Annotated in this window: 59 protein-coding genes and 1 riboswitch (2 of these 60 only partly in view); of the genes, 38 read left to right on the top strand and 21 right to left on the bottom strand. The window is 43.2% G+C overall.

What is annotated here, in order from left to right; all coding sequences use genetic code 11:
* Positions 1 to 173, top strand: the end of a protein-coding gene (locus tag BA724_RS16655) for a metallophosphoesterase family protein (RefSeq protein WP_069939784.1). Its footprint begins 550 nt before the window's first position; only the last 173 of its 723 coding nucleotides appear in the window; its start codon lies off the left edge, out of view; its stop codon occupies positions 171 to 173.
* 104 nt (positions 174 to 277) lie between these two features.
* Here BA724_RS16655 and BA724_RS16650 read toward each other — a convergent pair whose 3' ends face one another.
* Positions 278 to 1213 carry an SDR family oxidoreductase gene (locus BA724_RS16650; RefSeq protein ID WP_375143351.1) on the bottom strand — a complete coding sequence of 312 codons (936 nt, stop codon included), beginning with the start codon at positions 1211 to 1213 and terminating at the stop codon, positions 278 to 280.
* 197 nt (positions 1214 to 1410) lie between these two features.
* Between BA724_RS16650 and BA724_RS18705 the strand changes: the two genes are divergently transcribed.
* From BA724_RS18705 to BA724_RS16630, 5 genes are all read left to right on the top strand, one after another.
* Complete coding sequence (locus tag BA724_RS18705) at positions 1411 to 1575, top strand: hypothetical protein (protein WP_169818570.1); 165 nt, start codon at positions 1411 to 1413, stop codon at positions 1573 to 1575.
* A gap of 186 nt (positions 1576 to 1761) precedes the next feature.
* Positions 1762 to 1878: riboswitch (TPP riboswitch) on the top strand.
* A gap of 116 nt (positions 1879 to 1994) precedes the next feature.
* The gene (thiC, locus tag BA724_RS16645; protein ID WP_069939782.1) at positions 1995 to 3734 is read left to right on the top strand and encodes a phosphomethylpyrimidine synthase ThiC; all 1740 of its coding nucleotides are present in this window, start codon (positions 1995 to 1997) and stop codon (positions 3732 to 3734) included.
* Between the two features lie 97 nt (positions 3735 to 3831).
* Positions 3832 to 4968, top strand: coding sequence for a tRNA epoxyqueuosine(34) reductase QueG (queG, locus tag BA724_RS16640; protein ID WP_069939781.1), 1137 nt, complete (start codon positions 3832 to 3834; stop codon positions 4966 to 4968).
* A 27-nt stretch (positions 4969 to 4995) separates the two neighbouring features.
* Positions 4996 to 5466 (top strand): tRNA (uridine(34)/cytosine(34)/5-carboxymethylaminomethyluridine(34)-2'-O)-methyltransferase TrmL, encoded by a 471-nt coding sequence (gene trmL, locus BA724_RS16635; protein WP_069939780.1) that lies wholly within the window; start codon positions 4996 to 4998, stop codon positions 5464 to 5466.
* Positions 5467 to 5758: 292 nt separating this feature from the next.
* A complete protein-coding gene (locus BA724_RS16630; protein WP_069939779.1) occupies positions 5759 to 7642 on the top strand; it encodes a PrkA family serine protein kinase in 1884 nt (627 codons plus the stop codon).
* 36 nt (positions 7643 to 7678) lie between these two features.
* Here the strand turns inward: BA724_RS16630 and BA724_RS18700 are convergent, their stop codons facing one another.
* Positions 7679 to 7852 (bottom strand): hypothetical protein, encoded by a 174-nt coding sequence (locus tag BA724_RS18700; RefSeq protein WP_169818569.1) that lies wholly within the window; start codon positions 7850 to 7852, stop codon positions 7679 to 7681.
* A 72-nt stretch (positions 7853 to 7924) separates the two neighbouring features.
* Here BA724_RS18700 and yhbH point away from each other — a divergent pair, with 72 nt between their 5' ends.
* Positions 7925 to 9058, top strand: a complete 1134-nt coding sequence (gene yhbH / locus BA724_RS16625) for a sporulation protein YhbH (RefSeq protein WP_069939778.1) — start codon at positions 7925 to 7927, stop codon at positions 9056 to 9058.
* A 71-nt stretch (positions 9059 to 9129) separates the two neighbouring features.
* The gene (wrbA, locus tag BA724_RS16620) at positions 9130 to 9726 is read left to right on the top strand and encodes an NAD(P)H:quinone oxidoreductase (protein WP_069939777.1); all 597 of its coding nucleotides are present in this window, start codon (positions 9130 to 9132) and stop codon (positions 9724 to 9726) included.
* Between the two features lie 38 nt (positions 9727 to 9764).
* Here wrbA and BA724_RS16615 read toward each other — a convergent pair whose 3' ends face one another.
* The 5 genes from BA724_RS16615 to BA724_RS16595 form a co-directional block, all read right to left on the bottom strand.
* Positions 9765 to 11066 carry an NCS2 family permease gene (locus tag BA724_RS16615; RefSeq protein WP_069939776.1) on the bottom strand — a complete coding sequence of 434 codons (1302 nt, stop codon included), beginning with the start codon at positions 11064 to 11066 and terminating at the stop codon, positions 9765 to 9767.
* A gap of 119 nt (positions 11067 to 11185) precedes the next feature.
* Entirely contained in the window at positions 11186 to 11797 is a 612-nt protein-coding gene (locus BA724_RS16610) for a nitroreductase family protein (protein ID WP_069939775.1), read from the bottom strand.
* 166 nt (positions 11798 to 11963) lie between these two features.
* Positions 11964 to 12962 (bottom strand): inorganic phosphate transporter, encoded by a 999-nt coding sequence (locus BA724_RS16605; RefSeq protein ID WP_069939774.1) that lies wholly within the window; start codon positions 12960 to 12962, stop codon positions 11964 to 11966.
* Between the two features lie 13 nt (positions 12963 to 12975).
* Entirely contained in the window at positions 12976 to 13593 is a 618-nt protein-coding gene (locus BA724_RS16600) for a DUF47 domain-containing protein (protein WP_069939773.1), read from the bottom strand.
* 47 nt (positions 13594 to 13640) lie between these two features.
* Positions 13641 to 14549, bottom strand: a complete 909-nt coding sequence (locus BA724_RS16595; RefSeq protein ID WP_069939772.1) for an RluA family pseudouridine synthase — start codon at positions 14547 to 14549, stop codon at positions 13641 to 13643.
* 92 nt (positions 14550 to 14641) lie between these two features.
* On the opposite strand from BA724_RS16595, the gene BA724_RS16590 reads away from it, so the two are divergent.
* A complete protein-coding gene (locus BA724_RS16590) occupies positions 14642 to 14992 on the top strand; it encodes a DUF5365 family protein (protein ID WP_069939771.1) in 351 nt (116 codons plus the stop codon).
* Between the two features lie 36 nt (positions 14993 to 15028).
* Here BA724_RS16590 and BA724_RS16585 read toward each other — a convergent pair whose 3' ends face one another.
* Positions 15029 to 15505, bottom strand: coding sequence for a thioredoxin family protein (locus tag BA724_RS16585; protein ID WP_069939770.1), 477 nt, complete (start codon positions 15503 to 15505; stop codon positions 15029 to 15031).
* Positions 15506 to 15509: 4 nt separating this feature from the next.
* On the bottom strand, positions 15510 to 15926 hold the full coding sequence (locus BA724_RS16580) for a disulfide oxidoreductase (RefSeq protein ID WP_069939769.1): 417 nt from the start codon (positions 15924 to 15926) through the stop codon (positions 15510 to 15512).
* Between the two features lie 202 nt (positions 15927 to 16128).
* Here BA724_RS16580 and BA724_RS16575 point away from each other — a divergent pair, with 202 nt between their 5' ends.
* The 3 genes from BA724_RS16575 (at position 16129) to BA724_RS16565 (ending at position 20067) form a co-directional block, all read left to right on the top strand.
* Positions 16129 to 17865, top strand: a complete 1737-nt coding sequence (locus BA724_RS16575; protein WP_069939768.1) for a phospho-sugar mutase — start codon at positions 16129 to 16131, stop codon at positions 17863 to 17865.
* 158 nt (positions 17866 to 18023) lie between these two features.
* Positions 18024 to 19337 (top strand): SpoVR family protein, encoded by a 1314-nt coding sequence (locus tag BA724_RS16570; protein WP_069939767.1) that lies wholly within the window; start codon positions 18024 to 18026, stop codon positions 19335 to 19337.
* A 52-nt stretch (positions 19338 to 19389) separates the two neighbouring features.
* Positions 19390 to 20067, top strand: a complete 678-nt coding sequence (locus BA724_RS16565) for a TrkA C-terminal domain-containing protein (protein ID WP_069939766.1) — start codon at positions 19390 to 19392, stop codon at positions 20065 to 20067.
* Here BA724_RS16565 and BA724_RS16560 read toward each other — a convergent pair.
* Positions 20064 to 20888 carry an EcsC family protein gene (locus BA724_RS16560; RefSeq protein WP_069939765.1) on the bottom strand — a complete coding sequence of 275 codons (825 nt, stop codon included), beginning with the start codon at positions 20886 to 20888 and terminating at the stop codon, positions 20064 to 20066. The genes BA724_RS16565 and BA724_RS16560 overlap by 4 nt on opposite strands.
* Before the next feature lie 97 nt (positions 20889 to 20985).
* The gene (locus BA724_RS16555) at positions 20986 to 21405 is read right to left on the bottom strand and encodes an arsenate reductase/protein-tyrosine-phosphatase family protein (RefSeq protein ID WP_069939764.1); all 420 of its coding nucleotides are present in this window, start codon (positions 21403 to 21405) and stop codon (positions 20986 to 20988) included.
* Positions 21406 to 21712: 307 nt separating this feature from the next.
* On the opposite strand from BA724_RS16555, the gene BA724_RS16550 reads away from it, so the two are divergent.
* Together BA724_RS16550 and BA724_RS16545 are read left to right on the top strand one after the other, a co-directional pair.
* Positions 21713 to 22948 (top strand): dicarboxylate/amino acid:cation symporter, encoded by a 1236-nt coding sequence (locus tag BA724_RS16550; RefSeq protein WP_211272244.1) that lies wholly within the window; start codon positions 21713 to 21715, stop codon positions 22946 to 22948.
* A 104-nt stretch (positions 22949 to 23052) separates the two neighbouring features.
* Positions 23053 to 23232 (top strand): twin-arginine translocase TatA/TatE family subunit, encoded by a 180-nt coding sequence (locus tag BA724_RS16545; RefSeq protein WP_069939762.1) that lies wholly within the window; start codon positions 23053 to 23055, stop codon positions 23230 to 23232.
* A 31-nt stretch (positions 23233 to 23263) separates the two neighbouring features.
* On the opposite strand, the gene BA724_RS16540 is transcribed toward BA724_RS16545, so the two are convergent.
* Positions 23264 to 23455 (bottom strand): hypothetical protein, encoded by a 192-nt coding sequence (locus BA724_RS16540; RefSeq protein ID WP_069939761.1) that lies wholly within the window; start codon positions 23453 to 23455, stop codon positions 23264 to 23266.
* 79 nt (positions 23456 to 23534) lie between these two features.
* On the opposite strand from BA724_RS16540, the gene BA724_RS16535 reads away from it, so the two are divergent.
* The 11 genes from BA724_RS16535 (at position 23535) to fumC (ending at position 39025) form a co-directional block, all read left to right on the top strand.
* Positions 23535 to 25490 carry a transglycosylase domain-containing protein gene (locus tag BA724_RS16535; protein ID WP_069939760.1) on the top strand — a complete coding sequence of 652 codons (1956 nt, stop codon included), beginning with the start codon at positions 23535 to 23537 and terminating at the stop codon, positions 25488 to 25490.
* A 238-nt stretch (positions 25491 to 25728) separates the two neighbouring features.
* Positions 25729 to 27396: a dihydroxy-acid dehydratase gene (ilvD, locus tag BA724_RS16530; RefSeq protein WP_069939759.1), complete on the top strand. Its 1668-nt coding sequence runs from the start codon at positions 25729 to 25731 to the stop codon at positions 27394 to 27396.
* Positions 27397 to 27794: 398 nt separating this feature from the next.
* Positions 27795 to 29534: an acetolactate synthase large subunit gene (gene ilvB, locus BA724_RS16525; RefSeq protein ID WP_069939758.1), complete on the top strand. Its 1740-nt coding sequence runs from the start codon at positions 27795 to 27797 to the stop codon at positions 29532 to 29534.
* Positions 29531 to 30055 carry an acetolactate synthase small subunit gene (gene ilvN, locus BA724_RS16520; protein ID WP_069939757.1) on the top strand — a complete coding sequence of 175 codons (525 nt, stop codon included), beginning with the start codon at positions 29531 to 29533 and terminating at the stop codon, positions 30053 to 30055. The genes ilvB and ilvN overlap by 4 nt, the downstream gene beginning before the upstream one ends.
* Positions 30056 to 30093: 38 nt before the next feature.
* The gene (ilvC, locus tag BA724_RS16515) at positions 30094 to 31110 is read left to right on the top strand and encodes a ketol-acid reductoisomerase (RefSeq protein ID WP_069939756.1); all 1017 of its coding nucleotides are present in this window, start codon (positions 30094 to 30096) and stop codon (positions 31108 to 31110) included.
* 46 nt (positions 31111 to 31156) lie between these two features.
* Positions 31157 to 32266, top strand: coding sequence for a 3-isopropylmalate dehydrogenase (gene leuB / locus BA724_RS16510; protein ID WP_069939755.1), 1110 nt, complete (start codon positions 31157 to 31159; stop codon positions 32264 to 32266).
* Positions 32267 to 32519: 253 nt separating this feature from the next.
* Entirely contained in the window at positions 32520 to 33929 is a 1410-nt protein-coding gene (leuC, locus tag BA724_RS16505; protein ID WP_069939818.1) for a 3-isopropylmalate dehydratase large subunit, read from the top strand.
* Between the two features lie 14 nt (positions 33930 to 33943).
* Positions 33944 to 34543: a 3-isopropylmalate dehydratase small subunit gene (gene leuD, locus BA724_RS16500; RefSeq protein ID WP_069939754.1), complete on the top strand. Its 600-nt coding sequence runs from the start codon at positions 33944 to 33946 to the stop codon at positions 34541 to 34543.
* 264 nt (positions 34544 to 34807) lie between these two features.
* A complete protein-coding gene (locus tag BA724_RS16495) occupies positions 34808 to 35923 on the top strand; it encodes an ABC transporter ATP-binding protein (RefSeq protein WP_069939753.1) in 1116 nt (371 codons plus the stop codon).
* Positions 35924 to 36068: 145 nt separating this feature from the next.
* On the top strand, positions 36069 to 37514 hold the full coding sequence (locus tag BA724_RS19090; RefSeq protein WP_281182025.1) for a glycine betaine ABC transporter substrate-binding protein: 1446 nt from the start codon (positions 36069 to 36071) through the stop codon (positions 37512 to 37514).
* 107 nt (positions 37515 to 37621) lie between these two features.
* Positions 37622 to 39025, top strand: a complete 1404-nt coding sequence (fumC, locus tag BA724_RS16485; RefSeq protein WP_069939817.1) for a class II fumarate hydratase — start codon at positions 37622 to 37624, stop codon at positions 39023 to 39025.
* 47 nt (positions 39026 to 39072) lie between these two features.
* On the opposite strand, the gene BA724_RS16480 is transcribed toward fumC, so the two are convergent.
* The gene (locus BA724_RS16480; RefSeq protein ID WP_069939751.1) at positions 39073 to 39279 is read right to left on the bottom strand and encodes an alpha/beta-type small acid-soluble spore protein; all 207 of its coding nucleotides are present in this window, start codon (positions 39277 to 39279) and stop codon (positions 39073 to 39075) included.
* 270 nt (positions 39280 to 39549) lie between these two features.
* Between BA724_RS16480 and BA724_RS16475 the strand changes: the two genes are divergently transcribed.
* From BA724_RS16475 to BA724_RS16465, 3 genes are all read left to right on the top strand, one after another.
* On the top strand, positions 39550 to 39813 hold the full coding sequence (locus tag BA724_RS16475) for a metal-sensitive transcriptional regulator (RefSeq protein WP_069939750.1): 264 nt from the start codon (positions 39550 to 39552) through the stop codon (positions 39811 to 39813).
* Positions 39814 to 39966: 153 nt separating this feature from the next.
* Positions 39967 to 41106 (top strand): DUF445 domain-containing protein, encoded by a 1140-nt coding sequence (locus tag BA724_RS16470; RefSeq protein ID WP_083256271.1) that lies wholly within the window; start codon positions 39967 to 39969, stop codon positions 41104 to 41106.
* An 80-nt stretch (positions 41107 to 41186) separates the two neighbouring features.
* Entirely contained in the window at positions 41187 to 41960 is a 774-nt protein-coding gene (locus BA724_RS16465) for an enoyl-CoA hydratase (RefSeq protein ID WP_069939749.1), read from the top strand.
* Positions 41961 to 42001: 41 nt separating this feature from the next.
* Here BA724_RS16465 and BA724_RS16460 read toward each other — a convergent pair whose 3' ends face one another.
* Positions 42002 to 42187, bottom strand: a complete 186-nt coding sequence (locus tag BA724_RS16460) for a YhzD family protein (RefSeq protein ID WP_069939748.1) — start codon at positions 42185 to 42187, stop codon at positions 42002 to 42004.
* A 137-nt stretch (positions 42188 to 42324) separates the two neighbouring features.
* On the opposite strand from BA724_RS16460, the gene yhaM reads away from it, so the two are divergent.
* Complete coding sequence (gene yhaM, locus BA724_RS16455; protein ID WP_069939747.1) at positions 42325 to 43269, top strand: 3'-5' exoribonuclease YhaM; 945 nt, start codon at positions 42325 to 42327, stop codon at positions 43267 to 43269.
* A 31-nt stretch (positions 43270 to 43300) separates the two neighbouring features.
* On the opposite strand, the gene BA724_RS16450 is transcribed toward yhaM, so the two are convergent.
* From BA724_RS16450 to BA724_RS16425, 6 genes are all read right to left on the bottom strand, one after another.
* Positions 43301 to 44263 (bottom strand): peptidylprolyl isomerase, encoded by a 963-nt coding sequence (locus BA724_RS16450; RefSeq protein WP_069939746.1) that lies wholly within the window; start codon positions 44261 to 44263, stop codon positions 43301 to 43303.
* Between the two features lie 106 nt (positions 44264 to 44369).
* On the bottom strand, positions 44370 to 44558 hold the full coding sequence (locus tag BA724_RS16445) for a hypothetical protein (RefSeq protein ID WP_046179913.1): 189 nt from the start codon (positions 44556 to 44558) through the stop codon (positions 44370 to 44372).
* Between the two features lie 83 nt (positions 44559 to 44641).
* Positions 44642 to 45172, bottom strand: coding sequence for a DUF3267 domain-containing protein (locus BA724_RS16440; protein WP_069939745.1), 531 nt, complete (start codon positions 45170 to 45172; stop codon positions 44642 to 44644).
* A 112-nt stretch (positions 45173 to 45284) separates the two neighbouring features.
* Positions 45285 to 45887: an HTH-type transcriptional regulator Hpr gene (locus tag BA724_RS16435; protein WP_281182024.1), complete on the bottom strand. Its 603-nt coding sequence runs from the start codon at positions 45885 to 45887 to the stop codon at positions 45285 to 45287.
* A gap of 131 nt (positions 45888 to 46018) precedes the next feature.
* Positions 46019 to 46390 (bottom strand): YtxH domain-containing protein, encoded by a 372-nt coding sequence (locus BA724_RS16430; protein WP_069939743.1) that lies wholly within the window; start codon positions 46388 to 46390, stop codon positions 46019 to 46021.
* Between the two features lie 262 nt (positions 46391 to 46652).
* Entirely contained in the window at positions 46653 to 47063 is a 411-nt protein-coding gene (locus BA724_RS16425) for an HIT family protein (RefSeq protein ID WP_069939742.1), read from the bottom strand.
* Positions 47064 to 47190: 127 nt separating this feature from the next.
* Here BA724_RS16425 and BA724_RS16420 point away from each other — a divergent pair, with 127 nt between their 5' ends.
* Together BA724_RS16420 and BA724_RS16415 are read left to right on the top strand one after the other, a co-directional pair.
* Positions 47191 to 47928, top strand: coding sequence for an ABC transporter ATP-binding protein (locus BA724_RS16420; RefSeq protein ID WP_069939741.1), 738 nt, complete (start codon positions 47191 to 47193; stop codon positions 47926 to 47928).
* A complete protein-coding gene (locus BA724_RS16415) occupies positions 47925 to 49133 on the top strand; it encodes an ABC transporter permease (RefSeq protein ID WP_069939740.1) in 1209 nt (402 codons plus the stop codon). The genes BA724_RS16420 and BA724_RS16415 overlap by 4 nt, the downstream gene beginning before the upstream one ends.
* Before the next feature lie 220 nt (positions 49134 to 49353).
* Here the strand turns inward: BA724_RS16415 and BA724_RS16410 are convergent, their stop codons facing one another.
* Positions 49354 to 49863, bottom strand: a complete 510-nt coding sequence (locus BA724_RS16410) for an antibiotic biosynthesis monooxygenase family protein (protein WP_069939739.1) — start codon at positions 49861 to 49863, stop codon at positions 49354 to 49356.
* Between the two features lie 177 nt (positions 49864 to 50040).
* Here BA724_RS16410 and hemE point away from each other — a divergent pair, with 177 nt between their 5' ends.
* From hemE to BA724_RS16375, 7 genes are all read left to right on the top strand, one after another.
* Complete coding sequence (hemE, locus tag BA724_RS16405; RefSeq protein ID WP_069939738.1) at positions 50041 to 51072, top strand: uroporphyrinogen decarboxylase; 1032 nt, start codon at positions 50041 to 50043, stop codon at positions 51070 to 51072.
* A gap of 77 nt (positions 51073 to 51149) precedes the next feature.
* Positions 51150 to 52094, top strand: a complete 945-nt coding sequence (gene hemH, locus BA724_RS16400; protein WP_069939737.1) for a ferrochelatase — start codon at positions 51150 to 51152, stop codon at positions 52092 to 52094.
* Between the two features lie 118 nt (positions 52095 to 52212).
* Positions 52213 to 52785: a TetR/AcrR family transcriptional regulator gene (locus BA724_RS16395; protein ID WP_069939736.1), complete on the top strand. Its 573-nt coding sequence runs from the start codon at positions 52213 to 52215 to the stop codon at positions 52783 to 52785.
* 67 nt (positions 52786 to 52852) lie between these two features.
* Positions 52853 to 55135 carry a YhgE/Pip family protein gene (locus tag BA724_RS16390; protein WP_069939735.1) on the top strand — a complete coding sequence of 761 codons (2283 nt, stop codon included), beginning with the start codon at positions 52853 to 52855 and terminating at the stop codon, positions 55133 to 55135.
* 157 nt (positions 55136 to 55292) lie between these two features.
* Positions 55293 to 56237: a YncE family protein gene (locus tag BA724_RS16385; protein ID WP_069939734.1), complete on the top strand. Its 945-nt coding sequence runs from the start codon at positions 55293 to 55295 to the stop codon at positions 56235 to 56237.
* A gap of 1 nt (position 56238) precedes the next feature.
* On the top strand, positions 56239 to 56916 hold the full coding sequence (locus BA724_RS16380; protein WP_069939733.1) for a response regulator transcription factor: 678 nt from the start codon (positions 56239 to 56241) through the stop codon (positions 56914 to 56916).
* Positions 56913 to 57671: the 5' portion of a sensor histidine kinase gene (locus BA724_RS16375; protein ID WP_069939732.1), read on the top strand. It continues 621 nt past the right edge of the window; only the first 759 of its 1380 coding nucleotides appear in the window; it begins with the start codon at positions 56913 to 56915; the stop codon falls past the right edge of the window. The genes BA724_RS16380 and BA724_RS16375 overlap by 4 nt, the downstream gene beginning before the upstream one ends.

Genomic DNA, 57671 nt, shown 5'->3' with positions numbered 1-57671 from the left:
ACGGAGTGAAAAAATCTTCTTATGCAATTGTTGACATTGAAGGAAATCGTGTCAGCACATCTATTGAACGCGTTGAATACAATTGTGAAAAAGTAATCAATCAATATCAGGACCTCAATTATCCGAATGCTGAAATGATGTGCAATGTTATTCGAAAAGGCAGTATAATGTAATAGTATAAGCCCGCATAAAAACACCTCCTTGATCGAATATTAGCAGCAAGCTAGTATTGAACGGGGAGGTGTTTTTTCTTTGTTTCATTTAGGGAGGCTGAATATTATGAATGGGTTGATTCACCACCGTCAACATGCAGTACCTGACCGGTAACAAAACGTGAATCATCAGAAGCCAGATAAACATAAGTCGGCGCAAGTTCAAATGGATGGGCTACACGCTGCATTGGATTAAACGCCCCATATACAGCCACTTGGTCGGAAGAAAAACTTGCTGCAATGAGCGGTGTCCAAATACGCCCCGGTGCAACGGCATTTACCCGGATGCCTTGGTCGACAACATTCTTTGCCAAGGCACGTGTAAAACCAACGTTGGCTCCTTTGGTGGCAGTATAATCAATCATTTGTTTCTCACCCACATAAGTTACAACAGAAGATGTATTGATAATAGAGCTTCCAGGTTTTAAATAAGGAAGGGCGGCTCTTGTTGTATAAAAATGAGAATAAATATTTACTTTAAATGTATTATCGAATTGTTCATCTGTTATATCTAACAAGCTTAGCTGCTGAAACTGGATCCCGACATGATTACAGAGAATATCGAGGCAGCCAAATGTTTCAATCGTTTTTTCAACAATTGAAATACACTGCTGTTTATCCTTTAAATCACCGGGCAGAAGCAGACAGCATTGCCCGAGCTCTTCAATTCTCCGCTTTGTCCGATTGGCATCCTCATGTTCATTCAGATAAGCAATGGCAACGTTAGCGCCTTCTTTCGCAAAAGCGATGGCTACGGCAGCCCCAATACCGCTGTCACCGCCTGTAATAAGTGCAACCTTCCCTGCCAGCTTTCCACTGCCACAGTAATTCGGGTTTTCAATGATAGGCAGAGGAACCATCAGTCCTTCAACGCCAGGATGAGAGAGCTGGCGCTGTTCCGGCATATTCATTGGAATTTCTTCATAGCGTGTTATTTTTCCGTAGTTAGGGTACATAGGGTACGGATACGTTATTTTGCTTGCTTCAAACATTTCCTGCATCTTCCGGATTTGTTCTAAATTGTCCCTTTGTTGATTTTCCTTCATGGGAAACCTCCTGCAGAATTTACTTTTCTATGTACTGTATGTTGGATTGAAAAATAAGGTGTATTCTTTCAAAAATGCATGATGGAATGGACTTGCTCCAATTTGTGAAATATGAATAAGATAAAAAGAAGAAGATAAAAGGAGGCTGTTAAATGTACTATGAATTTAATAAGGAAGTAAAGCTTTTGCTGCAAAACAAATCAAACCAAAAAGTGAGAATGGTGTACATGTCCGATTCCTGGCTAATGCCCAAAATAGGACCGAGACCGCCTTATTATACCAACCCGCGTTATGTAAGAAATTATCCAATTATTTAATCAAATATTTTTTTATTCGGTAAGTAACGTTTTTGATTTTAATGTAAGAACTCTTCTCATTTCATTGATATCTTTTTATTCCAAACCGATATAAATCAACAAGAAAATTAACAACTGTTTAGTATTTTAAGAAAAAAACGACTTTACACAATGTTCTGTCTATGTTACTGTTTAAACAGTTTCATATATATCTGCTGGGGGTGTCCGTTAGCCGGACTGAGAGAAGAGCGCGTTTATAAGGCTCTTTAACCCTTCGAACCTGATCTGGCCAGTACCAGCGTAGGGAAGTAGGGGCACGGCATTTATGTGCCGTTCATTACACTATTTCACGGGTTCTTTTATTTATTAAAAGAACCCGTTTTTATTTTCTCTTGTGTATGGTCTCCAGATCGGTTCAGCAGGCACAAGGAGGAAATAGGATGAATAATAATCGACTGGAAAGTGAAAAAATCGATCTGCAGGCGCAATTCCCGGCAAGTACGAAAGTATATGTCGAGGGAAAACGTGGAGATGTACGTGTTCCATTTCGGAAAATTGAATTAAGTGACACAGAAACAGATGCGGGAATTGTTAAAAATGAACCCATTACTGTATACGATACAAGTGGGCCATATACGGAAGCAGGTTTTATTGCAGACGTACATAAAGGGCTGCCACGGACGAGAGAGCAATGGATAGCAGAGCGAAACGATACAGAAGTGTATACCGGCCGGGAAGTAAAGCCGGAAGACAACGGTGTTAAAGAAACAGCAGCAATGTTTAAGCCGGATTTTCATCATACACCAAGACGGGCGTTGTCTGGTAAAAATGTAACGCAGATGCATTATGCGAAAAAAGGCATCATTACCCCTGAAATGGAATACGTGGCGATTCGTGAAAACATGGATGCTGAAATCGTACGGGCGGAGGTTGCATCCGGACGCGCTATTATACCGGCGAATATTAACCATCCTGAGAATGAACCAATGATTATCGGAAGCCGTTTTCATGTGAAAGTAAATGCGAACATCGGCAACTCGGCGGTCAGCTCATCGATTGAAGAAGAAGTGGAAAAGATGACGTGGGCAACGCATTGGGGTGCGGATACGATTATGGATTTATCAACCGGAAAAAATATTCATGCAACGCGTGAATTTATTATTCGTAATTCGCCAGTGCCGGTCGGGACGGTTCCGATTTATCAGGCGCTTGAGAAAGTAAAAGGCGTTGCGGAAGATTTAACGTGGGAAGTGTATCGGGATACACTCATTGAGCAGGCAGAGCAGGGCGTTGATTATTTCACGATTCATGCTGGCGTGCTCCTTCGCTACATCCCAATGACAATTAAACGGACGACAGGTATTGTCTCGCGCGGTGGTTCTATTTTGGCCCAATGGTGCCTCGCTCATCATGAAGAAAATTTCCTTTATACACATTTTGAAGAGATTTGTGAAATTCTTAAAGCATACGATATCTCGGTATCGCTTGGAGACGGTCTTCGCCCAGGATCGATTGCTGATGCGAACGATGAAGCACAATTCGCAGAGCTTGAAACACTTGGCGAGCTGACAAAAATCGCCTGGAAGCATGATGTGCAGGTCATGATTGAAGGACCAGGACATGTGCCGCTTCATAAAATTAAAGAAAATATTGATAAAGAAATCGATATTTGCCAGGGGGCGCCTTTCTATACACTTGGACCGCTTACAACAGATATCGCGCCAGGATATGATCATATTACTTCGGCTATTGGTGCAGCAATGATTGCAATGCACGGAACGGCTATGCTTTGTTATGTGACGCCGAAAGAGCATCTGGGCCTCCCGGATAAAAACGATGTGCGGGAAGGCGTTATTGCGTATAAAATTGCCGCACATGCAGCTGACCTGGCTAAAGGGCATCCAGGCGCTCAAAAGCGGGATGATGCATTGTCAAAAGCACGTTTTGAGTTCAGATGGCATGACCAGTTTAATTTATCACTTGATCCTGACCGGGCGCGTGAATATCATGACGAAACGCTGCCGGCGGAAGGGGCGAAAACAGCTCATTTCTGCTCGATGTGCGGACCAAAATTCTGCTCCATGCGTATTTCCCATGATTTGCGCAAGCAGGCGGCAAAAGAGGGGATGAAAGAAAAGTCGCAGGAATTCGTAGAGACGGGCAGCCGCATTTACAGCTGAGCGGCTCGACTTTATCGCACTTTTATGAAATAATAAGAAAAACAAACAGGCAGACGGGATTCCCGTTTGCCTGTTTTCTATGGAATGGAGGAGAGAGATGTACCGGCAGTTAAAGCAGGAATTGATTGACTACAGCAAAGACATCGGCATTGATAAAATCGGATTCGCTGCGGCCGATCCATTTCTTGAGTTAAAGCAAAGGTTGATCCAGCAACAGGAACTGGGCTATGCGTCGGGCTTTGAAGAAAAAGATATTAATAAGCGGACGAACCCCGCTCTCTTACTTGATCAGCCTCGTTCGATTATTGCAATCGCACTTGCCTACCCTTCGAAACTTGATGGGGCGCCAAAAGGAAAAAAAGGCGAGCGGCGCGGCTTATTTTGCCGTGCTTCGTGGGGAGAAGATTATCACATCATTTTGCGAAAAAAGCTGCATCTGCTGGAACAGTTTTTACAGGAAAAGCTGCCAGACGTGCAGTTCAAGTCAATGGTTGACACAGGAGAGCTGTCGGACCGAGCAGTGGCAGAGCGGGCGGGCATTGGCTGGAGTGCAAAAAACTGCGCTATTATTACGCCGGAATTTGGCTCATACGTGTACTTGGGGGAAATGCTGACTAACGTTCCATTCGAGCCGGATAGGCCAATGGAAAGCCAGTGCGGAACATGCACAAAATGTATTGATGCATGTCCGACAAGTGCGCTTGTTCAGGGCGGCCAGCTAAATTCACAACGCTGCATCGCTTATTTAACACAGACGAAAGACGTTTTACCGGAGCCGTTTCGTAAACATCTTGGAAATCGATTATATGGCTGTGACACATGCCAGACAGTCTGCCCTGAAAATAAAGGAAAACACACGCTGCGGCATGAAGAAATGATTCCCGAGAATGAGCAGGTAAAACCATTACTTGAGCCGCTGTTGTCGATGAGCAATAAAGAATTTAAAGAACGATTCGGCCGGATGTCAGGTTCTTGGCGAGGCAAAAAGCCGATTCAGCGAAATGCGATCATTGCATTGGCACACTTTAAAGAAGTGTCTTCTCTGCCGGCGCTTGCCAATGCTCTGCATGAAGATCCACGTCCGGTTATAAGAGAAACCGCGGCGTATGCAATCGGTCAAATTGGCGGCAGGGAAGCGGAAGCGCAGTTACATGAAGCGCTGCTGAGGGAAAAAGAAGAAGCAGTGATAGAAGAGCTAAAAAAAGCACTGCAGTCGATTCGTTCCGTGCTATAATGATGTTTTGAAAAGGAGTGAAAGTTTGTGGCTGTTCATGTAGTGTTATATCAGCCGGAAATCCCGGCTAATACAGGAAATATCGCGCGAACATGCGCGGCGACGGGTGTTCCGCTTCATTTAATCCGTCCGCTTGGATTTTCAACAGATGATAAAATGCTCAAACGTGCGGGACTTGATTATTGGGAGTTCGTCGATATTACGTATTACGATTCGCTTGATGATTTTTTTGAGAAAAATAATGGCAATATGTATTATTTATCAAAGTTCGGCACACAGGATCACGCGAAATTTGATTACAGTGATACCGAACAGGATCATTATTTTATGTTTGGAAAAGAGACGACGGGATTGCCGAAAGAGTTAATTCAGGCAAATATTGACCGCTGCCTGCGCATTCCAATGAACAATCACGTCCGTTCGCTTAATTTATCCAATACTGCGGCTATTCTTGTATACGAAGCACTTCGTCAGCAAGGGTTTCCTGGACTTCATTAAAAAAGCTGCACCGAAATTTTTCGGTGCAGCTTTTTTATATTCATCACTTTGTGCCTGGTTTGTCATCATAGCCTGCTGTAAAAATTGCTGTTAAAAAAGCTGCACAGACAAAAAGAATGCCTAAAAGTCTCATGGAAATAAGCTCCTTCCTATAATGTAAACGTATCAATCTTCATTAATTATAACGGAAACGATATCGAATGTGAACGCTTCTTTTTCTCATAAATTTGTTTGTCCGCGCATAAAATCCGATAAATACGCCCATTAGAGTGCGGAGCGGAGGGAGCCATTTATGACGATACTCGATAAAATTCAAACATGCCGTGCCGAAGAAGACAAGCTGCGCTGGGAAGGAACATTCCGGGAGTATTTAGAGCTTGTGAAAGAGAAGCCGCACATTGCGATGCCAGCACATGCGCGTATATACAACATGATCCGTTCGTTCGGCGTAACAGATGGCCATTATGACTTTTTTAGCCGTGAGCTTTTCGGTCTTGAAGAACCGATTAAACGACTTGTTGAAGAGTATTTTCATCCGGCTGCAAAAAAGCTGGATGTACGGAAACGGATTTTACTGCTGATGGGACCTGTCGGGGGTGGGAAATCAACGATTGTCTCGATGTTAAAGCGCGGGCTTGAACAATACACACGTACAGATGAAGGTGCAGTTTACGCGATTAAAAACTGCCAGATGGCGGAAGATCCACTTCATTTAATTCCTCGTGAGCTCCGGGAGGATTTTTTTGAAGAGTATGGCATTCGTATTGAAGGCTCGCTTTCGCCATTAAATGCGTACCGTATTGAGCATGAATTTGGCGGCCGGATTGAAGATGTGCCGGTTGAACGCATTTTCTTCTCGGAAGACCGTCGGAGAGGGATCGGTACGTTCAGTCCATCTGACCCGAAATCACAAGACATTGCGGACTTAACCGGCAGTATCGATTTTTCAACAATTGCGGAATTCGGATCAGAATCCGACCCTCGTGCATACCGGTTTGATGGTGAGCTGAATATTGCCAACCGCGGCTTGATGGAGTTTCAGGAAATGCTGAAATGCGATGAAAAGTTTTTATGGCACCTTTTATCACTTACTCAAGAAGGAAACTTTAAAGCAGGACGGTTTGCCCTTATTTCAGCAGATGAAATGATTATTGCTCATACAAATGAGACTGAATACCGTTCATTTATCGCAGATAAGAAAAATGAAGCTCTTCATTCACGGATGATTGTTATGCCGGTTCCATACAATTTAAAAGTAACGGAAGAAGAAAAAATTTATGAAAAAATGATTCATGAAAGCGAAGCGGCGTCAATTCATTTTGCACCCCATACGTTTCGCACTGCTGCCATGTTCACCATTTTAACGCGCTTAAAAGAATCAAGTCGGGCAAATATTGATCTCGTAATGAAAATGAAATTGTATGATGGTGCGGTAGTGGAAGGCTTAACCGGACTTGATGCTAATGAGCTAAGAAAAGAATTTCCGGACGAAGGAATGGATGGGATTGATCCACGCTACGTGATGAACCGGATTTCTGCTGCTATCATTAAAAAAGGGACCAACTCGATTAACGCGCTTGATGTGCTCCGCTCATTAAAAGATGGGCTGGATTCACATCCATCCATTTCAAAAGAAATGCGGACGAAATATTTGCAGTTTATTTCCGAAGCGCGGAAGCAATACGATGAAACAGCGAAAAAAGAAGTGCAAAAAGCGTTTGTGTATTCGTATGAAGAATCGGCTCGGGCGCTCATGGATAATTATTTGGATAACGTGGAGGCGTACTGCAATAAAGTAAAATTAAATGATCCGCTGACTGGAGAAGAAATCAACCCGGACGAGCGTCTGATGCGGTCAATCGAAGAACAAATCGGCGTCTCCGAAAACGCCAAAAAAGCATTCCGTGAAGAAATGCTCATTCGTATTTCCGCTTATGCACGGAAAGGAAAAAAATTCGATTACCGCGAGCATGACCGGCTGCGGGATGCCATTCAAAAAAAGCTGTTTTCCGATTTAAAAGATGTTGTGAAAATTACAACGTCTTCTGTTACGCCGGATGAACAACATCTGAAAAAAATAAATGAAGTGACCGCCCGGCTTATTGATGAATGCGGCTATAACTCGGTTTCTGCCAACGAACTGCTCCGTTACGTCGGTGGACTTTTAAATCGATAAGATAAAAAGAGAAGAACCCGGTTGCAGGCAGCCGGGTTATTGCTTTCCATCCGCTGATTTATCGTATTGTACAGGGTCTGGCTGACGATCATGCTGCTCTAGTTCTTCGTTTGTCCGCTGGCGTTCCATTTGACGGCCAAGGATTTCCATGTCTTCAAAGCTTGTGACCATAGAATTGACAGGCTCTGTTTCACGCTCTTTAAAATTCATGATGAGTCACCTCTCGTTCATTTTTAAAAGTATACCCTGTCTTGGCAAAATTAAACTGGGGGAGGAAAGGGAATGGAGCCGTTTTATCATTTGTCTGAAGAAGACTGGTCTCTGCACCGGAAAGGGTTTGATGACCAGGAACGGCATCGCCAAAAAGTAAAAGAAGCGATTAAAAAGAATTTGGCGGACATGGTGACTGAAGAACAGATTATTATGTCTGATGGGAAGCGGACCGTAAAGCTGCCGATCCGTTCATTGCAGGAGTACAAAATCCGCTATTCGGATGAAAAGTCGTCACATGCCGGACAGGGGAAAGGTGAAGTAGGAGATGCCATCGCCCGGGCCGGAGATGAAAAGAGTGCACCGGGGCAGGGCAAAAAAGCAGGTAATCAACGAGGAGAAGATTTTTATGAAGCGGAAGTGAGCATGGCTGAAATCGAAGAAGCACTTTTTTCGGATCTGGCGCTTCCAAATTTAGCAGAAAAAGAAAAAGAGGAATCCATCATAACCGACTGGACGATTAACGATATTCGTAAAACAGGTGTGACGGCCCGCATCGATAAAAAGAAAACGTTACTGGCAGCTTTTAAACGGAATTCTCTAGGGGGGGAAACATCCTTTTTTCCTGTTCGGCCCGAAGATCGGCGTTTTCGTTCCTTTAATGAGGAAAAAACCCCACAGTCCAAAGCCGTTATTTTTGCCATGATGGACACGAGCGGCAGCATGGGACCATTTGAGAAATACATTGCCCGCAGCTTTTTCTTCTGGATGACCCGGTTTTTGCGAAAAAAATACACGTCTGTGGATATCGTTTTTATCGCACATCATACAGAAGCCTTATTAATGGAAGAAAAGGATTTTTTTACAAAAGGCGAAAGCGGCGGGACCATTTGTTCTTCTGCTTATCAGCTTGTATTAAGCTTAATGGAGAAAAAATACTCACCGGATCGATATAATATTTATCCATTTCATTTTTCTGACGGAGATAACCTTGCATCAGACAATTCGCAATGTGTGGCCCTTCTTGAAAAAGTACTCCCATACTGCCGCATGTTCGGCTACGGAGAAGTCAATCAATATAACCGGACGACACCACTTATGTCCGCTTTTCGAAAAGTGCAAAATCCATTGTTTAAATCGTATGTGATTCGGAAAAGAGAAGATGTTTACCCGGCACTTTCTTACTTTTTTCATCAGGATGAATAAACATGTTTTATTCCTTTCTCTAGCGGGCAAACTGTATAAAGAATGAACGACGCATGGGAGGGGAATAAAATATGGCCAAATTAGCTGTTATTTATTACAGCATGACTGGGACGAATTTAAAACTAGCAAACTGGGCGAAAGAAGCCGGTGAAGAAGCGGGAGCGGATGTGAAAGTATTAAAAATACCGGAAACAGCCCCGGCATCGGTGATTGAAGGAAATCCTGCATGGAAAGCTCATACAGAAGAAGCGAAAAGCATTCCAGAGGTCACGCTTGATGATTTAGAATGGGCAGATGCGATCATTTTCAGCGTCCCATCACGATTCGGAAATGTACCTGGACAATTCAAACAATTTATTGATACGACAGGCGGTCTTTGGGCAAAAGGGAAATTAGCCAATAAAGTGGTCAGCGCCATGTCATCCGCTCAAAATCCGCACGGCGGGCAGGAGCAGACGATCCTCCAGCTTTACACAACGATGTATCATTGGGGTGCAATTATTGCAGCGCCTGGCTACACCGACCCGGTTTTATTTGAAGCAGGGGGGAATCCGTATGGCACAAGCGTAACAGTTGGAGAAAACGGGATGAAAGAGAACGTGGAAGCGGCTGTTAAACATCAGGCAAAACGTACTATATCGGTTGCTAAAGCATTGTCTCATCTATAGAAAAAATCCGCTCCGGCAGCTGAACCGGAGCGGATTTTTTAATGTGGCAAAAAGGCTAGCTGGTAAAAGAATAAAACCGCAAAAATATACACGAGCGGATGAACTTCCTTATAGCGTCCACGTGCCATTTTCACAAGTGGATAAGAGACGAACCCAAGCGCAATACCGGTTGCGATACTGGATGTCAGCGGCATGCTTAAAATGATCAAAAAGGCAGGGAATGCTTCATCAAGCTCATTCCAGTTGATTTTTGCGACACTTTCCATCATGAGGCAGCCGACAATAATGAGTGCTGGTGCTGTAATCGCGGAAATCCCCGAGACAGCAGAGACGAGCGGACCAAAGAAGGCAGCAAGTATAAATAAAACAGCAACGGTCACAGCCGTTAAGCCTGTTCGTCCGCCGGCAGCAACGCCAGTCGACGATTCAATGTATGCGCTCGTCGGGCTTGTACCTGTCATGGCGCCGACAGACGTCGCAACGGAGTCAGCAAGAAGCGCCTGGCGCGCCCGTGGCATTGTATTGCCTTTCATTAACCCGGCTTGTTGGGCTACGCCGATCATCGTACCTGTTGTATCAAAAATTGTAACAAGCAGGAAAGAAAACACAACTGCATATAAGCCATGCGCAATAACATCGCCAAAGGCAGAAATCGGATTAAAGGCAATCAATCCTTCCGGCATGGACGGAGCACCGATTAATCCGTCATTAAATGAAAGCTGGCCAGTAAAAAAGGCGACAAGACCGGTAATAATCATCCCGATAAACAGAGCGCCGTTTATACCGCGAACCATTAAAATAATCGTGATGGCAAGGCCGAATAATGCAAGCAGCGCGGACGGACTGTGCAAGTCGCCAAGCTTGACGAGGTTGTTTTCATCCGCAGCAATAATACCGGTAAGCCGAAGCCCGATAAACGCGATAAACAAGCCGATACCGGCGGAGATGCCGTGTTTTAAATTTGCGGGTATCGCTTCGATCAATTTTTCACGGAGCGGTGTCAGCGATAAAAGCACAAATAAAATGCCGGAAATGAAAACAGCCGCAAACGCCGTTTCGTACGTGATGCCGCCATGTGAGCCGACAACAGAGTATGCAAAGTATGCATTCATTCCCATTCCGGGCGCAATCGCGATCGGATAGTTAGCGAACAAGCCCATCCAAAGTGTGCCCACAACTGCAGCGATGATGGTCGCTGTAAAGACTTGTTCGAACGGTACGCCAGCATCTTGTAAAATAAGCGGATTAACCACTACGATGTACACCATCGTTAAAAACGTCGTCAAGCCGGCAAGCAGTTCCGTTTTGACGGTCGTTCCGTGTTCAGTTAGTTTGAACATTCTTCCATTCCTCCACAAAACAATCATTAAAAATCCAAAATTAATACTAGACGTTTTCAGCAGGTGATGCAAGGGGCAATTCAAAAAGCCGCCTCGATTATGAAGCAGCTTTATAAAGCTTATTTTGCATATGTGATTAACGTTTCAATTGGGAGACGGTCAGTTGGACGGCCGTCTTGAAGCTTTTTGCCGATTGTAATGAGCATCGTTGGCAAATAGCGTTTAGGCACGTTAAATTCGTCTGCTAAACCAGAAGCGTTAAAGCCGCCGATTGGACAAGTATCATACCCTTTCGCACGTGCCGCCAGCATAAATTGCATCGCTGCGAGTGATGAGTTTAAAATAGCTCCATCACGTGGATATTCAGCGCGTTTGTAGGCACCGTTAATCTGTCCGGCTAAAATTTCTTTCAACTCCGGTGTGATTTCGTTCGTTTCTACCTGTGGATCAAAAACAGGGTTAATGTTTAAATTCGCTTCTAAATCCCCTAATATGCAAATAACAGCTGAAGCGTCGACAATTTGCTGCTGATTATAAGCAATTGGAAGCAATTTTTCCTGTACTTCTTTCCCGTGAAAAACGAGGAAGTGCCATTGCTGCAAATTCCAAGCAGATGGCGCGCGTCCGGCCATTTCTAGCAGTTCCGTTAATTCTTCTTGCGATATATGAGCATTCGGATCGTATACTTTGACCGAACGGCGGCTTAATGCCACTTCAAAAAAATCAGACATAAAAGCAAATCCTCCTAAATTTTCATTTCCCTTGTTATAATCAGGGAAAATCGTTCATTAATTACTTTTCGTAATAAGTATCCGTTTCTCACTTTAATTAATATTCATTTATTCGTCAAGAAATCAGCTTTCTCGACAAAAAAAGCTAAATCCATGTGGATTCAGCTTAAAAAAAGATATTTAAAATATAGTAGCAAATCGCTGCAATTGTAGCAGACACAGGAAGTGTAATAACCCACGTTATAAGCATCCGCTGGGCAGTATCCCATTTAACACCTTTAACCCGATGAGAGGTGCCGACACCGAGTATAGAAGATGAGATGACGTGTGTCGTACTAACAGGAAGGTGAATTACAGTTGCGCCAAAAATAATCATCGCGGAGGAAAGATCTGCCGCAACGCCATTCACTGGGCGGATTTTCATGATTTTTCCGCCAACCGTTTTAATAATTTTCCATCCGCCAATTGAGGTGCCGAGTCCCATTGCAAGAGCACATGAAACTTGTACCCAAAGCTGGATATCGGTCGTCTGCTGATGATTACCGGCGATCAGTGCCATCGTGATAATACCCATCGCTTTTTGTGCGTCATTTGTGCCGTGGGTATACGACTGAAGCGCAGCGGTGAAAATCTGAAATGTCCGGAAGCTTCGATTTGTTTTCGCTAAATTGTTATTTTTAAAAATAACTTTGAATAGGCCGTACACAATAAAACCGATTGCAAATGCTAATAACGGAGACACAATAAGTGCTTGAAGAATTTTGAAAAAGCCTTCGTAGTTAAGTGCTTGAAAACCTGCTGCCGCAATAGCAGCCCCGGCAATTGATCCGATGAGCGCATGTGATGAACTGCTGGGAATGCCATAGTACCAAGTAAGCAAATTCCAAAAAATAGCCGCAGTAAGCGCTGCTAAAATAACGACAGAACCATTTTCAAGCATAAAAGGATCAACAATATCTTTTGTGATCGTTTTGGCCACGCCTGTAAACGTCATTGCCCCAACAAAATTCATAAAAGCGGCGAGAATAATGGCTTGCCTTGGTTTGAGGGCTTTTGTCGATACAGCGGTCGCAATCGAGTTGGCGGTATCATGAAACCCATTTATAAAATCAAATGCAAGCGCAAAAATAACAACCAAAATGGTAATAAGAAATAATGTATCCAACAGTCAAGACCCCTTATGCGTTTTTCATGATAATAGTTTCAAGTGTGTTCGCAACGTCCTGGCAAAAATCAGCAATGTCTTCAAGGTTTTCATAAATCTCTTTAATTTTAATCAAGCGGATCGGATCTTTCTCAATCGTGAAAATATGCTTAATGGATTGACGCAGCACGCCGTCACACACAGTTTCCAGTTCTTTAATTTGAATGGCGTGTGCCCGAATCGCCTGCAGCTTTTTAACAGAAAGCAAGTCAATTGCTTTCACAATTTCATCTGCGCATGATTGAATCGCGTTGACAAATTTCAGCATATATTCATCGACTTCAGTAATAGAATACATTTCGAACATGGCAGCAGTTGATTCGAGTCCGTCCAATACATCATCCATGCTCATTGCAAGTGCTAAAATATCTTCCCGCTCAATTGGCGTAATGAATGTATGATTTAACTCTTTAATGATTTCATGAATAAACTCGTCGCCTTTTGTTTCGAATTTTTTCATTTCATCAGAAAAGATCTTTAAATCGCCGGCATTTTTTAATTTATATTCTGCGAAGTAATAAGCCCCTTCTTTTAAATTCAAGGCAATGGACTCCAGCAACAGCGAGAACTTATCTTTTTTCTGTTTAAACACCGTAAAGGCCCCCTAAAATATATAGATATAACGCTAACTTTCCCATTTTACTCGAAAAATGTCGTTTTAAAAAGCTTTTTTATCGAATTTGGAACAGGCGCTGAAACGGTTACGCAATCATTTGCAAAATAGTTAGGGATTGTTAATGTGGCTGCATGAAGCATCGGGCGTGAAAATGTTCGACTGCCTCCATACAGCATATCACCGGTAATCGGGTGGTTGATCGAAGCCAGATGAACGCGAATTTGATGGGTGCGGCCTGTTTCAAGCCGGCATTCGAGCAGTGACTTTCCATCTTGCACAGCTACTCGTTTAAAGTGAGTGATTGCTGACTGCCCATTTGATGAAATTCGCCGCCTGGACGGATGATGACGATCTTTTCCAATTGGCTTTGTAATGACGCCGTTTCTTTTTTTTACTTCTCCATCCACAACAGCATAATACGTCCGGAAAATTTCCTTTTGCTCAAGCAGGCGGGACAACACGGCATAAGCCGCTTCGTGTTTTGCAAATAAGACAGCACCGCTCGTTCCTTCATCCAATCGATGCACGTGGCGCACAGGCAGCGTTTCCCCGGTGAGTGAAACATGGTAGCAGACACCATTTAAAAGCGTATCGTTTTCTTCGGGTTCATTCGGGTGTGTTTTCATGCCGGATGGCTTATCCGCAACAAGAAGATGGTCATCTTCGTACAAAATAACGGGAGGCGGATAAGCAGGGTCTGCACCAAACGGACCAGGACGGAATAATGGAATAGACAAGCGATCGTGTTTGTTGAATGGCTGGCGCCAGTCAGCGGGCTGGCCATTCAGGAGAACCGACTTTTCCATTCGCCATGTATGAATCATTTTTTTAGGGAGCGCCCATTTTACTGAAAAAAGATCTTCAATGGTCAAGCCGCCCCAAGCAGTATCTATTTGTATAATATGCATAATTCCTTGTCGCATTGTGTTCATTGACTTCATCCTTTACTGACAAATAATTATTCTCTCTGCAAGAATTGTATGGTATTCTTGGGGGAGACTGCAAATAAAGGTGGCTGTAAATCATGTCCATGCTTATGTCTTCGACAATTGAACAAGAAGAAAAAATAAAAAGCTTATGTTCTTACTTGTCGAAACAAGTCTTTCCTCGTTATATTCAGGAAGAGTTTGTTGAAGTGGAAAAGCTTTTTTCTATTGACGGCAAAACACTGGAATATGTGGAATCTCTTGATGATGCATCACGTGTTATCACCGCGCTTAATACCATTATTTCTATTTTGGAAACGTCATCGATTTCATCCGGTTATGAAGCGTTGTTTACTGAAAGCATTCATACCTTGCAAAGCTATCAAATTGCTTTTCCGTTTCCGTTATCATTTTTCACCGAACATAAACCGGCGCACTTTTCCAAATAAAAAAATGGCCTTCCGTTTCCATGGAAGGCCATTTTTTTATTGCTGTTCTTCTTTTGTTTGGCCAAGAAAGGCCGTCCATTCCGTTTCCGGCTGGCTGCCGACAAGCCGGTCTTTTTCAACGCCGTTTTCAAAATAAATAAGTGTTGGTGTGTATTCGATGCCGTAATCTTTCCAGCCCTGCTCAAACTCAAGCAGATTGTACTGAAGCACTTCCACATTTTCATCATCGGCAATTGGCATGAGGACAGGAGTTGTTTCCTTGCAGTGCGGGCAAGTCGGGCTATAAAAATAAACAACCGCATCTTTACCATCTTCCAATTTTTTCTGAAGATCATCTGGAAGAATAATATTTTGATAGTTCGGATCATCAAGCTGTTTTACCGTTTCCGTGTGGAGATCATCCTTGCCATATGGATTTCCTTCCGATGCCTGTTCTTTCTGATACTGTGTAATGAAGGCAATTGCACCAAAAATAACGACCATTACAATCGCAAAAATAATCACTTTTTTCAATTGATTAGTCTCCTTTTCTTTTTAAAATCATCAAGCTGGAAATAAAAATAATGGAAAAAGCAGTCAATGCAAGAAAGGGGATCGTAATGAACCCAAGCCAGTTAATATACATCCCTGTACACGGTACGCGACCGCATGCAGGAGCGGCATCCGTTAAAAAATCAATTTTTTGAATGCCGTAATGATAGAGTGAGATAAGAACGCCGATTGCAGACATCGCCAGCGAATAAATGGCTGCTTTTACATCTTTTCTTACAACAGCAATACCTAGAATTAATACGAGTGGATACATGAGAATGCGCTGATACCAGCAAAGCTCGCACGGCTCATAACCGGCAATTTCTGAGAAGTAAAGGCTGCCGAGCATTGCGGTGAGTGACGCAGCCCATGCGGTAAAGAGCAAGTTTTCTTTTTTTAGCACATTAAATCCCGCCTATGATCAAAATAATTGCTGAACATTAGCATTATAGTCTGAATATAGGCGAAAAGTAAAATATTGCGAGTGCCCCTTACATTTCCCTCCATTTTAAATGGAAAGAAATGCTCTTTTCTGCTTTTTAATTCTGTAAAAAGAACAGAACAGATGGTATGATATAGAAAATAATAGTTTGGAGGGATTGCCTGTGGCCTGGAAAGAAGAATACAAAAGATGGAAGAGTTATGCCGAACTTGATATAGAAATGAGCGAACTGCTCGTTTCAATTGAAGAAGATGAAAAAAGTTTAGAAGATGCTTTTTACAAAAATCTTGAATTCGGTACGGGCGGTATGCGCGGTGAAATTGGCGCCGGGACAAACCGAATGAATGTGTATACAATCCGTAAAGCTTCTGCGGGACTCGCTGCCTATATAACGGAACAAGGCGAAGAAGCAAAAAAACGTGGTGTAGCCATTGCCTATGATTCTCGTCATAAGTCACCTGAATTTGCAATTGAAAGTGCAAAAACGCTTGCGTCTGCCGGTATTCAAACATACGTGTTCGATGAACTTCGCCCGACGCCGGAGCTGTCTTTTGCTGTGCGCGAATTAAATGCCTATGCCGGCATCGTTATTACAGCCAGTCACAACCCGCCTGAATATAACGGGTATAAAGTATATGGCCCGGATGGTGCTCAGCTTGCACCTGAAGCAGCGGATCGTGTGATTGATCATGTTTACGCGGCAGGCGATGAACTCCAAATTAACGTTCAAGATGAAGGCGTTTTGAAAGAAAAAGGACTTATTCAACTGATTGGTAAAGAGATAGACCAAGTGTATGTAGACAAGCTGGTTACTATTTCTGAATGGCCCGAAGCGTCAAAAGAATCCGATGTAAAAATTGTTTTTTCCCCATTACACGGTACAGGGAATAAACCGGTCCGCCAGGCGCTTGAGGCCCTTGGCTATAAAAACGTTACGGTTGTGACGGAGCAGGAACAGCCGGATGCAAATTTCTCCACGGTGAAATCGCCAAATCCGGAAGAAAAAGCAGCGTTTGAACTCGCTATCCGCGATGGACAGAAGGTCGAGGCAGATATTTTGATCGCCACAGATCCAGATGCGGACCGCCTTGGCGTTGCCGTAAAGGACGGAAATGGCAGCTATGTGCTTTTAACAGGAAATGAAACTGGCGCAGTGCTGGTTGATTATATTTTATCCCGCAAAAAAGAAAACGGCACGCTGCCCGAAAATGGCCGTATTTTTAAAACGATTGTCACATCCGAGCTTGGACGAGCTGCTGCAGCGCAGTATGGCATTTCGTGTGAAGATGTGTTAACCGGTTTTAAATTTATCGGAGAAAAAATTGAGCAGTATAACAAATCCGGTGAGTACAAGTTTTTATTTGGCTACGAAGAAAGCTACGGTTATCTAATCGGCGATTTTGCCCGGGATAAAGATGCGGTACAAGCGGCGCTGATGGCTGTTGAAGCGTGCGCGTATTACAAAAAACAAGGAAAAACACTGCATGATGCACTCATTGATTTATATGAGCGGGTCGGTTATTACAAAGAAGGCCTTCAGTCACTGACACTGAAAGGAAAAGATGGAGCAGAGCAGATCGCCGGGCTTCTTGCGGCTTTCCGCGCGCAGATACCGGAATCCATTGCTGGAATTGCGGTTGAATCAGTGGAAGATTATCAAACAGGTGAACGGACCGTGATCGCTACAAATGGGAAAGAAACCATTGAGCTGCCTTCTTCCAATGTGTTGAAATACTTTCTTGAAGACGGTACATGGGTATGCGCCCGTCCATCGGGAACCGAGCCGAAAGTGAAGTTTTATTTCGGTGTGAAAGCCGACTCACTGGAAGCGGTGACTGAAAAGCTTGCTTTTGTACAAGAAGACTTTATGAACCGGGTGCAGGAAATGCTCGAACAATAAGGATTAAAGGCTAACTACGCCGCGTCCTGGGCCTTGTCCGATTGGTGATCCGGATGTCGCAACACCTTCGTACAGGCCTAAAGAGAGACAGATTCTATTCTGTCTCTCTTTTTCATGTTTGCTTTTTCCGTGCATACAATGGAGCAGGGGGGATTCGGATGAAGCATGATGATCTTCAATATGCAATCGATGAAATTACAGATATCGCAGCCGGATTTGGGCTGGATTTTTATTCGATGCGCTATGAAATTTGCCCGGCGGACATTATTTATACATTTGGCGCTTATGGAATGCCTGCCCGTTTTTCTCATTGGCGATTTGGAAAACGATTTTATAAAATGAAGCTTCACTATGAAATGGGGCTCAGTAAAATATATGAACTGGTCATGAATACAAACCCATGTCAGGCTTTTCTGTTAAATACAAATTCGCTCGTTCAAAATAAGCTTATTGTCGCACATGTTTTAGCGCATTCCGACTTCTTTAAAAACAACGCTCATTTTCAAAAAACAAATAATCAAATGGAAAAATCAATGGCATCTGCTGCCGAGCGAATTGATCAGCTGACAGACGAGCATGGAATTGAACAGGTCGAGATGTTTCTGGATGCGGTTTTATCGATTGAAGAGCACGTGGACCCGCATGCACATATTGGCTCGCATCAAACAGAAAATCCGCCACTTTATCGATATGAATACGATGATCTGATGGAAAAAGAGAAGCCATTCGAGAAAAAAGCAGAAACAATTTATGAAAAGGATTTGCTGGCATTTATAGCTCAAAATAGTCCGATTTTAAACGACTGGCAGCGTGAAATTGTTATGATTATCCGGCAGGAAATGCTTTATTTTTGGCCGCAAATGGAAACGAAAATCATGAATGAAGGCTGGGCATCTTATTGGCATATGCGCATTATGAGGGAACTAGATTTAACGGAGTCAGAAGCGATTGATTACGCCCGTCTGAACGCGGATGTCGTGCAGCCGTCTAAAATGGGCTTGAATCCATATTACGTCGGTGTAAAGCTATATGAGTACATTGAAAAACAGCACGGCAGCCGGGATATTCTCTTCGATATTCGTGCAACGGAATCCGATCTTTCTTTTCTGCGCAACTATATTACGAAGGAATTTGTCGAGCAGGAAGATCTTTATCTGTTTGAGAAAAAAGGAGCCCATTGGACCATTACAGATAAAGAGTGGGAGAATGTGCGAAATCAGCTGGTTTCATCAAAAGTGAATGGAGGATTCCCATCGCTTTATGTGACGGATGGAAAAGAAGATTTACACATTTTGCACACATATGAAGAGAAAGAGCTTGATGTAGGCTATTTAGAGCAAACAATTCCACATATTTATACCCTTTGGGGGAAACCCGTTCATTTAACAACCGTTATAGATGGACGAGTGACTATTTTTACGCAAAGTGCAGATGGGCTGAAGCGAAAATACGGGCCTATGTTTACAACTTAATACATGCGGGAAAGATAAAGGGAAAAACGATGTCTTAGAAAGAAGGCAGGACATGGGCTTTATTTTTATCATTCTCTATTTTCTAATTGTTGCACTTGTTATTGAAATCTCGGTCATCGCATTTACGCTGACCGGTCTTGAAAAAGAAGTAGCCCGCTATCAGGCGATTTCAATGCTGACGAGCACTGGTTTTACGACGGATGAATCACAGCTGATTCCTGACCACCCGATCCGGCGCCGCATCAGCATGTTCCTTATTTTATTCGGAGCTTTTTCATTGGCTGTGATCATTTCAGCCATTACCAATATATTGTCTGATGATTTACGGCTAAACAAACTCATGATAATCAGTGCGGTGCTGCTTGTCGTTTTTATCCTTGGAAAAACACCAATGACAAAAAAGCTCCTCCAGCATCGATTTGAATACGAAATGAAAAAAAATCTTGATATTTCGGAACTGCCGATCAAAGAAGCGCTCTTTTTAGAGGAAGATGACATCGTAACGGACGTTGCCATTGAAGAAAACAGCCGGTTGGATGGAAAAAAAGTGAAAGAGGTGTTTAAAGAAGGCCGGGATGTAAATTTATTGTTTATTAAGCGCGGGGAAATGAATATACGGAAGGAACTGGCTGGTGAAATAATTCAAGCCGGGGATAAGCTTTATTTGTATGGGAACCGCCAAGTGATCGAGGATCTCACAAACGAAACCGAATCAGACGATCCACATTAAATGTGGATGTCCGATTCGGTTTCGTTTGTTTGTTGAGCCAGTCGCTCTAAAATGCGCCGTTTTCTATAGAGCATCATCGCCGTGTCCGACAAGTCTTCAATCATCGAGCGATTAGAGAGCGCACCAAAAATAATGCCGACAAACGGTATAAGACGGAATATTTTCTTTAAGCTGTATTGTTCTCTGTAAGAAAGTACCACTTCACGCCAGCCCTGCAATTGTGAAATCATTTCTTTGCTATTGCCGCGGTTGGCATAATCGGAGATTTCTTTTAAAATCGCCCGTTTCCCAACAATGTCAGAGGAAGAAAATTGAAGACATTTAATGATGAAAACCCGCTCTTCCCGTTCATTTGGATCATAACCGTAAGCGACAGCAATTTCCTGCAGCGTTTTAAGGGACAAGGCGAGCGTAGCCGGAATATCAACCGCCAATGTAAATATGCCGCCGATACCAGTTGTCGCTCCTTGAACGGTTGCGGCACCCGTATACGATTTTTGAATGGATAAAGCCGTCTCATCCATAGCGGAAAGAGGCAGATTTTTCACATCATCAATTGTGTGAACAGGTGTTTGAGCATATCGTTCCAGCTTTTTCAAAATACTGCTCTGCTTTGTTAAATATTTTCCTCCGCTCTGGATGTAATAACCAAGCTCATCCAGCAATGCACCGATTTTTCCTTGAATAAAAGAAGGTGTCATTTTATCAAGGATCGCAAAAGGAAGTCGTGCAATACGGTCCCATATCCATAATCCTTTTTGATCGTTTTCCCATCTTTCAATATTTTGCAGATGCTCCATAAGGGTTTCTTTTGTTTCCATTTGTTTATCCCTGCCTCTCTAAATTGATTATACGAATGTGCAGCGGATTTAGTTTCAAAAAAACCGCCTCAGCCAGTAATGGACAAAGGCGATAAGTTTAGATAAGTTGTTTTTTAAGCTCCTGTATTTTTACAGCGAGTTCATCGCACACTTCCTGGTAAGCTGCCCACCGATCCGTTAATTGATTATAGTGTACGGGGTTTGATATATTCCAGCGCACTAATTTTCGTCTTGATTCATCAGGGAGCGTGGGCAAACTGTCACGCTGAAAATCATAGATGGCAACGACAACGTCTGCCTCATTCATAAGTTGAGACTTTAGCGAATACGGTGTTTTGCTCTCAATGTCAATATTTACTTCTTTCATCGCTTCGACAGGAAGGGCGTCATAGTCTGCATTCATATAAGCAGCGCTTACAACTTTCCAGGACGGCTCATTCAGTCGTGCCGCCCACCCTTCTGCCATCATGCTCAAATGATTAAAAGGTGACAGGAATAAAATTGTTTTATTTTTCATGGCTGCTGACCCCTTTGATGTGGTGGTTATATTCTTTTATACCCCATTTTTATAATATTAAGCCCTGTTCAATTGTTACTTATAAGTAATAATAAAGGCTGTATAGTAGTCTTAAGTACCCCTTTTTTGTGCTTAGATAAAATTACGTGTCTCAACTTAACATGAAAAAATATTCGTGTTTATCTTTTTCGAAAGAGTGGTACTTTGGATTTTAAAAAATAATTTGTTATTTTTAGTGTAATCTATTACGATAAACGGTATGTGTTTATTATGTTATATAGTAGAAGGGGGAAAATAAATGAAAAAAATGAATTTAACCACTAAAATTATCGCAGCGCTCATTCTCGGGGCGATTGTCGGTCTCGTCTTAAACTTAACGGCACCAAATGTTTTTGACGTATTAAATACCTATTTATTTGTACCGGTCGGGCAAATCTTTTTAAGCTTGATCAGTATGCTTGTTGTACCGCTCGTTTTCTTTTCGATCGTTCTTGGTTCAGCCGGGCTTGGCGATCCGCAAAAACTGGGCCGTATCGGTTTGAAAACTGTCACTTATTTTTTAATTACGACATGTTTTGCGATTATTATTGGGCTTTGTCTCGCAGCAATCATACAGCCGGGGTCAGCAGGAGAATTCGATACGGCGGGTGCCGAATTTTCGACTGAAGAAGCGCCTCCTGTCAGTGAAACATTGATGAATATTATTCCTAAAAATCCAATTAACGCGATGGCGGAAGGCAATATGCTTCAACTTATTGTATTTGCGGTGTTTATTGGACTGGCCTTGACTGCGCTTGGCGACAAAACAAAAGGAATTTTCAGCTTAGTCGAGCAGGGCAATGAGATTATGATGTATCTTGTAGGTCTTGTTATGAAATTTGCGCCATACGGAACGTTTGGGTTGATTGCGACGGCGATTGGCACACAAGGATGGGATGCGATTCTCGCTATGGGCTCATACATGCTTGTTGTATTAGCGGCCCTCTTTATCCATAGTGTTGTGACATACGGTGGAACTGTTGCTTTTTTGGCGAAAAAGAGTCCGATTTGGTTTTTCAAAAAGTTTGCGCCGGCGATGGGTGTGGCATTCAGTACATCAAGCAGTAATGCAACTCTTCCTGTTTCAATGGAAGTAGCACAGAGAGACTTAAAAGTGCCAGAACCGATCAGCTCGTTTGTTCAGCCTCTTGGCGCAACGATCAACATGGACGGTACCGCTATTATGCAAGGTGTAGCAACGCTGTTTATTGCACAGGCATACGGAATTGAACTGACAATGGCAGACCTGGCAACAGTCGTGTTGACGGCGACTCTTGCCAGCATTGGAACAGCAGGCGTGCCAGGCGTTGGTCTTATTATGCTTGCCATGGTACTCGGCAGCGTAGGTCTTCCAGTCGAAGGAATCGGTTTAATTATCGGGATTGACCGCCTGCTTGATATGACGCGTACAGCCGTTAATATTACAGGCGATGCCGCATGTGCATTGTATGTAGGTGAATCGGAAAAAAACAAAACAATTAAGCAGCAGCGCGCGGAAGTGTAATAAATGGTGAAAGCGGACATATGTCCGCTTTCACTTTTTATGTTCAAAAAACAATTTTTCGATTATAATGAAAAGGCACATATAAAGAAAAGGGGACCGGCATCATGAATCTTGGATTTGGCGAAGTCGCTATTATTTTAATTGTCGCCTTGTTGTTATTTGGACCAAAAAAACTGCCTCAGCTTGGTCGCGCAGCCGGACAGACGCTGCATGAATTTAAGCGGGGGATGAAAAATGTCATGGACGATGACAAGGATGAGAAAAAGAAAATAGATTCCAAATAAACGAGGAGCGGATTTATCCGCTCCTCGTTTTTTAATCTATTATGCCGATCAAGCATCCGTTTTCAACAGCTTGATGAGTTACGGTTTTCCAAGGAAGATTTTGATCGAGCCGGCGATTCACATAAGCATGTTCTATATCCATTTTTTCTGTTTGAAGTTCTGGATAAATAGAATGCAACTTTTTATACACTTGATTCGTATAGGCAGATAAGCCGGTTTTCATTCATATTCGTTGCAATTTGGCGAAATGTGCTTACAATGAGAAAAGGCCGCACGTATCATGAAGAAGGGAACAAAGAATAATGAAAGTAGTCATCAGATTAATTCAAAACCTTTGGCGGAAATTTCATCTGACCCAAATTGTTATTTTGCTTGCTGCGATCGTCGTTTTAGCGGGGCTTGGCACAGGCTTCTATTTTATGAAATCTGCTGATGTAGAAACGTTGAAGCAGGGATTGTCGCAGTCAACTATTATTTATGACCGAAATGGGGAAAAAGCAAGCAAGCTTTCTGCCAACAGGACAGATAGTGTATCTATCGAAAAAATGCCGGAGCATTTGCAGGAAGCAATTGTTGCTGTTGAAGACAACCGTTTTTATGAACACGGTGGATTTGACGTAAAAGGTATTTTCCGCGCTTTTTTTACGAATATTATGGCGGGATCACGCGTCCAAGGAGCGAGTACCATTACACAGCAGCTGACAAAAAATGCATTGCTGTCTCCGGAAAAAACATATCGCCGTAAAGTCGAGGAGCTATTTCTTGCCATTGAGATTGAAAAAGTCTATAAAAAAGAAGAAATTTTAGAAATGTATTTGAATACAAGCTATTTTGGGAATGGGGCATGGGGCGTTCAAAATGCGTCAAAAAAATATTTCGGCAAAGACGTATCAGAATTAACCCTTGCTGAGTCATCAATGCTTGCAGGCATGGTGAAAGCACCATCCCGATACAATCCGATTGACAATATGGATAATGCGCTTGAACGGCGTCAAGTAGTGTTGAATCAAATGGTGAAATACAGTTATATAACCGAAAGCGAAGCGAATGAAACGGCAAACATAGACATAACGCTAAGAGATACAAGCGGAGATCCGTTAAAAGGAAAATATGCACATTATGCAGATGCCGTCATTAACGAAGCTATTTCACGTTATGGCTTGACGCAGGATGACCTGTTAACACAAGGGTATAACATTTATACGTCTATGGATCAGGATGTACAGGCAGGACTTGAAGGTGTTTACGAAAACAGCTCTGTTTTTCCTGAAACCGTTAATGGAGAAGATTCCCAAAGTGCTGCCGTGTTAGTCGATCCTAAAACAGGCGGGGTTCTTGGTGTAGTAGGACGGCGCGGTGAGCACATATTCCGCGGTTTTAGCTTTGCTACTCAAATGAAAAAATCACCCGGTTCAACGATTAAGCCGCTGGCTGTTTATACGCCTGCTCTTGAAGAAGGATACGAACCGACAGATATGCTTGAAGATAAGGAAATGTCGTTTGGCGAAGGAGAAGATCCTTATTCGCCAACTAATTATGGCGGTATGTATGAAGGAGAACTTCCGATGTACCGGGCGGTTGAGAAATCGGCAAATATTCCTGCTGTCTGGCTCCTTGATCAAATCGGCGTATCAAAAGGTGTAAATGCATTGAAACGGTTTGGTTTAGAAGTTGAAAATGCCAAATTAGGAATGGCGCTTGGTGACATAACACCCGGCGTATCACCCCTGCAGATGGCAGAAGCATATACTGCATTTTCAAATGATGGAGTTCGAAAAGAAACGTTTTTTATTCAAAAAATTGTCGGGCCGGACGGTGAAGTAGAGCCTGAGTGGGAGCCGGAAGAAGTAAAGGTAACCTCAAAAGAAATAACCGATCAAATGACAGCCATGCTTTTAGGTGTTGTTGAACGGGGGTCAGGTGAACGGGCACAGGTCGATGAAGTGGACATCGCTGGTAAAACAGGTTCGACGCAAGTGCCAATTGAAGGAATTGAAGGAACAGAGGACCAATGGTTCGTCGGGTACACACCAAATTTAGTTGGGGCTGTATGGGTTGGGGTAGAAGAAGTAAGCAAAACAAACTACTTAACGACCAATAGCTCAGATGGAGCAGTTCCGTTATTTGGAGAGGTTGTCAGTGAAATTCTTCCTTACATTGGTGAAACGTCATTTGATGTAGAAGCGATTGATAGCAATGCAAAGCAAGAAGAGCATTGGTATGACGGAATCATCGAAAAATGGAATGAATGGTTTTAAGCAAAGGCCGGATGAAAGTGCATCCGGCCTTTTTATATAAATTAAAATGGATACGCTTTCGATTGTGGTCATTATAAAAAAATACATCTTGTCAGAAAATTTGACAGAAAAGGTGTTGACCAAACATAGAAAGAAAGGTATCATTGACCACAATATAAACTTAATTTTCAGATTAAATATACGATTTTTAAAGATTTGATGGGCAATTTGAAAGGCAAGTTATCTTGGAGGAGATACAATGCGCAGTGATATGATTAAAAAGGGAGTCGAACGTGCCCCACACCGCAGTTTATTGTATGCAGCGGGTGTGAAAACAGCAGATTTGCATAAACCGTTTATCGGTGTATGTAACTCTTATATAGATATTATTCCCGGACACGTTCACCTTAATAAATTTGCAGAAGTTGTTAAGAAAGAAATTCGCGAAGCAGGAGGTGTTCCATTTGAATTCAATACGATTGGTGTTGATGACGGCATTGCAATGGGACACATTGGAATGCGATATTCCCTTCCAAGCCGTGAATTGATTGCAGATTCAGCTGAAACAGTAATTAATGCACATTGGTTTGATGGTGTGTTCTATATTCCGAACTGTGATAAAATCACACCAGGTATGCTGATGGCTGCTGTACGGACAAATGTACCAGCCGTATTTGTATCAGGCGGTCCGATGGAAGGCGGCATATCATCCACAGGAAAACCATTAACACTAACATCTGTTTTTGAAGGTGTAGGTGCTCATTTGTCAGGGAAAATGTCAGCAGAAGAGCTGCTTGATATCGAATCGAATGCTTGTCCGACTTGCGGGTCTTGCTCCGGTATGTTTACAGCTAATTCCATGAACTCATTAATGGAAATGCTTGGTCTGACACCGCCAGGAAATGCCACAATTGTGGCAACAAGCCCGGAACGTCATCGCTTGATTAAAGAAGCAGTGGGATACTTAATGAATGCGATTGAAAATGACTTGAAACCACGTGATATCGTCAATGAAAGAGCGATTGACGATGCATTTGCGCTTGATATGGCAATGGGCGGGTCAACGAACACTGTTCTTCATACATTAGCCATTGCAAACGAAGCGGAAATTGAGTATGATTTAAATCGTATTAATGAAGTAGCCAACCGCATTCCATATTTGGCGAAAATCAGTCCGGCATCCGATTATACGATGGACGATGTCAATAAAGCTGGCGGAATCAGCGCGATCATTCGTGAGCTGTGTGAAATTGAAAATGGTATTGACGGTGATCGTATTACAATCACAGGCAAATCTGTTTATGAAAATGTAAAAGATGCACACATTACAAACACGAAGGTCATTCGCACAAAAGAAGATCCATACAGCCCAGTCGGCGGATTATCGATTTTGTACGGAAACATTGCGCCGCTTGGTGGAGTTATTAAAGTAGGAGCAGTAGACCCTTCCATTAAAATATTTGATGGAGAAGCCATTGTATTTGAATCACAGGATGAAGCAATCGAGAATATTAATAACGGAACAGTCAGAGAAGGACACGTCGTTGTCATCCGTTATGAAGGACCAAAAGGCGGACCGGGAATGCCGGAAATGTTGACGCCGACATCAGCCATTGCGGGGCGGGGGCTTGGAACAAAAGTCGCACTTATGACAGATGGACGTTTCTCTGGTGCTTCACGCGGAATTTCAATCGGTCATATTTCTCCGGAAGCGGCAGAAGGCGGTCCTATTGCATTCATTCAAAATGGTGATAAAATTAAAATAGATTTGACAAACCGCACATTAAATGTCGATTTGTCAGATGAAGAACTAGCAGCGCGCCGTGCAGATTTTGTACAGCCGGAGCCGAAAATTAAAAAAGGCTGGCTGGCACGTTATGCCAAGCTGGTCACATCTGCCAACACTGGCGGAGTTATGAAAATTTAATCTATACGTCAAAACATATAAAACGTTGACGAGGAAAAAGTGATAGGAACTGCATTTCACAGAGAACCGGTTATAGCTGAGAGCCGGGAGTGCATCCGATCGCGACATCCCCTCTGAGTGCTTTTCTGAACGTCATCCAGTAGGAAAAGTCGGGTGCTGGCCACCCGTTACCAAAACGAGCCGGTAATCGGTTCATAAGGCGGATTTTTGCAAAAAAATTCGTGAATCAGGGTGGTACCGTGGAAAGAAACAAAGTCTTTTCACCCCTGCGTTTCTGTTTAGGCAGTCGCAGGCGTGAAAGGACTTTTCTTTTTGCTTTAAAACGGGTATTTAACCTATTGTGAAGAAGGAACCTCTTGCCAATACGGAAAACAAACCATTATTTGGAGGGGAAAAACATGAGTCAAAATGCAAAAGCAACAGAAATGAAGTTTGACGATCAAGCAACAAAAGCGGCTGAACCAAAGAACGGTGCTGACTTATTTATCGAAACTCTAAAAAACGAGAACGTAGAAGTAATGTTTGGCTATCCAGGAGGAGCCGTCCTTCCATTATACGATGCACTTTACAAAAACCCAATTCGCCACATCCTTGCCCGTCATGAGCAGGCAGCGATTCATGCCGCTGAAGGGTATGCGCGTGTTTCTGGTAAGCCAGGCGTTGTTTTAGCAACATCGGGTCCTGGTGCAACAAACCTAGTGACAGGCATTACAGATGCAATGATGGATTCGATTCCGCTAGTTGTGTTTACGGGCCAGGTTGCAACAGGCGTTATCGGATCGGATGCTTTCCAGGAAGCAGACGTAATTGGGATTACCATGCCGATTACAAAACATAATTACCAGGTTCGTTCAATGGCAGATCTTCCGAGAATCGTTCATGAAGCGTTCCATATTGCGACAACCGGCCGCCCGGGCCCTGTTTTAATCGATATTCCAAAGGACATCGCTCAAACAGTAGGGAGTGCGGAATTTGTCGATGAACTAAATTTGCCAGGGTACCAGCCGAACTTTAAGCCAAACAGCCTGCAAGTGAAAAAGCTGCGCGGAGCACTGGCAAAAGCAACAAAACCGGTTATTTTGGCAGGAGCAGGCGTCCTTCATGCGAAAGCGTCTGAAGAACTGCTTCAATTTGTCGAAAAAATGCAAATTCCAGTTGTCAACACATTGCTCGGCCTTGGCGGTTTTCCAGCCAATCACCCATTATTTCTTGGAATGGGCGGTATGCATGGAACGTACGCAGCCAATACAGCCCTTTACGAAGCGGACCTGCTCATTAACATTGGCGCCCGTTTTGATGACCGCTTAACCGGAAACCTTGCACATTTTGCGAAAAATGCAACGGTTGCACACATTGATATCGATCCAGCTGAAATCGGCAAAAACGTACCGACGCATATTCCGATCGTTGCAGATGCTCGTGAAGCGTTGAAAAAAATCCTTAGCTTGGATTTTGAAGCACCGAATGCAGGAGAATGGCGTGACAAACTTGATCAGGATAAAAAAGAGAATCCGCTATGGAACACAGAAAACGGCGATGGTATTTCACCACAGTCACTTATGAAATTGATTCATGATATTACAGACGGCGATGCTGTTGTAACAACAGACGTCGGCCAGCATCAAATGTGGACAGCGCAATATTATGGATTCAACAAGCCGGATCAATGGGTAACATCAGGGGGCCTTGGTACAATGGGCTTTGGTTTTCCATCCGCAATCGGCGCGCAAATTGCGAAGCCGGATAAAACAGTCGTGGCGGTAGCCGGTGACGCAGGCTTCCAAATGACTTTGCAGGAGCTTGGACTTGTTGCGGAATTAAAGCTGCCGGTTAAAATTATCATTTACAATAACATGGCACTTGGCATGGTTCGTCAATGGCAGGAAACGTTTTATGAGGAGCGCTATTCTCAGTCATTGATCCCGGTTCAGCCGGACTTTGTAAAATTGGCTGGTGCCTATGGCCTTCGCGGCTATGTGGTTACAACAGAAGAAGAAGCAGAAAAAGTAATGCGTGAAACGCTGACAGACAATGAGCCTGTTTTGATCGATTGCCGCATTAAGCCGAAAGAAATGGTTTACCCGATGATCGCGCCAGGCAAAGGAATTCATGAAATGATCGGGGTGAAACCGCAGTGAAACGAAGAATTGTAACAGCAACCGTGCTAAACCAGAGCGGTGTATTAAATCGGATTGCCGGATTATTTACACGCCGCCAGTTTAATATTGAAAGCATTACTGTCGGGTCTACTGAAACAGAAGGCGTGTCAAAAATGACATTCGTCGTACAAGTTGAAGATGACCGGATGGTAGAGCAAGTCGTCAAACAGCTGAATAAGCAAATTGACGTGCTGAAAGTAAATGATATTACCGAGCAGGCAATCGTTACGCGTGAGCTTGCTCTCATTAAAGTGATGACAACACCGCAGACACGTGCGGAAATTAATGTTATCATCGAACCATTCCGTGCCACGATCATTGATGTGGCTAAAGACAGCGTCACAATTCAAGTTGTCGGAAACTTCGATAAAATCGAAGCGATGATTGAGCTTCTTCGTCCTTATGGAATTAAAGAAGTAGCCCGCACAGGACAAACAGCAATTAAACGCGGATCACAGCGTCTTGGAGCGGAATCAAAACAGTTTTCTATTTTAAATTAAAATAAAAAAAATCAAACAATTTTTGGAGGATGAAAAAAATGACAAAAGTTTATTACAATGGTGACATTAACGAAGCGGTACTTTCTAATAAAACGGTAGCAATCATTGGTTACGGTTCACAAGGACATGCGCACGCATTAAACCTTCGCGAAAGCGGCGTAAACGTAGTGGTTGGTCTTCGCCCAGGAAAATCATTTGACCAGGCAGCAGCTGATGGATTTGACGTAAAAACTGTTCGCGAAGCAAGTGCTGCAGCGGACATCATCATGATCCTTCTTCCAGATGAATACCAAACAGCTGTTTACAAAGCAGAAATCGAGCCTGAGCTTCAAGAAGGAAACGCACTTGCATTTGCTCACGGGTTCAACGTTCACTTTAACCAAATCACGCCGCCGGCAAACGTAGATGTATTTCTTGCAGCGCCAAAAGGTCCTGGACACCTTGTTCGCCGCACATATGAGCAGGGCGCTGGTGTACCGGCATTATTCGCAATCTACCAAGATTACACAGGCCAAGCGAAAGATATCGCACTTGCTTATGCAAAAGGTGTAGGTGCAGGCCGCGCGGGTATTCTTGAAACAACATTCCGTGAAGAAACAGAAACAGATTTGTTCGGTGAGCAAGCAGTTCTTTGCGGCGGTACAGCTGAGCTTGTAAAAGCTGGATTTGAAACACTTGTTGAAGCTGGATATCAGCCGGAAATTGCTTACTTTGAGTGCCTGCACGAATTGAAATTGATCGTTGACCTTATGTATGAAGGCGGCCTTGAAGGCATGCGCTACTCAATCTCTGATACAGCACAATGGGGTGACTACGTATCAGGACCACGCGTTATCACAGCTGAAACAAAGGCACGCATGAAAGACGTACTAACAGATATCCAAACAGGTAAATTTGCAAAAGGATGGCTGCAGGAAAATCAATTGAACCGTCCAGAATTTACAGCGATCACTCGCCGCGAAAGCGAGCATCAGCTTGAAGTAGTTGGAAAAGAGCTTCGTGCATTGATGCCGTTCATCAAACAAAACAAACAAGCAGCAAGCGTTAAAAACTAAGCCTTTTTCATTGTTTTAAAAAGTTATTTCAAGCGGGGGGATTTACGTGAAGAAGAAAATTGCCATTTTGCCGGGCGACGGAATCGGCCGGGAAATCGCATCAGGCGCCGCAGCTGCTCTTGAAGCGGTTGGAAAACGCTTTGGCCACGAATTTGAGCTGGAATATGCTGATATTGGAGGTGCCGCGATTGATTCGCACGGGACGCCGCTGCCAGAGTCAACACTGGCACTTGCAAAAAACAGCGACGCGATTTTGCTTGGTGCGGTAGGAGGTCTGAAATGGGATAGCCTGCCGTCCGCAGAACGCCCTGAGCGCGGTCTGCTTGCGATTCGGAAAGAGCTTGGTTTATTTGCCAACTTGCGTCCGATTCCATCATTTAAAACACTTGTGCAATCTTCTCCGCTAAAGCCTGAAATTGCCGGGAATGTGAATATGCTGATCGTTCGCGAATTAACAGGTGGCCTTTATTTCGGGAAGCCGAGTGAACGCCGTGGTGATAACAACGAGGTCGTTGTTGATACATTGCAATATACACGTGCAGAAATTGAGCGGATTGTTGTGAAAGCATTTGAGTTTGCGAAAGCGCGCGATGGACGCCTTACGTCGGTTGATAAAGCAAACGTGCTCGAATCAAGCCGTATGTGGCGTGAAATTGTTAATGAAAAAGCAGCAGATTATCCGGATGTAACGGTTGATCACATGTATGTAGATGCGGCGGCAATGAAGCTTATTTCAAATCCGGGACAGTTTGATGTTATTGTGACAGAAAACTTATTCGGTGATATTTTAAGTGATGAAGCATCGATGATCACGGGTTCACTCGGCATGCTTCCATCTGCGAGTCTATCAGAAAGCGGTCTTGGGCTGTATGAGCCGGTTCATGGCTCAGCGCCGGATATTGCCGGTCAAAATAAGGCCAATCCGCTGGCGATGATTTTATCAACAGCGCTTATGCTGAAATATTCGCTTGATATGCGTTTAGAAGGGGAATCGATTGAACGCGCTGTGCAGTCTGTATTAAACGACGGATATTGCACACCGGATTTGCAAATGGAAGGCAGTACGGTTGTCGGTACAGATAAAATGATAGAGCTTGTTATAGAACGAGTTGCGGATGACGCACCTGCATATGCAGATGAAGTTGTTTACATGTAAGAAAACGCCACGTGGATTCAACCTTTCCCTATCTTCAAGCTAGGGAAAGGCGGGGTCCTCGTTTTTTATCCCGCATTAACGGGCAGTAAGACTCTCGCCTCAAGGTTCTGAGGCAGCAAAGAAAATAGGCGGAGTTCCTACTGCCTTTAAATGCCCGATTGGTTCATCTAACCATCAATAGGAGACAGAGGGAATGCCTATTGATGGAAGATTTACTTTATTAAAATGCACATAAGAGGGGGGCTGTAACATGATGAAAAAAACGGTTATCGAAAAAATTTGGGAAAACCACGTTGTTAGCAGAGAAGAAGGGAAGCCGGACCTGCTCTATATCGATTTGCACCTTGTCCACGAAGTCACATCACCACAGGCATTTGAAGGGTTACGCATGAACGGACGCCGTGTCAGACGGCCGGATTTAACATACGCTACAATGGATCACAACGTTCCGACTATTAACCGCCACATTGTAAATGACCCGATTTCTAAAACACAAATGCAGACGCTTGAGCAAAACTGCCGTGAATTCGGTATTGAGCTTGCGGATATTGATCATCCGGATCAAGGGATTGTTCACGTCATTGGTCCGCAACTTGGCCTTACACAGCCGGGCAAAACTATTGTCTGCGGCGATAGCCATACGTCTACACATGGTGCATTTGGTGCGCTTGCATTCGGAATTGGTACGAGTGAAGTAGAACACGTTTTGGCGACGCAGACAATTTGGCAAAAGCAGCCGAAAACATTGCAAATTAAAGTAAATGGCAAGCTTGGTTTTGGTGTACAGTCCAAAGATATTATTTTGGCGATTATCGCAAAATTTGGCGTTAATGCCGGGACAGGCTACGTGATGGAGTTTACAGGCGAGGCAATCCGCGCTCTTTCAATGGAACAGCGCATGACAATTTGCAATATGTCGATTGAAGCAGGTGCGCGTGCAGGGCTTGTTAGTCCGGATATGACAACGGTTGAGTATTTACGCGGACGCCGTTATGCGCCGCAGGGTGAAGAATTTGAAGAAGCAGCAAAACGCTGGCTTGCCCTTGCAACGGATGAAGGCGCAACATATGACAAAACACTTGAAATCGATGCAGCTGACATTGAACCGCAAATGACTTGGGGTACGAACCCATCTATGGGCAGCGGCATTTCTGGTTTTGTTCCGTCTCCAGATGAATTTGACCGTGAAGCAGACAAAGAATCCGTTCGCCTTGCACTAGATTATATGGGTCTTGAAGCCGGTACAAGATTAACAGATATTTCAGTTGATTATGTTTTTATCGGTTCATGCACGAACTCTAGATTGAGTGACTTGCGTGCAGCCGCGGAAGTGGCAAGAGGACGTAAAGTACAAGATCATGTAACAGCGATTGTTGTGCCGGGATCTCAAACGGTGAAACAGCAAGCGGAAGCGGAAGGCCTTGATAAAATCTTCACAGAAGCTGGCTTCCAGTGGCGTGAATCTGGATGCTCAATGTGTCTTGCCATGAATGACGATGTTGTACCGCCGGGTAAACGCTGTGCATCAACATCAAATCGCAACTTTGAAGGACGCCAAGGGAACGGCGCCCGTACACACCTTGTCAGTCCGTCGATGGCAGCAGCGGCAGCTGTTATGGGACGTTTTACAGACGTTCGCGAATTAGCTGGCGTAAATCAATAAAAGGAGGGGCATTCATGGAGCCGATTAATCAATTTACAGGTGTTGTTTGTCCAATTAACCGGGCAAACATTGATACTGATCAAATTATTCCAAAACAATTTTTAAAACGCATTGAACGCCAAGGCTTTGGCCAATTTGTTTTTTACAACTGGCGCTTTGATGATGATGGCAATAAGCGTGAAGACTTTATTTTAAACGATCCGAAATTTGCGGACGCTGAAATTTTAGTCGCCGGTGAAAATTTTGGCTGCGGCTCCTCACGGGAGCATGCTCCATGGGCACTTTTAGATTACGGATTCCGCATCATTATCGCTCCAAGCTATGCCGATATTTTTTACAATAACAGTGTGAAAAACGGCATTTTGGCTGTGAAACTAACAGATGAAGAAGTAAAAACACTGCTTGGACGCGCATCTGTGCCGGGCTTTAAGCTTCATATCAATCTTGAAGAACAGTCTGTCACAGATGATAGCGGATTTACTGCTTATTTCGACATTGATCCCTACTGGAAAAAGATGCTTTTAAATGGCTGGGATGAAATATCGGTTACGTTGTCAGCCGAAGAGCGTATTCGCCAATTTGAAGAAAAAGTGTATGGAAAACAATACAGTTAAATAAAAAAAGACCTTTCCGAATAATGGAAAGGTCTTTTTTTATATTTTACAGCATGGAAATAATCCATGATATTACGACAATTGCTCCAATGACCATTAAAATTGTTTTCAACATTCCGTTCACCTCATGCTTTTGTTTGTTATGTATAAAGTTCCCCAGAGTGAGTACGCTTAAACGTAAATAACAGAAATGACAAAAAAATTAAGTTTCTATGTTTTAGATATATTCCAATAGGGAAAAAGACACAAAGGGAGGTGCGTGCTTTGATTGAATTTAAAGAAGTATCAAAAAAATATGCAGATGGATTCGAAGCGCTTAAACAAATTAATTTAAAGGTAGAAACCGGTGAATTGTTTGTCCTAATTGGTCCGAGCGGCTGCGGGAAAACGACAACGATGAAAATGATCAATCGTTTAATTGACCCGTCAAGCGGCTCGATTACAATTGACGGTAAAAGTATTTCCAAAATCAACCCGGTTCGGCTCCGGCGGGATATCGGCTATGTCATTCAGCAAATCGGCTTAATGCCGCATATGACAATTAAAGAAAATGTCGGTCTCGTGCCAAAGCTGAAGAAATGGGAAGAAGTGAAGTACACGGAAAAAGTAAATGAATTGATGGAGCTTGTGGGACTGGACCCATCTGTTTTTGGAGACCGGTATCCAGCTGAACTGTCAGGCGGCCAGCAGCAGCGAATTGGCGTCATTCGGGCGATGGCGGCGGAGCCGAACATTATTTTAATGGATGAACCGTTCAGTGCCCTCGATCCAATCAGCCGTGAGCAGCTGCAGGATGAATTGGTTCGGCTGCAAAGCGAAATTAAAAAGACGATTGTATTTGTGACACATGATATGGATGAAGCATTAAAAATTGCCGACCGGATTTGCATTATGCAGGAGGGTGTTGTTGTGCAGCTTGATACACCAGAACGCATACTTCGCCATCCAGCCAATGATTTCGTTCGACAGTTTATCGGTGAAGATCGGATGCAGCAAGATTCACTGTCTCTGCCGCCGTTGGAATTGTTAATGACATCCCCCATTACTGCATCACCAGAAAGAGGAGTTGCAGCTGCATTAAAAATGATGCGGCAAAAACGTGTCGACAGCTTAATTCTCGTTGATAATCAGCGGCGATATCAGGGGGTTGTAGGTATTTGGGATTTGCAAAAATCGTATATAAATGAAGAGATTACGCTGCGCGACATTGAAAAAGTAGAAGTGCCCGTTATCAATAATCTCGAAGATCCGGAAACAGCCTTGGAAATGATTAACCAATCGCCGATCAGCTTTATCATTGTAACGGATGAAGAAAACCGGGTGCAGGGCATTATTAATCGTGCCAGTATCGTACGCCACATATCGAATCAATTTGTCTAGGGAGGAGAGATGACGTATTTTTACGTTCAATTTAATTGCTCAAACAACGAATGCATTTACAACAAGATGGACTGAAATATGGCAGCTTATTCTTGAACATTTATATTTATCATTAATTTCAATTGGCCTTGCGATCCTCATATCCGTGCCTCTCGGAATTTATTTAACCCGCCGTAAAAAAATCGCCGAACCCATCATCGGCATTACAGCCATTTTTCAAACCATTCCAAGTTTAGCCTTGCTCGTCTTTCTTGTTCCTTTTATCGGCACTGGAAAAGCACCCGCTATTATCGCATTGACGATTTATGGACTGCTTCCAATTTTGCGGAATACGTATCTTGGCATTACAGGGGTTGACCGGTCGACCGTTGAAGCTGGCGTCGGAATGGGTATGACAAGCCGGCAAGTGCTATGGATGGTCGAGCTGCCGCTTGCAATGAAAGTCATTATGGGTGGTGTGAGAACAGCCACAGTGCTTATTGTCGGAGTAGCAACTATTGCCGGGCTCATCGGAGCTGGTGGTCTTGGTGACTTGATTTTTCGCGGATTACAGACGTATAATTCAGGACTAATTTTAGCAGGAGCCATTCCGGCGGCGCTGATTGCCATTATTCTTGATTTTGTATTAAAAAGAATTGAATACAATTCATCAACAGAAGCCTTGCAGAAAAAAGGCAAGCGAGGCCGTCAAATGACTCTCGCAATTGCCGGCGCATCCGCGCTGTTGTTTATTGGTATGGTTATCTGGCCGTTTATTGGCGGAGGGCAAGCGGAGGACACGATTACGATTACAGGAAAGTCTTTTACAGAGCAAGAAATTCTTGTACATGTGTATGGGAAGTTAATTGAGGAAGAAACAGACTTGAATGTGAATTATGAATCCTTTATTAGTGGATCTGCTGGTGTATTTGATGGATTAAAACAAGGATCTTACGATATGTCTGTTGAATATACGGGAACGATTTTGTTGAACTATTTAAAAGAAGAAATCGACAGCAATGATCCTGACGATGTATATGATTATGTAAAAGACCGTTTTAATGAAGAATTTAATCTTCAGCTGTTAGATCCAATCGGCTTTAATAATACTTATTCTGTCACAATTCGCCAGGCGGATGCAGAAAAATATGGAATCAAGACGATTTCACAGCTGCAGCCATATGCAGGAAACATGCGCTTTGGCTCAGAACCGGAATTTTTAGAAAGAGCTGACGGCTATCCAGGCCTTCAGGAATTATACGGTCTTGATTTTGCATCAACACAGACGCTGGATACAGGCATTATGTATAGCGCGATTAAAAATAATGAAGTGGATGCCATTGACGCATACACGACAGATGGCCGTATACAGGCATTTGATTTGAAAGTGTTAGAAGATGATAAGCAGTTTTTCCCGCCTTATTATGCTATTCCGGTTGTGCGTGGAGAAGTGCTGGAAGAATACCCCGAACTTCAAGACGTGCTGAATATGCTTGCAGGAAAAATCGATGACGAACGCATGCAGGAGTTGAACAAGCGTGTTGACCTCGATGGCAAAAAGTATGAAGAAGTGGCGGAAGAGTTTTTAAAAGAAGAAGGGTTGATCGATTGATCAATGCGGCGCTCTGCAAATGCAGAGCGTTTTTTTTATTTTTTGAGCATGAAGAAAGAAAAAGGGGGAAAAGTGTAAAAAGATATGATTTTAAGGAGGGGTACATAATGAATGTTCGAATCGAGCACGATACAATTGGTGAAATAGAGGTACCGGCGGATAAATATTGGGGAGCACAAACGCAGCGAAGCCTGGAAAACTTTCCTATTGGAACAGAAAAAATGCCAATCGAAATGATTTATGCGTTTGCTCAGCTGAAAAAAGCGGCAGCGATTGTGAACGGAGATCTCGGTAAGCTTTCAGGGGAAAAAATGAGTGCTATTTCCACCGCGTGCGACGATATTTTAAGTGGCGACGTTGGCCCAGAACATTTCCCTTTAGTTGTTTGGCAGACGGGAAGCGGAACGCAGTCGAATATGAACGTGAATGAAGTCGTGGCGAGGCGCGCATCCGAAATCATGGGGAAAGAAGCATTTATTCATCCAAACGATGACGTAAATATGTCACAAAGCTCTAACGATACGTTTCCAACAGCCATGCATATTGCCATATATGAAGAAACAGAAAAGAGATTAAAACCGGCATTGAAGCAATTTAAAAAAACACTAAAGAAAAAAGAAAAGGCATTTATGAATGTGATTAAAATCGGCCGCACACATTTACAGGATGCAACCCCTTTATCGCTTGGCCAGGAAATATCCGGATGGCGCCACATGATCGTTCGCAGTATAAAAATGATTACACTTGCCCAACAAGAGCTGCTTCATTTAGCAATTGGAGGCACAGCAGTTGGGACTGGTATTAACGCAGATCCTTCATTCGGTGGAAAAACAGCAAAGCAGCTAAAAAAACAAACCGGCTGGCCGTTTATTTCATCCTCGAATAAATTTCATGCGTTGACGAGCCATGATGAAATTGTCTTTTTCCATGGCGCGTTAAAAGCATTGGCAGCAGATATAATGAAAATTGCGAATGATGTAAGGTGGCTTTCAAGTGGGCCGAGAAGCGGCATTGGCGAATTAACCATTCCTGCCAATGAACCAGGGAGCTCGATTATGCCTGGCAAAGTAAATCCAACACAAAGCGAAGCGCTGACAATGGCTGCAGTGCAAGTGTTTGGCAATGACGCAGCTGTCGGATTTGCAGCCAGTCAAGGTAATTTTGAATTAAATGTTTTTAAGCCGGTGATCGTGTACAATACACTGCAATCGATTCGTTTATTGGCAGATGCTGTTTCATCATTTGATGAGCGCTGTGCTTCGGGAATTGAAGCAAATATGGAGCGTATTCAAGAACTAATGGAGCAGTCTCTAATGCTTGTCACAGCGTTAAACCCACATATCGGCTATGAGAAAGCAGCGAGTATCGCGAAATCTGCTCATAAAAACGGGACAACGTTAAAAGAAACTGCACTTGCCTCTGGTTACGTAACGGAGGAAGAATACGATCAATGGATTGACCCGTCAAAAATGGTCAATTTACTAGAGAAGCCAAAAAAGGTAAAAAAATAAGAAAGACCCGCCTCAAATTTTGAGGCGGATCTTCATAAATCATATGATTACTTTTGGAAACCATTCAATTGCTGTTCAGCCATTTGTACAAGACGTTTTGTAATTTCGCCGCCGACTGAACCGTTAGAGCGAGATGTGGCATCTGCTCCTAATTGTACACCGAATTCAGATGCAATTTCGTACTTCATTTGATCAATTGCTTGTTGAGCCCCTGGTGCAAGTAGTTGGTTACGACCACCGCTGCGATTTGACATTACTGTTCATCTCCCTTTATTATAATTGGCCGGGTACTAACGGAGTTGCACCGCTGCGATCATGTCGTCCGGTCTGCCGGATAAGACCCGATGTGATTGTGTTACTAGTATGGATTGAATGCTTTTCTTTATGCTGAATGTTCACAGGTAGTTGTTTCCTTTAAAGGAAAACGGCTGAGGCAAGCGTTTTTTTAGTTGGTATGCTATACTATTTATACATAAATTGCACTGTAGGTAATGAAAAAGGAGATCAGAACGGAGAGGTAGAGGATGAAGACATACAATCGCGATGTGAAAAACCGGCTGAGCCGCATTGAAGGACAAGTACGCGGGGTTATGAAGATGGTGGCAGAAGAAAAAGATTGCCGTGAAGTGGTCACGCAGCTTTCTGCCATTCGTTCTGCTGTCGATCGTTCAATAGGCTTAATCGTGGCGCAAAATCTAGAATCATGTATTCGTGATGCTCATGAAAGCGGCCAAAACACGGATGATGCGATTCAAGAAGCAGTAAATATGCTTGTAAAAAGCAGATAATATATAAAAAGATGCCATTCCCGCTTGGATTTGGCATCTTTTTTCTTATAATCCAGCTCTAGCTGCCAGGTCTATAGGACAATCACAGGACGCGGCAGTTTTAAAGTGCGACAGCAAGATGCCACATTACCTGAACGAAAGGTGGAAAGCACGTTGAGCATATTTTGGCTTATTTTATTTATGGGTGTGATCGGCGCAGTGATCGGCGGTGTTACAAACGCATTGGCTATTCGAATGCTGTTTAGGCCGCATAATGCTCTTTATATAGGCAGCTGGCGTATTCCGTTTACACCCGGCTTAATTCCAAAGCGAAAATCTGAGCTGGCCCGTCAAATCGGGAAAATTGTCGATGAACATTTGCTGACGCCCGAAAGCATTGAAAAAAAATTAAAAGAACCTGAACTTCGTGGGGAAATAGAAGCTGTTTTACAATCAGAAGCCAAAAAATGGATTCGTTCAAATATGACGATCGCAGACATTCTTCAAAAAGTGCATTTCCCAAATGCAGTTACTCAAATGGAGGAGCGTTTAAATGGATGGATTGATCAAAAATATGCAGTTATTAAAGACTTTTATATCGATCAGACGGTGAAAGAATCGCTGCCGGCAGAATGGCTGGATAAAGCGGAAGAAAAAATCCCGGACATTTCCGCTTATATTTTAACCAAGGGCACCGATTACTTTTCCAGTGAAGAAGGACGATACCGGATAAAACGTATGACGGATGATTTTTTGGCAGGGTGGGGAAAATTCGGCAGCATGATTCAAACGGTAGTGGGCAACACGTCACTTGCAGATAAAATCCGGCCGGAAATTATTAAATTTTTAACGAGTCCCGGCACAAAGGATTTGCTTGATACGATGCTAAAAAATGAATGGGATAAAGTGATTGAATGGAAATGGACTGATGTATTAGAGCAGCTTTCGGATGAAAAAGCGATCCAAAAAGCGAAGAAGTTTATTGGGGGCCAGCTTGACTTGGAAACAGTACTTAATGAGCCGGTGTCTGCTTATGCGGCACCTTTTGAACAAAAAATAAAAGATACACTTATTCCGGAATTAACGGATAAAGGCATCACAAAAATGGCAAAACGCATTCCATCTATGATGGGAAAGTTAAAAATTGCAGACATTGTCCGGCAGCAAATTGAAGCTTTTTCAACAGAGCGGCTGGAAATGATCGTTTTAGCTATTACTCATCGTGAATTAAAGATGATTACATTGCTTGGCGCATTGCTTGGCGGTTTGATCGGCATTTTGCAAGCCGTTATTATGATGGCGTTCCCGGTTTAAAAGGAACGCTTTTTATTCAAAATACTATGAATAATCGTTCATTTTTTGTATGATAAAGGAGAAAAAGGGGAGGCGACAAAATGAAGTATGTACTTTGTTCTATTGAAGGGGAAACAGCGTATATTCGTTTGAATCGTACAGCGGCTATGAATGCGCTTAGTACAGACATGATGAAAGAGCTGTGCTGCTGCTTAAAAGAAGTGAGCCGGAATGATGATGTAGACATTGTCGTTTTATCAGGGGAAGGAGCTGTTTTTTCAGCGGGCGGGGACATAAAAGAAATGCTGTCGGCGATGGATGAAGAGCAATTTCCATCTGTAATGGATACGATTGCCGATATTGCTCTTTGTTTTTATTCAATGCCAAAGCTAACAATAGCGGCTATTCATGGGGCAGCAGCTGGGCTTGGCTTAAGCATTGCACTGGGAGCGGATTTTGTTTTATGTGAAACAGACTCGAAACTTGCGATGAATTTTATCGGTATCGGCTTAATTCCGGATGGAGGCGGCCATTTTATGCTGGAACGCCGGCTTGGGGCAGTAAAAGCAAAAAAAGTCATTTGGGACGGGAAAATAATGAGTGGAGCTGAAGCGGCGGAAATGGGGCTTGTGGACAGGTCTGTTGCATCTGGAACTGTGCAGCAGGAAGTAGCCTACTTAATGAAAGAGCTCCATCAAAAGCCGATTCAGGCTATGATTAAAACGAAAAAGATTATGGCTGACATGAACAGGCCGCAATTATTAAAAACGCTCGAGCTTGAAAAGCAGGGACAATTAAAAATGCGGGAAACTAAAGATCATCAAGAAGGGATCCGGGCATTTTTAGAAAAAAGAAAACCTGTTTTTAATCAATAAAAAAAAGGCGCATTCAACACTTGAATGCGCTTTCTTGATGATTAGGTGTGAAAAAGCAGCAGCTTTCCTTCAGGTGATGTACAGCGATAGGTTTTTTCTTCACAGGCATGTTCCTGCAGCAGCTGTGAGCCGCGTGATTTTGCTTCCTCATCTGAGAATGCTTCGAAAGACTGGTCAAGCAACTTTTGTCCGTTTTTTTCAAATACCGTCAGCTTGTATGTTTTCAATATGAAGCCCCCTTTATCTAATATAAAATGATTGTATACAATAAAGCCAAAAGAAAAAAGCATAAAGAGAACAAAAAGAACATACGGTCTATGATATAATAAAAAGAAATTGATTAGTGGACAAGGGGGACGATGCAGTGGAAAAAGGAATTACACAATATGAAGCAGGGGAAAGCGTTGACTGCTTTTTAATGATTCGTTCAGCGGTGAAAAGCACAGCTGTGAACGGCAATCCTTATTTAACGCTTATGCTTCAGGATACCAGTGGAGAAATTGAAGCAAAGCTGTGGGACGCAAAAGACGAAACGGTTAAAATGTATACACCGCAAACGATCGTGAAAGTGGCGGGGGACATTCAAAATTATCGGGGGCGCATGCAGTTAAAACTACGGCAAATTCGTCCCGCATCGCCGCAGGACGGAATGGACGCAGGTGATTTTGTCGAAACAGCACCGCTCAGTCAGGAAGAAATGACAGAGACGATTACCCAGTTTATTTTTGAAATGAAAAATCCGCATATTCAGCGCATTACCCGCGCGCTTTTGAAAAAATATCATCAGCCGTTTCTTGAGTACCCGGCAGCGACGAAAAATCATCATGAGTTCGTATCGGGTCTTGCATATCATGTCGTGTCCATGCTGCAGCTGGCTAAATCGATTGCCGATCTTTATCCATCGCTTGATCGTGACCTTTTGTATGCGGGAGTCATTTTGCATGACCTCGGTAAAGTGACAGAACTGTCAGGGCCGGTTGCTACAACATACACAGCTGAAGGAAATTTAATCGGCCATATTTCGATTATGGTCAATGAAATTGGCCAAATGGCAAAAGAACTTGGCATTGAGGGGGAGGAAGTGATGGTGCTGCAGCATATCGTCTTGTCTCATCATGGGAAAGCGGAATGGGGAAGCCCGAAGCCGCCAATGATTAAAGAAGCGGAAATGCTGCATTACATTGATAATCTTGATGCAAAAATGAACATGCTTGACCGTGCGCTTGACCGTACAAAGCCAGGCGAATTTTCCGAGCGGATTTTTCCATTGGATAACCGATCATTTTATAAGCCTCGGTTTTCAAATTAACAAAAAAGCACCCGTCATGGGTGCTTTTTGCTTATTTTGCTTCTTCTGTAGCAGCTGCATCATCTTCAGCTGCTGGTTCTTCTTCTGTTGTACCTTCTTCAGTCGGAAGCGTTTCTTCTGTTGGAGCCGCTTCGTCTGCTTTAAATGCGTCTTTAAAATCTTCATCTTCTACTTTTACATCTGCTGCTTTCATTTCTTCGTCAAGTTTTTCCTGCGAAGCAGTTGCATCCACTTTAGACTGCTTTAATTCTTCAGTCATTTGGTCTTTCAAATCTTCAAATGATCCTTTTTCTTTTTGTTCAGTAATTTTAATAATATGGTAGCCGTAATCCGATTTGATCGGTTCGCTTACTTCATTTACTTTTAATGTGCCAAGTGCTTCTGTAAATTCCGGAACGAATTGTGCACGGCCGGCATTGTCAATCCAGCCAAGGCTTCCACCATTTTCAGCTGAGCCAGGATCAGTTGAATATTCTTTCGCAAGCGCCGCAAAGTCGCCGCCATCCGCTAGTTTTTGCTTTACTTCTTTTGCTTTGGCTTCATCTTCAACGAGAATGTGGCTTACGTTAATTTCCGGCTGCCACGCATCGTAATATTCTTTCACTTCGTCATCTGTTACTTCCACGTCAGCAAGCGCTGCCTTTTCACGAAGAAGCTCGAGCTTTAAAAATTCTTTAAAACCATCTTCGTCAAGGCCATATTGAGCCAGGAACATTTCATATTGGTCGCCCAATTGCTCTTTAGCTGTTTTTACTTCTTCATCCAGCTCTTCGTCTGTTACTTCATATTTGTCAGAGAGAACTTTTTTCTGCATAAGTTCCTCCAACGCCTGCTCCATTTGCGGACCGTATTTGTCTTTCATTTCCGCGTATAGTTCCATATCAGTTACGTCGCCTGCTTTTGATGTAGCAATAACGTTTCCTTCACTGTTGCCACAGCCTGAAAGTGCAAGTACACCTGCTGCAAGCGATAATGGCAATGCCCATTTCTTCATGCGAAAAACAACTCCCTAATGTTCATTTAATCCAAGTTCCACAGACAACTATAACATAGTTAACGGCTTGGGAAAAGAAAAGACCTGTCTTCTGAAAAGAGCAGGTCTACACATACAGTATTTCAATGTAAGAAGTCGAAAGCAAAATAACAATTAAAATATTCACCGTTCGAAATATTTTTTCATGCCGCTCTTCGGGAATCTCTTTTTGAATGCATAATAAATTGGTCATCCGATTTATGTGATACAAAATGAAGACGGAGAAAATAATAAATGTAATGATTAATGCTGCCATATGATGCCCCCTCTGTTAGCCTTGTACAGTTAACTATATCAAAATGTCGAAAAAATTGAAAACAGAACCCGCCGGGAGAGAGGTTATTCTGGCAATAATACTTCAAATCCATCTGAATCTTCCTCGATCAGGGCATCTTTTGGGCAGGCTAGGAGCGCTTTAATGTAAAGAAAGTCGAATAAACAAATACCGGTATGAAACGCGGCGGCCATTGTGAAGTAATGCAAATATTCCGGCATGGCCACGGCGCCGCCCAGCATAAGCGGAGTTATAATGAAGAAAGGCAGTGACAAACAGACAAGAAATCGCTTTTTTGGCATCGGATTTCGTGTAATAACGGTCAAAACCGGCAAAACAAAATATTTCCGATCCCATTTCATTTTGGGATGGTAGGTGAGAATCGAAAAAAGATGAACCAATTTATGAAGCGGATAAACCGCCAGAATCCCCGCTGCAAACCAAAAAAATCCATTGGCATGAAGCGGTTTTGAATAATAAGACTGCATGGATGAAAAAGCGAGAAGAAACACGAGCATTGTTGTCAGCATAGACAAGAAAAACAGCTTGTTGTAGCCACACGTTTTTTCGAAGTTATATGTCCGCACGCATTTCATAAAAGAATAACCTCCGTTGTTAAAGGGATTGCTTTCATAATTTACGACGGCGCCACGGAAAAAGCAAGCATAATTTTCATGACATAAAAAAAACATCCGGTCGGTAATTCACTTACCCGGATGTTTGAGGACGTTCTGCCCGCTTTAATTCTCCATTTTCTTCATCAAAATCCCGCTCAATATTATGAATAGAAGTCTCGAAGATGTCCATGAAATCATCGCCATAGATATTTTTGATAATGGTCATTAATTCGGCAAGATCTGGGAATTTTCCAAATACCTCACGCAGCGGCTCGCTGCCGGAAAACACTAGATTGGATTCAGGATTATATTGTTCCATTAAATCAAAGATTAAATCATCGCCGGCGGGGGTAATCTCAATATACGTATTGCGCTTATCATCTTCTTTTTTGGAAAATGTCAAAAGTCCGCGTTCTTCTAGTTTTTTGGAAAAGTTAAACGCTGTTGATACATGCATAACCCCAAAATTCGCCACGTCGGAAATAGAAGCGCCTTTTAAGTGATGGGCAATCCATAAAATATGATGTTCATTAATATTCAAATCATATGGTTTGATCCACCGCTGCCAGTCTTTTTCGACCGCTTTCCATAATGCTTTTGAAAGCTGGGCCATTCGCTGGCTGAACATAAACGCCTCTTTCATCGTATATTGATGAGTCGATGTTGAATCACTTGCTTTATTAATGTCATCCACCTCAAATCTATTACTTTATTGATTTATATTATGCCAATAAAATAAAAAAATAGAAAGGGTAAATTCGCAAAAATTTAGAATAAGCTGAAAAATAAAAAATACACAGAAGAAAAAAATCTTCTGTGTATTTTTTATTTGCCCGATGCAGGCGGCTGCGGCAGGCTTTCCTGTAAATCTTCCACCGTTTTTTGAATATGAGTGATTTCTTTTTGAAGGGTTTGAACATTCGGTTCAATACTTTCTTTCCAAAGCGCAGCATTTACTTTAATACTATTGACTTTATCCGGGACTTCTTGTTTTGCTGTTTCAACAAGACGCTTTACGGATTCTTTTACTTGACCCGCGTTATCTTTAATTTCCATCGCGGTCAGTTTAGCGGATACTTGCTTGTCTTTCAAATTTGCCCGTGTGGCCCGGCCACTTGCTGGCGCGTTTAATAGCGCAGCGGAAGCACCGGCTGCAAGACCAGCTGCAACACCTGTAAAAAATGCTTTTTTATTCATTTTTTCACCTCATTATTCATTGTTGTTTGCATACATATATATGATATCGTTCCCGAAAAGACTATCAAACAAACGTATGAGAAGGGATTGATGGTATGCAAGGGTTTATTTTTGCTTTATTATCAAGCAGTTTTATATTATTTACGAGCATGCTGTACCATATGAAAGAAGCCCGAAAAAGTGAGAATCGCTTATTGAAAAAAAAAGCCGGCCAGTTTGGTTTCATAAGTATACTTTCGCTCGCAGCAGCTTTACTGCTTTCTTACAGATGAGACTGGATCTCAGCGGCGATGCCAGCAAGATCATGGCCGCCGTTGTTTTCTTTAAAAACCGGATGGAAGCCGTCGTCTGATCCGTAGCGTGGAATTAAATGGATATGGTAATGGAAAACGGTCTGCCCGGCTGTTTCTCCGTTGTTATTTAATAAATTCAATCCTTTTGGTGAAAAAGCGGATTGAATTGCACCAGCCACTTTTTTCACTGATTCAAACAATGGACCAGCGACCCCTGCATCCAGTTTGAAAATATTTTCATTATGTACTTTTGGAATAACAAGTGTGTGGCCTTTTGTTACTTGGCTAATGTCTAAAAAGGCGTATACATTGTCATCTTCATATACTTTTGCGGACGGAATGTCTCCATTTACAATTTTACAAAAAATACAGCTATCCATTATCCAGCACTCCTTTTATTTATTGGTATGAAAAGTGTAGCATATATTCAGGGTGCAGGGAACTATGTGCAGCAGGCATAATTTTGATATGATACGTGTAACGATTTAGAAGAAAGGACGTTTTCGAATGTCATTATTATCTGTGGAAAATGTTACCGGTGGATATACACGTAAGCCGGTTTTGCACGACGTCTCATTTGAGGTCGGCAAAAGCGAACTTGTCGGCCTCATTGGCTTAAATGGTGCCGGCAAAAGTACGGCGATCAAGCACATTATAGGTTTAATGGAGCCATCAAAAGGAAGCGTCACGATCAATGGAATGACGCTCAAACAAAGCCCATCCGATTATCGGCGCCAGTTTTCGTTTGTACCGGAAACACCTGTGCTTTATGATGAGCTCACGCTTGAAGAGCATATGCGTTTAACGGCGATGGCATATGGCTTGTCGGAAGCAGAATATGAGCAGCGCATCGGTCCGCTTTTAAAGGAATTCCGTCTTGACGCAAAAATGAAATGGTTCCCAGCTCATTTTTCAAAAGGAATGAAACAAAAAGTGATGATTATGGGCGCTTTTTTAACAGAGCCGCCTTTATACATTATTGATGAACCGTTTGTCGGCCTGGATCCACTTGGCATTCGGTCCCTGCTTGATTTAATGAATAAGATGAAAAAAAGCGGCGCCGGTATTTTAATGTCGACTCATATTTTAGCAACAGCTGAAAAATATTGTGACAGGTTTATTATTCTGCACGAAGGACGTGTACGAGCAAAAGGGACAATGGGTGAACTGCGTCGTGATTTTCATATGCCGGATGCCGCGCTCGATGATATTTATGTGGAACTGACGAAGGAAGCGGTGCTATGAAGTTTTCAGCAAATACTCTGTTTAAAGAACGTGCTACGGCTTATTATGCGGAAATTCGTAAATATACACGCTATATGCTGAATGACCATCTGCTGTTTGTGCTCGTATTTGCGCTTGGCGCGCTTTTGTATTATTACAGCGGCTGGGTGGAAACAATTGATGGGACCTTCCCGGCGCCGATGATCATGGCGGCTGCTTTAGGGGTTGTTATTATGTGGAGTCCTGTTTACACATACATAAAACAGCCGGATACCGTTTATTTGCTGCCGCTTGAAAGTGAAATGAAGCCTTACATGCAAAAAGCAGTCTGGACGAGCTTCGCAGCACAAAGCTATCTTTTAATTGCTCTTTTGGCTTTTGCAATGCCGATGTATGCGAAGGCGGAAGAGACCGGATTTGGCAGTTTTTTTATGTTTTTAGGCGCTGTTCTGGCGGCAAAGATATGGAATCTATTTTGCCGGCTTGAAGCGCTGAATGTGCCGTCGAATGATGTGAGAATCGGTGATATGGCAGTGCGGCTGCTTTTAAACAGCGCTTTTTTGTTTGCCGTTTTTTCATTAGAGTATGCATTAGCCGGAATTGCTGTCCTGTTCATGGTTTTTTGGATTTATTACATGGGACGCATTGGAAACAGACCATTAAAATGGGAACTGCTGGCCGAGCTGGAAGAAAAGAGAATGGCTGCTTTTTACCGGCTGGCAAACATGTTCACCGATGTTCCGCACTTACGCGGAACGGCAAAGCGCCGTGAGTGGCTTGACGGGCTGCTGCCAGGTCCGGGTAAAGGAACATACACTTATTTGCTTCACCGGACGTTTGTGCGCATGAATGAGTATATTGGATTGTACATTCGGCTGACAGTGATCGGGGCGCTTATTATCGCTTTTAGTGGATTGATGCCAGTTCAGCTGATTGCTGCGCTGCTGTTTTTGTATTTAACCGGTTTTCAACTGCTGCCGATTTCGATGCGGCATGGGCACATTATTTGGCCGCAGCTTTATCCGGAAGGTGAGGAAGGGAAACAAAAAGCAGTACAGCATCTTCTTATGCGTGTGCTGCTAATCGAATCCATTGTGTTTGGCGCCTCAGCATTAACAGCCGGAATCATAGAAGGCGCACTTGTCTTATCCGCTTCTGTTGCGTTTACTCTTTTTTTTATTTGGGTGTACGCACCGTCAAGACTAAAAAAAATGTACCACTTTTAAGCTGTGTATTCTTGAGTATAGATGCAGGTAAATGATCATGCTGCATTGGTAAAGAAATAGAGGTGCAGAAGCTGCTGGCTGGAAATTTGATGTGTTTTATTTTATTTACTGTTTTAAGGTGTATTTTTCTTCATTGCTTTTTTGCTGAACAGGCAGATCGTGCAGTCAAATCATAAATCTACTAAATAAAGCCACGGGATGGATGACCATCCCGTGGCTTTTAGTTTTCTTCTGGAATGGTAAACGTTGTTAAATACGAAGGGCCGGAAAAAATATTCGGCCGTTTGTCGAGCCCTTCTTCTGTTCCGCGCTTTTTATGTGCTTGATTATAGGCTTCAGATGACTTCCAGTTTTCAAATGCTTTAACATTTTCCCATTGTGTAAAGATAACATACGTATCCGAGTCGAGTGGACGCAATACACGGATAGAGACAAAGCCAGGTTCATTTTCAATCGCACCAGCCCGGTTTTTAAAGCGGTGCTCAAAAAGAGGGCGGCCTTCATCTGTTACTGGAATGTTGTTTAAAACGACGTAGCCCCGTTTTTTGATCTCGCCGGATGCGTCTACAACCTCATAGCGGCGCGGCGATGAGAAAACGGTTTTCCCATTCGTTTCATGAACGAGTGCAGCGCCTTCTGTTCCGTCCATGAGCACCATATTCTCGGTACTGTGTTTTTGTTTAATGGTTTTTAAAAATTCGTATGTTCCGCTTGTAATAAATACATTCATCTTCCATCACCTCTAGTAATAGTATATCTTTTTTTCTACCCTTCTTTCCAATTTCAACACATTCGTTTGGCAAATTTGCGAACAACACATCCTTTTAGTGAAAAGTATGAGAGGGTAGGCTATAATAATCAATAGTGATTCTAATCTGTCCTAATTGAAAGGTGGCACTCAATTCATATGAGGCAATTGAACGATACATTTTTAAAAGCGGCGCGGGGCGAACAAACAGATTATACGCCGGTCTGGTACATGCGTCAGGCAGGACGCTCGCAGCCGGAATACCGGAAGCTGAAAGAGAAATATTCTTTGTTTGAAATTACCCATCAGCCGGAAATTTGCGCTTATGTGACGCGTCTGCCGGTGGAGCAGTACGACGTCGATGCGGCGATTTTATATAAAGACATTATGACACCCCTTCCTTCCATCGGTGTGGACGTGGACATTAAATCCGGCATCGGTCCGGTTATTGATAATCCAATCCGTTCGATGCAGGATGTGGAGAAGCTCGGTGAAATTGATCCGGAAAGCGACGTGCCATATGTACTTGAAACGATTCGTCTCTTAACAGAAGAACAGCTCAATGTGCCGCTGATTGGATTTGCGGGCGCACCATTTACGCTAGCCAGCTACATGATCGAAGGCGGTCCATCAAAAAATTACAATAAAACGAAAGCTTTTATGTACGCGGAGCCAAAAGCGTGGTTTGCGTTAATGGATAAATTGGCGGATATGACGATTACATACGTGCGCTCTCAAGTAAAAGCGGGCGCTAAAGCCGTACAAATTTTTGATTCATGGGTGGGTGCGTTAAATGTGTCCGATTACCGGACATTTATTAAACCCGTCATGGAACACATTTTTAGTGAGCTGCGTTCCGAAAATGTGCCGCTTATTATGTTTGGTGTCGGCGCGAGCCATTTGGCGCAAGAGTGGCACGACCTGCCGCTTGACGTTGTTGGTTTGGATTGGCGCATGCAGATTTCAGAAGCGCGGAAAATGGGCTTGACGAAGACATTACAGGGGAATCTTGACCCGTCCATTTTACTGGCTCCCTGGAATGTAATTGAGGAGCGTGCAAAAGCCATTTTGGATCAGGGATTGGCGTCGCCCGGTCATATTTTCAACCTTGGACATGGTGTATTCCCGGAAGTGAATCCGGATACGCTCAAGCGTTTGACAGCATTTATTCATGAGTATACATCAAAATAAACAGTTCCCTTTTGAACACATTTTTATTTCGTAGCACAATACAGACGAAACAATGAATTAAATGAGGTGGGATTAGCATGGCGAAAAAAACGATGGGTCTTCTTGTTATGGCGTACGGAACCCCTTATAAGGAAGAAGATATTGAGCGCTATTACACACATATTCGTCACGGCCGAAAGCCTTCAGATGAAGCGCTGGAAGATTTAAGAAGCCGTTACGAAGCGATTGGCGGTATTTCACCGCTTGCAAAAATTACTGAAGAACAGGCGCAAGGGTTGACTGACTTTCTAAACAAGATGCAGCAGGACATTGAATTTAAGCTGTATATCGGCTTAAAACACATTGAACCATTTATTGAAGATGCAGTTCATCAAATGAAACAGGATGGCATTGAAGAAGCTGTTTCAATTGTGCTTGCTCCGCATTTCTCCACGTTCAGCGTGAAGTCGTATAATGGACGCGCGGCAGAAGAATCCGCCAAAATTGATGGGCCATCAATTACTTCGATTGAAAGCTGGTACCATGAGCCGAAATTTATTCAATATTGGGCGGATCGAATTCAAGCAACAGTCGAGACGATGACAGACGAAGAAAAAGAAGCATTCGTATTGATTGTTTCCGCGCACAGCCTGCCGGAAAAAATTATCGCAGCTGGCGACCCGTATCCGCAGCAGCTAAAAGAAACAGCAGACTTGCTTGCAGGAGCCGCTGGTGTGGAACGGTACACCGTCGGCTGGCAAAGTGCCGGCAATACACCGGAGCCATGGATTGGACCGGACGTTCAGGATTTAACCCGTGACTTGTATAAACAAAACGGCTATAAAGCATTTATGTACGTGCCTGCCGGTTTTGTTGCCGATCATCTCGAAGTATTATTTGATAACGACTACGAATGCAAAGTCGTAACGGATGAAATTGGTGCCGGCTACTATCGTCCGCCAATGCCAAATGCCCGTCCCGAGTTTATCGAAGCACTTGGCGATATCGTTATGAAGCATTTAAAAGAAGAAGGAAAATTATAATCGAAATCCCGTCGGCTTCCGACGGGATTTTTGTGTTGACAATAAAGTGAAACGGGCATAAAATATCGCTAGAACGGAATGACTGAAATGTTATTATGGTCAAAGTGGGGGTGTTTACATGGCATCAGAGCGAAAAAAAGATATTATTGAAGCTGCAACAAAATCATTCACACTGTTTGGTTATAAAGCAACAACAATGGATCAGGTAGCGAAACTAGCGAATGTTGGCAAAGGAACAATCTATACGTTTTTTAAAAATAAAGAAGAGTTGTTTGAAGAAATTTTGAGAACACTCATACAGGAAATGAAAGAAGCGGCAGAGACGGTCATTGATCCAGGCTCCTCCTTTCATGAAAATGTTCACCGGGCGTTATTTGAAATACTGGCGTTTCGCACGAAACATCAGCTTGCAGTCAAGCTGTTTCAGGAAGAAAAAGAAATGGGCACACCGGCCGCAGCAGACGCGTTGAGAAAAATGGAGGATGCGATTGTCAGTTATATTGCATCCCAGGCAAAAGAAGCAATGGAGCGGGAGGAAATAAAGAAAACAGATCCTGAAATTGCCGCGTTTGTTATGCTGAAGCTGTACATCACGCTCATAGTGGACTGGGAGCGGCGCGGCAGGGCGCTGTCGAAAGAAGAAATTGCTAAATTGTTTGAACTATATGTATTTACAGGATTGTCTCAATAGTGGCCAGTCCTTCTTTTTTGAAAATAAATGACTAAATGAACAAAATGGTCATTTTGGAGGTATAAAAATGTTGTGGAAAGAATTAAAAAAAATCATGAAAAATCGGATGCTGCTTGTTTCGGTCATCGCGGTTATGCTAATTCCGCTTTTGTATTCCGGTGTTTTTTTATGGGCGTTTTGGGATCCATACGGTCATTTAGACGAGCTGCCGGTAGCGGTTGTAAATAGTGATAAAGGAGCAGAGCTTGAAGGGGAAAAACTGACGGTCGGGGACGACTTGAAAAAAGAACTGAAAAAAAGCGATGATTTTGACTTTCATATTGTGACAAAGCAAGATGCATTAGACGGCTTAAAGCAGCAGGAATACTATATGATGATTGAAATACCTGAAGACTTTTCAGAAAACGCAACGACATTGATGGACGACAAGCCGGAAAAGCTTGAATTAATGTATACACTAAATGAAAGCTATAACTTTGTCTCCTCCCAAATCGGCCAGTCGGCGATGAAAGAAATACGTGCATCCATTCAAAAAGACGTCACGAAAACATACGCCGAAACCATGTTTGATACGATTAAAAAAATGGGCGATGGTTATACGAAAGCGGAAGAAGGAGCCGAAAAGCTTGATGAAGGTGCTTTGAAAATAACAGACGGAACGAATGAATTAAAGAATAATCTTAAATCACTTGCTGACAGTTCCGTCTCGTTTTCATCGGGCATTGAGCAGGCAAGTGAGGGATCAAAAGAGGTGGCTAATGGGGCAGCCGCGCTTTCAGACGGTCTCGACCAGCTTTCAGACGGCCAGAAGAAGCTTTCTGGGGGAGGCAGACAGCTACAGGACGGAACGGATCAGCTTGTGTCAGGTGCAGCTGCACTGCAAAATGGCTTAGTGTCGGCGAATACAAATATGCCAAAGCTGATTGACGGGACAGCCGCAGCCAAAAACGGTGTAGATCAATTCCGTGAGCAAATACCAGCCTTCGCGGAAGGCACAGCTTCCATTGCCGCAGGTGCCAACGATTTAAACACTGGTATGGAACAGTTTGAAACAGAACTGAAAAGCCAAATCAGTGCGGCACAAAAAGCACAAATGGAGCAGCTATTGCCGGTGCTGTCGCAAGTTATGACAGAAGAAGAGCTCAATACAATGAAAAATGAAATGACCGCACAGCAAGAAACATTAAACGCCGGCATTTCATCCGGATTTGATGAATTGCAGGGTGGAAGCACCCAAATCGCCTCAGGTGCAAATGATTTAAATAAAGCTGTTTCAGGAACAATGACTGACAAAGTGGCGGCACTTTCATCAGGTCTTGAAGATATCCAATCCGGTCAGGAGCAGCTTCAGTCTGGACTTTTTGACCTTGCGGCAGGAGCGGGAAATCTGCATGATGGGGCAAAAGAACTTCAGTCAGGGGAGCAGGCTCTTGTATCGGGCCTAGAAACGATTACCCAAAAAACAGCGGAAGCCAAAACAGGAGCGAATTCTCTTGCGAAAGGGGCAGGCGAGCTTTCAGGAGGATTAAATGAACTGGCCGGTGGATCACATCAATTGTCAGATGGAGCCGGAAAACTTGCAAATGGGTCAATGGAGCTTGCAGATGGCTCAAAAGAATTGGAGCAGGGAACGAAAGAGCTTCAGGCAGAGCTGTCAAAAGCAGCGGATGAAACAGGTGGCGTCAAAGCGGATGATGGAACATATGATATGATGGCAGAACCGGTCCAATTGGATAAGAAGTCGTTTCACGAAGTGCCGAATTACGGGACCGGCATGGCTCCATACATGCTGTCGCTTGGATTATTTGTGGGCGCCATTATGCTGACTATTATTTTTCCGTTGAAAGAACCGCCGGAACAGCCAAAAAGTGGACTTTCCTGGTACGCGGGCAAGCTTGGCATCTTTTTAATTGTCGGGGCAAGCCAGGCAGCGGCGGCATCGATCTTTTTGCTCGGTGTCCTCCATTTGGATGTACAAAGTGTTTCACGGTTCTTCCTGCTGGCGGTTATCGCAAGTGCATCGTTTATGACACTCATTCAAATGCTGGCAACGATCCTGGGAAACCCAGGGCGGTTTATCGCTGTCCTCATTTTGATCAGCCAATTAACGGCAAGCGGCGGAACATTCCCATTAGAGCTTATTCCAAAAGCGCTTCAGCATTTAACAGGCGTCCTGCCAATGGCATACTCAATTAATGGATTCCGAGCTGTCATTTCAAGCGGTGATTATGCGTTTATGTGGCAAAATGCCGCTGTATTAATCGGATTTACTTTGTTTAATATTATGGTGACAGGGATTTACTTCCGCGGCCAGTTTAAAAAACACTACAGACGGCTTGAAGCTGTATAATGCGGCTTTAGCCGCCTTCAGGCTGTTGACAAACGTCCGCTTTCTGACTTTGTCTACACTCTGAAGGCGCCTTTAGCCGTCTTTTTTTTGAAAATTTTTCACACTTATTTCACACCCATTCATTATAATAAAGAGGATAACGGGGAGGAATGCGTGATTGAAAAAGTTCATATTGGCAGCGCTTTTACTGCTTGCGGGCTGCAGTCAGGCATCATTTGAACCGGTAAGGATTGATGAGTATGCCGCCATTTTAACGGTACAGGAGCCTGGCATAACGTTTATAGATTCAGATGGTGCTGTACTTGCTGAATGGGCATTTGATGAACGATATACAGGCGGGGTCCTGTTTGATGAGACGATTCTTTTATATGGAACAGAGCTTGACCATGCCGTCTTGTATTCGACGAAAACAGGTAAAAAACTCGCTGTCTGGACTGTACCATCAGGGATTACCGGCGCGGCTTTTATAAACGAAACAAAAGAAGTTGCTTTTTCAGTGAAAAAAGATGGGGCCGTTCATTTTTTTAACAGAGAAGGACAGGAAACGGAAAAAACACAAACAGGACGCTATCCGATGACGATGCTTGAACATAAAGAAAAATTGTATATTATTAATTATCAAGACACGGTGCTGTCAGAAATCAATATCTATTCGCATAAGGTAGATCGGGAATTTGCCATTCCGACTTCATCTGCCGGTTTAGCTGTCAATGAAGCAACAGAAGAATTATGGGTCGGCGGACACGGATATGGAGCGGAAGCGAGCGAAACCATTCACGTCTATTCACTCCAAACAGGTTCGCTTACTGCTACGGTGAGTGCACCCATTATGCCAATCGCTTTTGCGGAAAAAGATGGTTACGTATATACAGCAAGCCACGGGTCCAATAAACTATATGCATTTAATCCGGAACGGAAAAGTGCAGCCGAAATAGAAGCACCAGCGAATCCTTTTTCAATTGCAGTATTAGGTGATCGCGTGATTTCTGCTGGTTATGACAGTAGCATGGTGTCTTTTTACAAAGAAAAAACGCTTGGGAAAATAAAAACCGTCCCTATTCGCAAAGGACCGTTTATGATTTTTGTAAAAGAAGGTGAATAAAATGCCTCATTTATTAATAGTGGATGATGAGCAGGATATGGTGGATTTGGTGACGATGTATATGGAAAATGCAGGATGCACAGTGAGTTCTGCATTAAATGGAGATGAGGCAGAAAGAAAGCTGAAAGAATCACAGCCGGATCTTATTCTTTTGGACTTAATGATGCCGGGGCGTGATGGATTTGCCGTATGTGAATCCATTCGTTCATACAGCGACGTACCCATTATTTTTTTGACTGCCCGTGGCGAAGAATGGGACAAAGTGAGAGCTTTTTCAATCGGCGGGGATGATTATATCGTCAAGCCATTTTCACCTGGTGAAATGACCGCGCGCATTCAAGCAGTGCTCCGTCGATTTGGAAAAACAGATGAAAAAAGAGAAACGATCCACTACCAGTCTCTTTCAATCGATGTGCATTCCCGGACAGTCCGAGTGGATGGAACGCCAATCCAGCTAACGATGAAAGAATTTGATTTACTCGTCCTTCTTGCTAAAAAACGCGGACGGATTTTTTCACGTGAGGAGCTGCTTGAAACAGTTTGGGGAACAGAGTACAGCGGCGGCACCCGGACAGTGGATACGCATATTAAAACCCTTCGGATGAAGCTGAAGAACGAAGGAGCCTCTATCGAAACCGTCTGGGGAATTGGCTATAAATTCGTGGATGGCGCTGTATGACATTTGGTAAAAAATTATGGATGACACTGTTTATTTTCATCGTCATCTCAGTTGGGGCCGCGTTTGGCCTCGCGTATCTGCTTTACGAAAAACTCTATGTAGAAAGTATCAAAACCGAACTGGCAGAAGCGGCGGGAAATCTCGCCAATGACTATGAAGGAGGAGACCTGGATTCGGCGTTTGTGGATCAGGTTAATTGGTTCAGTGAAAAATCACCATTTGAAGCATTTGCCGTTCATAATCCGCGAGAGCTTGCCGCCTGCATTCCGTATGAAGCAGACTATGAAACGCTAATTGGTCCGGAAGAGCGGGCACAGCTGCTTGAAAATAAAATGATAGAGGAAACCGGTTACTCGGAACGGTTTGACCGGCAAATCATTTCCGTTATTTATCCGCTTTTGGACGAAAAGCAGTTAAACGGTATTATTTATTTATATGTGCCACTTGAACGGATTGATGAACTTGTCTCAAGTCTCGTCATGTTTTGGGCGGCAGGGGCTGTTTTATTAATGGCACTTCTTTTATATGGAGGGCTGAAGTGGACCGACTATGTTATAAAACCGCTTGAAAACATGAAGAATGCGGCAGTCCGTTTATCTAAAGGTGATTATAAAGCTCGTGTGCCGGCTGATTCTGAAGATGAGTTTGGCCAGCTGGCCCGCACGTTTAATGAGATGGCCGACGCTATTGAACAAGAGGATGAACAGCGAAAAACATTTATTGCGACTGTCTCACACGAGCTACGTACGCCGCTC

The organism is Domibacillus iocasae (assembly GCF_001750285.1).
Classification (GTDB): domain Bacteria; phylum Bacillota; class Bacilli; order Bacillales; family Domibacillaceae; genus Domibacillus; species Domibacillus iocasae.
This window is presented reverse-complemented; position numbering and strand designations above follow the sequence as displayed.

Coding starts and splice junctions, on each gene's coding strand:
- BA724_RS16650 (WP_375143351.1), bottom strand. CDS start 1,213: ATGCAGGAAATGTTTGAAGCAAGCAAAATAACGTATCCGTACCCTATG.
- BA724_RS18705 (WP_169818570.1), top strand. CDS start 1,411: ATGTACTATGAATTTAATAAGGAAGTAAAGCTTTTGCTGCAAAACAAA.
- thiC (WP_069939782.1), top strand. CDS start 1,995: ATGAATAATAATCGACTGGAAAGTGAAAAAATCGATCTGCAGGCGCAA.
- queG (WP_069939781.1), top strand. CDS start 3,832: ATGTACCGGCAGTTAAAGCAGGAATTGATTGACTACAGCAAAGACATC.
- BA724_RS16630 (WP_069939779.1), top strand. CDS start 5,759: ATGACGATACTCGATAAAATTCAAACATGCCGTGCCGAAGAAGACAAG.
- BA724_RS18700 (WP_169818569.1), bottom strand. CDS start 7,852: ATGAATTTTAAAGAGCGTGAAACAGAGCCTGTCAATTCTATGGTCACA.
- yhbH (WP_069939778.1), top strand. CDS start 7,925: ATGGAGCCGTTTTATCATTTGTCTGAAGAAGACTGGTCTCTGCACCGG.
- wrbA (WP_069939777.1), top strand. CDS start 9,130: ATGGCCAAATTAGCTGTTATTTATTACAGCATGACTGGGACGAATTTA.
- BA724_RS16615 (WP_069939776.1), bottom strand. CDS start 11,066: ATGTTCAAACTAACTGAACACGGAACGACCGTCAAAACGGAACTGCTT.
- BA724_RS16610 (WP_069939775.1), bottom strand. CDS start 11,797: ATGTCTGATTTTTTTGAAGTGGCATTAAGCCGCCGTTCGGTCAAAGTA.
- BA724_RS16595 (WP_069939772.1), bottom strand. CDS start 14,549: ATGAACACAATGCGACAAGGAATTATGCATATTATACAAATAGATACT.
- BA724_RS16590 (WP_069939771.1), top strand. CDS start 14,642: ATGTCCATGCTTATGTCTTCGACAATTGAACAAGAAGAAAAAATAAAA.
- BA724_RS16570 (WP_069939767.1), top strand. CDS start 18,024: ATGAAGCATGATGATCTTCAATATGCAATCGATGAAATTACAGATATC.
- BA724_RS16565 (WP_069939766.1), top strand. CDS start 19,390: ATGGGCTTTATTTTTATCATTCTCTATTTTCTAATTGTTGCACTTGTT.
- BA724_RS16560 (WP_069939765.1), bottom strand. CDS start 20,888: ATGGAAACAAAAGAAACCCTTATGGAGCATCTGCAAAATATTGAAAGA.
- BA724_RS16555 (WP_069939764.1), bottom strand. CDS start 21,405: ATGAAAAATAAAACAATTTTATTCCTGTCACCTTTTAATCATTTGAGC.
- BA724_RS16550 (WP_211272244.1), top strand. CDS start 21,713: ATGAATTTAACCACTAAAATTATCGCAGCGCTCATTCTCGGGGCGATT.
- BA724_RS16545 (WP_069939762.1), top strand. CDS start 23,053: ATGAATCTTGGATTTGGCGAAGTCGCTATTATTTTAATTGTCGCCTTG.
- BA724_RS16540 (WP_069939761.1), bottom strand. CDS start 23,455: ATGAAAACCGGCTTATCTGCCTATACGAATCAAGTGTATAAAAAGTTG.
- BA724_RS16535 (WP_069939760.1), top strand. CDS start 23,535: ATGAAAGTAGTCATCAGATTAATTCAAAACCTTTGGCGGAAATTTCAT.
- ilvD (WP_069939759.1), top strand. CDS start 25,729: ATGCGCAGTGATATGATTAAAAAGGGAGTCGAACGTGCCCCACACCGC.
- ilvB (WP_069939758.1), top strand. CDS start 27,795: ATGAGTCAAAATGCAAAAGCAACAGAAATGAAGTTTGACGATCAAGCA.
- ilvC (WP_069939756.1), top strand. CDS start 30,094: ATGACAAAAGTTTATTACAATGGTGACATTAACGAAGCGGTACTTTCT.
- leuC (WP_069939818.1), top strand. CDS start 32,520: ATGAAAAAAACGGTTATCGAAAAAATTTGGGAAAACCACGTTGTTAGC.
- leuD (WP_069939754.1), top strand. CDS start 33,944: ATGGAGCCGATTAATCAATTTACAGGTGTTGTTTGTCCAATTAACCGG.
- fumC (WP_069939817.1), top strand. CDS start 37,622: ATGAATGTTCGAATCGAGCACGATACAATTGGTGAAATAGAGGTACCG.
- BA724_RS16480 (WP_069939751.1), bottom strand. CDS start 39,279: ATGTCAAATCGCAGCGGTGGTCGTAACCAACTACTTGCACCAGGGGCT.
- BA724_RS16475 (WP_069939750.1), top strand. CDS start 39,550: ATGAAGACATACAATCGCGATGTGAAAAACCGGCTGAGCCGCATTGAA.
- BA724_RS16465 (WP_069939749.1), top strand. CDS start 41,187: ATGAAGTATGTACTTTGTTCTATTGAAGGGGAAACAGCGTATATTCGT.
- BA724_RS16450 (WP_069939746.1), bottom strand. CDS start 44,263: ATGAAGAAATGGGCATTGCCATTATCGCTTGCAGCAGGTGTACTTGCA.
- BA724_RS16445 (WP_046179913.1), bottom strand. CDS start 44,558: ATGGCAGCATTAATCATTACATTTATTATTTTCTCCGTCTTCATTTTG.
- BA724_RS16440 (WP_069939745.1), bottom strand. CDS start 45,172: ATGAAATGCGTGCGGACATATAACTTCGAAAAAACGTGTGGCTACAAC.
- BA724_RS16430 (WP_069939743.1), bottom strand. CDS start 46,390: ATGAATAAAAAAGCATTTTTTACAGGTGTTGCAGCTGGTCTTGCAGCC.
- BA724_RS16425 (WP_069939742.1), bottom strand. CDS start 47,063: ATGGATAGCTGTATTTTTTGTAAAATTGTAAATGGAGACATTCCGTCC.
- BA724_RS16420 (WP_069939741.1), top strand. CDS start 47,191: ATGTCATTATTATCTGTGGAAAATGTTACCGGTGGATATACACGTAAG.
- BA724_RS16415 (WP_069939740.1), top strand. CDS start 47,925: ATGAAGTTTTCAGCAAATACTCTGTTTAAAGAACGTGCTACGGCTTAT.
- BA724_RS16410 (WP_069939739.1), bottom strand. CDS start 49,863: ATGAATGTATTTATTACAAGCGGAACATACGAATTTTTAAAAACCATT.
- hemE (WP_069939738.1), top strand. CDS start 50,041: ATGAGGCAATTGAACGATACATTTTTAAAAGCGGCGCGGGGCGAACAA.
- hemH (WP_069939737.1), top strand. CDS start 51,150: ATGGCGAAAAAAACGATGGGTCTTCTTGTTATGGCGTACGGAACCCCT.
- BA724_RS16395 (WP_069939736.1), top strand. CDS start 52,213: ATGGCATCAGAGCGAAAAAAAGATATTATTGAAGCTGCAACAAAATCA.
- BA724_RS16390 (WP_069939735.1), top strand. CDS start 52,853: ATGTTGTGGAAAGAATTAAAAAAAATCATGAAAAATCGGATGCTGCTT.
- BA724_RS16380 (WP_069939733.1), top strand. CDS start 56,239: ATGCCTCATTTATTAATAGTGGATGATGAGCAGGATATGGTGGATTTG.